The sequence below is a fragment of the Pseudomonas sp. fls2-241-R2A-110 genome (assembly GCF_030209165.1).
Lineage (GTDB): Bacteria > Pseudomonadota > Gammaproteobacteria > Pseudomonadales > Pseudomonadaceae > Aquipseudomonas.
Map to the genome: position 1 here is coordinate 114,709 of NZ_JARVSN010000027.1, position 50,427 is coordinate 165,135.

Annotated in this window: 49 protein-coding genes (1 of these 49 only partly in view); 12 read left to right on the forward strand and 37 right to left on the reverse strand. The window is 59.5% G+C overall.

The genetic code is table 11. The annotated features are described in order from the left end of the window. The 22 genes from nuoN to QRN31_RS22840 all read right to left on the reverse strand — a co-directional run. Positions 1-1,218, reverse strand: partial view of an NADH-quinone oxidoreductase subunit NuoN gene (nuoN, locus tag QRN31_RS22735; RefSeq protein WP_090185674.1) — the 5' portion only. It extends 246 nt beyond the left edge of the window; 1,218 of the gene's 1,464 nt are visible here — the first part of the coding sequence; its start codon is at positions 1,216-1,218; the stop codon falls past the left edge of the window. 7 nt (positions 1,219-1,225) lie between these two features. Further along, complete coding sequence (nuoM, locus tag QRN31_RS22740; RefSeq protein WP_285434693.1) at positions 1,226-2,758, reverse strand: NADH-quinone oxidoreductase subunit M; 1,533 nt, start codon at positions 2,756-2,758, stop codon at positions 1,226-1,228. 40 nt (positions 2,759-2,798) lie between these two features. Beyond that, positions 2,799-4,652: an NADH-quinone oxidoreductase subunit L gene (gene nuoL / locus QRN31_RS22745; RefSeq protein ID WP_259156484.1), complete on the reverse strand. Its 1,854-nt coding sequence runs from the start codon at positions 4,650-4,652 to the stop codon at positions 2,799-2,801. After that, entirely contained in the window at positions 4,649-4,957 is a 309-nt protein-coding gene (gene nuoK / locus QRN31_RS22750; protein WP_007946416.1) for an NADH-quinone oxidoreductase subunit NuoK, read from the reverse strand. The genes nuoL and nuoK overlap by 4 nt, the downstream gene beginning before the upstream one ends. 2 nt (positions 4,958-4,959) lie before the next feature. Next, a complete protein-coding gene (gene nuoJ / locus QRN31_RS22755) occupies positions 4,960-5,463 on the reverse strand; it encodes an NADH-quinone oxidoreductase subunit J (RefSeq protein ID WP_259156478.1) in 504 nt (167 codons plus the stop codon). 9 nt (positions 5,464-5,472) lie between these two features. Then, positions 5,473-6,018 (reverse strand): NADH-quinone oxidoreductase subunit NuoI, encoded by a 546-nt coding sequence (gene nuoI / locus QRN31_RS22760; protein WP_197678900.1) that lies wholly within the window; start codon positions 6,016-6,018, stop codon positions 5,473-5,475. 12 nt (positions 6,019-6,030) lie between these two features. Continuing rightward, on the reverse strand, positions 6,031-7,038 hold the full coding sequence (gene nuoH / locus QRN31_RS22765; protein ID WP_046032492.1) for an NADH-quinone oxidoreductase subunit NuoH: 1,008 nt from the start codon (positions 7,036-7,038) through the stop codon (positions 6,031-6,033). Beyond that, positions 7,035-9,749 carry an NADH-quinone oxidoreductase subunit NuoG gene (gene nuoG, locus QRN31_RS22770; protein WP_285434694.1) on the reverse strand — a complete coding sequence of 905 codons (2,715 nt, stop codon included), beginning with the start codon at positions 9,747-9,749 and terminating at the stop codon, positions 7,035-7,037. The genes nuoH and nuoG overlap by 4 nt, the downstream gene beginning before the upstream one ends. 138 nt (positions 9,750-9,887) lie before the next feature. Beyond that, positions 9,888-11,243, reverse strand: coding sequence for an NADH-quinone oxidoreductase subunit NuoF (nuoF, locus tag QRN31_RS22775; RefSeq protein ID WP_090185654.1), 1,356 nt, complete (start codon positions 11,241-11,243; stop codon positions 9,888-9,890). Continuing rightward, the gene (nuoE, locus tag QRN31_RS22780; RefSeq protein WP_007946422.1) at positions 11,240-11,737 is read right to left on the reverse strand and encodes an NADH-quinone oxidoreductase subunit NuoE; all 498 of its coding nucleotides are present in this window, start codon (positions 11,735-11,737) and stop codon (positions 11,240-11,242) included. Before nuoE ends, nuoF begins: the two co-directional genes overlap by 4 nt. Positions 11,738-11,739: 2 nt before the next feature. Then, entirely contained in the window at positions 11,740-13,524 is a 1,785-nt protein-coding gene (nuoC, locus tag QRN31_RS22785; protein ID WP_090185651.1) for an NADH-quinone oxidoreductase subunit C/D, read from the reverse strand. A 72-nt stretch (positions 13,525-13,596) separates the two neighbouring features. Further along, positions 13,597-14,271, reverse strand: a complete 675-nt coding sequence (locus tag QRN31_RS22790) for a NuoB/complex I 20 kDa subunit family protein (RefSeq protein ID WP_007946424.1) — start codon at positions 14,269-14,271, stop codon at positions 13,597-13,599. A gap of 10 nt (positions 14,272-14,281) precedes the next feature. After that, complete coding sequence (locus QRN31_RS22795; protein WP_003223812.1) at positions 14,282-14,695, reverse strand: NADH-quinone oxidoreductase subunit A; 414 nt, start codon at positions 14,693-14,695, stop codon at positions 14,282-14,284. A gap of 638 nt (positions 14,696-15,333) precedes the next feature. Beyond that, positions 15,334-16,659 (reverse strand): isocitrate lyase, encoded by a 1,326-nt coding sequence (gene aceA, locus QRN31_RS22800; RefSeq protein ID WP_090185648.1) that lies wholly within the window; start codon positions 16,657-16,659, stop codon positions 15,334-15,336. Positions 16,660-17,154: 495 nt separating this feature from the next. Further along, positions 17,155-17,916, reverse strand: a complete 762-nt coding sequence (locus tag QRN31_RS22805) for a secretin N-terminal domain-containing protein (RefSeq protein ID WP_285434697.1) — start codon at positions 17,914-17,916, stop codon at positions 17,155-17,157. A gap of 216 nt (positions 17,917-18,132) precedes the next feature. Beyond that, on the reverse strand, positions 18,133-18,558 hold the full coding sequence (locus tag QRN31_RS22810; RefSeq protein WP_222587616.1) for a GNAT family N-acetyltransferase: 426 nt from the start codon (positions 18,556-18,558) through the stop codon (positions 18,133-18,135). Next, on the reverse strand, positions 18,551-19,720 hold the full coding sequence (locus tag QRN31_RS22815; protein WP_285434698.1) for a ribosomal protein uL16 3-hydroxylase: 1,170 nt from the start codon (positions 19,718-19,720) through the stop codon (positions 18,551-18,553). Before QRN31_RS22815 ends, QRN31_RS22810 begins: the two co-directional genes overlap by 8 nt. An 86-nt stretch (positions 19,721-19,806) precedes the next feature. Continuing rightward, positions 19,807-21,177, reverse strand: coding sequence for an adenylosuccinate lyase (purB, locus tag QRN31_RS22820; protein ID WP_208669034.1), 1,371 nt, complete (start codon positions 21,175-21,177; stop codon positions 19,807-19,809). 126 nt (positions 21,178-21,303) lie between these two features. Continuing rightward, a complete protein-coding gene (hflD, locus tag QRN31_RS22825; protein ID WP_285434699.1) occupies positions 21,304-21,927 on the reverse strand; it encodes a high frequency lysogenization protein HflD in 624 nt (207 codons plus the stop codon). Continuing rightward, positions 21,924-23,048, reverse strand: coding sequence for a tRNA 2-thiouridine(34) synthase MnmA (mnmA, locus tag QRN31_RS22830; RefSeq protein WP_285434700.1), 1,125 nt, complete (start codon positions 23,046-23,048; stop codon positions 21,924-21,926). Before mnmA ends, hflD begins: the two co-directional genes overlap by 4 nt. Positions 23,049-23,107: 59 nt before the next feature. Continuing rightward, positions 23,108-23,554 carry an NUDIX hydrolase gene (locus QRN31_RS22835; RefSeq protein WP_285434702.1) on the reverse strand — a complete coding sequence of 149 codons (447 nt, stop codon included), beginning with the start codon at positions 23,552-23,554 and terminating at the stop codon, positions 23,108-23,110. A gap of 209 nt (positions 23,555-23,763) precedes the next feature. Then, entirely contained in the window at positions 23,764-25,989 is a 2,226-nt protein-coding gene (locus QRN31_RS22840; RefSeq protein ID WP_285434703.1) for an NADP-dependent isocitrate dehydrogenase, read from the reverse strand. A 509-nt stretch (positions 25,990-26,498) separates the two neighbouring features. Between QRN31_RS22840 and icd the strand changes: the two genes are divergently transcribed. Then, positions 26,499-27,755, forward strand: a complete 1,257-nt coding sequence (gene icd / locus QRN31_RS22845) for an NADP-dependent isocitrate dehydrogenase (RefSeq protein ID WP_010458895.1) — start codon at positions 26,499-26,501, stop codon at positions 27,753-27,755. 75 nt (positions 27,756-27,830) lie between these two features. Here icd and QRN31_RS22850 read toward each other — a convergent pair whose 3' ends face one another. Further along, positions 27,831-28,112 carry a cold shock domain-containing protein gene (locus tag QRN31_RS22850; protein WP_285434704.1) on the reverse strand — a complete coding sequence of 94 codons (282 nt, stop codon included), beginning with the start codon at positions 28,110-28,112 and terminating at the stop codon, positions 27,831-27,833. Between the two features lie 225 nt (positions 28,113-28,337). On the opposite strand from QRN31_RS22850, the gene clpS reads away from it, so the two are divergent. Further along, the gene (clpS, locus tag QRN31_RS22855) at positions 28,338-28,721 is read left to right on the forward strand and encodes an ATP-dependent Clp protease adapter ClpS (RefSeq protein WP_090185621.1); all 384 of its coding nucleotides are present in this window, start codon (positions 28,338-28,340) and stop codon (positions 28,719-28,721) included. A 30-nt stretch (positions 28,722-28,751) separates the two neighbouring features. Beyond that, a complete protein-coding gene (clpA, locus tag QRN31_RS22860; RefSeq protein ID WP_090185618.1) occupies positions 28,752-31,022 on the forward strand; it encodes an ATP-dependent Clp protease ATP-binding subunit ClpA in 2,271 nt (756 codons plus the stop codon). Positions 31,023-31,916: 894 nt separating this feature from the next. Here the strand turns inward: clpA and infA are convergent. The 4 genes from infA to trxB all read right to left on the reverse strand — a co-directional run bounded on the left by infA (position 31,917) and on the right by trxB (position 34,705). Beyond that, a complete protein-coding gene (gene infA / locus QRN31_RS22865) occupies positions 31,917-32,135 on the reverse strand; it encodes a translation initiation factor IF-1 (protein ID WP_002553999.1) in 219 nt (72 codons plus the stop codon). 100 nt (positions 32,136-32,235) lie between these two features. Continuing rightward, complete coding sequence (locus QRN31_RS22870; protein WP_222587609.1) at positions 32,236-32,943, reverse strand: arginyltransferase; 708 nt, start codon at positions 32,941-32,943, stop codon at positions 32,236-32,238. 57 nt (positions 32,944-33,000) lie between these two features. After that, positions 33,001-33,681 (reverse strand): leucyl/phenylalanyl-tRNA--protein transferase, encoded by a 681-nt coding sequence (gene aat, locus QRN31_RS22875; RefSeq protein WP_285434707.1) that lies wholly within the window; start codon positions 33,679-33,681, stop codon positions 33,001-33,003. Between the two features lie 64 nt (positions 33,682-33,745). Continuing rightward, a complete protein-coding gene (trxB, locus tag QRN31_RS22880; protein ID WP_285434709.1) occupies positions 33,746-34,705 on the reverse strand; it encodes a thioredoxin-disulfide reductase in 960 nt (319 codons plus the stop codon). Between the two features lie 308 nt (positions 34,706-35,013). Between trxB and QRN31_RS22885 the strand changes: the two genes are divergently transcribed. The 6 genes from QRN31_RS22885 (at position 35,014) to cysG (ending at position 42,640) form a co-directional block, all read left to right on the forward strand. Further along, positions 35,014-37,419, forward strand: a complete 2,406-nt coding sequence (locus QRN31_RS22885) for a DNA translocase FtsK (protein ID WP_208669027.1) — start codon at positions 35,014-35,016, stop codon at positions 37,417-37,419. Between the two features lie 64 nt (positions 37,420-37,483). Beyond that, positions 37,484-38,107 (forward strand): outer membrane lipoprotein periplasmic chaperone LolA, encoded by a 624-nt coding sequence (gene lolA / locus QRN31_RS22890; protein WP_054053642.1) that lies wholly within the window; start codon positions 37,484-37,486, stop codon positions 38,105-38,107. Positions 38,108-38,251: 144 nt separating this feature from the next. Continuing rightward, positions 38,252-39,574 (forward strand): replication-associated recombination protein A, encoded by a 1,323-nt coding sequence (locus tag QRN31_RS22895; RefSeq protein WP_010458909.1) that lies wholly within the window; start codon positions 38,252-38,254, stop codon positions 39,572-39,574. Further along, the gene (gene crcB / locus QRN31_RS22900) at positions 39,574-39,948 is read left to right on the forward strand and encodes a fluoride efflux transporter CrcB (RefSeq protein ID WP_090185602.1); all 375 of its coding nucleotides are present in this window, start codon (positions 39,574-39,576) and stop codon (positions 39,946-39,948) included. The genes QRN31_RS22895 and crcB overlap by 1 nt, the downstream gene beginning before the upstream one ends. A gap of 16 nt (positions 39,949-39,964) precedes the next feature. Then, on the forward strand, positions 39,965-41,245 hold the full coding sequence (gene serS / locus QRN31_RS22905; protein WP_285434711.1) for a serine--tRNA ligase: 1,281 nt from the start codon (positions 39,965-39,967) through the stop codon (positions 41,243-41,245). After that, on the forward strand, positions 41,246-42,640 hold the full coding sequence (gene cysG / locus QRN31_RS22910) for a siroheme synthase CysG (protein ID WP_285434713.1): 1,395 nt from the start codon (positions 41,246-41,248) through the stop codon (positions 42,638-42,640). A 116-nt stretch (positions 42,641-42,756) separates the two neighbouring features. Here the strand turns inward: cysG and QRN31_RS22915 are convergent, their stop codons facing one another. The 9 genes from QRN31_RS22915 to QRN31_RS22955 form a co-directional block, all read right to left on the reverse strand. Next, a complete protein-coding gene (locus tag QRN31_RS22915; RefSeq protein WP_285434714.1) occupies positions 42,757-43,758 on the reverse strand; it encodes a glutathione S-transferase family protein in 1,002 nt (333 codons plus the stop codon). Between the two features lie 90 nt (positions 43,759-43,848). Further along, on the reverse strand, positions 43,849-44,850 hold the full coding sequence (locus QRN31_RS22920) for a glycosyl transferase family protein (protein ID WP_285434716.1): 1,002 nt from the start codon (positions 44,848-44,850) through the stop codon (positions 43,849-43,851). Then, entirely contained in the window at positions 44,847-45,182 is a 336-nt protein-coding gene (locus QRN31_RS22925) for a TusE/DsrC/DsvC family sulfur relay protein (RefSeq protein ID WP_285434717.1), read from the reverse strand. The genes QRN31_RS22920 and QRN31_RS22925 overlap by 4 nt, the downstream gene beginning before the upstream one ends. Then, positions 45,179-45,472: a sulfurtransferase complex subunit TusB gene (gene tusB / locus QRN31_RS22930; RefSeq protein ID WP_285434719.1), complete on the reverse strand. Its 294-nt coding sequence runs from the start codon at positions 45,470-45,472 to the stop codon at positions 45,179-45,181. Before tusB ends, QRN31_RS22925 begins: the two co-directional genes overlap by 4 nt. Continuing rightward, positions 45,472-45,834: a sulfurtransferase complex subunit TusC gene (tusC, locus tag QRN31_RS22935; protein ID WP_285434721.1), complete on the reverse strand. Its 363-nt coding sequence runs from the start codon at positions 45,832-45,834 to the stop codon at positions 45,472-45,474. The genes tusB and tusC overlap by 1 nt, the downstream gene beginning before the upstream one ends. Position 45,835: 1 nt before the next feature. Further along, entirely contained in the window at positions 45,836-46,228 is a 393-nt protein-coding gene (gene tusD, locus QRN31_RS22940; RefSeq protein ID WP_285434723.1) for a sulfurtransferase complex subunit TusD, read from the reverse strand. Positions 46,229-46,430: 202 nt separating this feature from the next. After that, entirely contained in the window at positions 46,431-47,135 is a 705-nt protein-coding gene (locus QRN31_RS22945; RefSeq protein ID WP_285434724.1) for a YoaK family protein, read from the reverse strand. Between the two features lie 28 nt (positions 47,136-47,163). Further along, positions 47,164-47,493, reverse strand: a complete 330-nt coding sequence (locus tag QRN31_RS22950) for a DUF6388 family protein (RefSeq protein ID WP_285434726.1) — start codon at positions 47,491-47,493, stop codon at positions 47,164-47,166. A gap of 21 nt (positions 47,494-47,514) precedes the next feature. Further along, positions 47,515-47,763: a hypothetical protein gene (locus QRN31_RS22955; RefSeq protein ID WP_008154823.1), complete on the reverse strand. Its 249-nt coding sequence runs from the start codon at positions 47,761-47,763 to the stop codon at positions 47,515-47,517. A gap of 161 nt (positions 47,764-47,924) precedes the next feature. On the opposite strand from QRN31_RS22955, the gene QRN31_RS22960 reads away from it, so the two are divergent. Beyond that, positions 47,925-48,275, forward strand: a complete 351-nt coding sequence (locus tag QRN31_RS22960) for a hypothetical protein (RefSeq protein ID WP_208669015.1) — start codon at positions 47,925-47,927, stop codon at positions 48,273-48,275. Positions 48,276-48,400: 125 nt separating this feature from the next. On the opposite strand, the gene QRN31_RS22965 is transcribed toward QRN31_RS22960, so the two are convergent. After that, a complete protein-coding gene (locus QRN31_RS22965) occupies positions 48,401-48,820 on the reverse strand; it encodes a GNAT family N-acetyltransferase (RefSeq protein ID WP_285434729.1) in 420 nt (139 codons plus the stop codon). Positions 48,821-48,971: 151 nt separating this feature from the next. Here QRN31_RS22965 and QRN31_RS22970 point away from each other — a divergent pair, with 151 nt between their 5' ends. Then, on the forward strand, positions 48,972-49,409 hold the full coding sequence (locus QRN31_RS22970) for a hemerythrin domain-containing protein (RefSeq protein ID WP_222587596.1): 438 nt from the start codon (positions 48,972-48,974) through the stop codon (positions 49,407-49,409). Positions 49,410-49,630: 221 nt separating this feature from the next. Next, entirely contained in the window at positions 49,631-50,266 is a 636-nt protein-coding gene (locus QRN31_RS22975; RefSeq protein WP_285434731.1) for a lytic polysaccharide monooxygenase auxiliary activity family 9 protein, read from the forward strand. The last annotated feature ends 161 nt before the right edge of the window (positions 50,267-50,427 follow it).

Genomic DNA, 50,427 nt, shown 5'->3' on the forward strand with positions numbered 1-50,427 from the left:
TTCGACACCGGTGGCGATGATGTAGAACTTGCCGATGAAGCCCGCGGTCAGCGGGATACCGGCCAGGGACAGCATCATCACGGTCAGTACGGCAGTCAGGTACGGACGGCGCCAGAACAGGCCGCGGTACTCGTACAGGGCATCGGCGTCACGACCGTTGTACGGCGAGGACATCAGCGTGATCACGCCGAACGCGCCGAGGCTGGTGATGACGTAGGTGACCAGGTACACGCCGATGGCTTCCACGGCCAGACCCTTGCTCGCCACCAGGGCGATCAGCAGGTAACCGAAGTGAGCGATGGACGAGTAACCCAGCAGACGCTTGAGGTTGCTTTGGGTCAGTGCCAGCAGGTTACCGAACAGGATCGACGCGATGGCGATGATGGTCAGTACGTCGCTCAGTACACCGCTGCTTGCCGCCGGGGAGATCTGGAACAGACGCACCATCACCGCGAACACCGCGACTTTGGAGGCGGTGGCCAGGAACGCCGCCACCGGAGCCGGAGCCCCTTCGTAAACGTCCGGGGTCCAGAGGTGGAACGGCACCAGCGACAGCTTGAATGCCAGACCGATCAGCATCATGCCCAGGCCCAGTTGCGCCAGCGAGCTTGGCAGGCCGGTGGCCGCGAGGGCCTGGCCGATGCCAACGAAGCTCAGGCTACCGGAGTCGGCATACAGCAGCGCCATACCGAACAGCAGGAACGCGGAACCGGCGGCCGACAGCACCATGTACTTGATACCGGCTTCCAGCGAACGCTTGTTGAAGAAGGCGTAGGCCACCAGACCGTAGACCGGTACCGAGAGCAGCTCCAGACCGACGAACAAACCGGCCAGGTGTTGCGCGCTGACCAATACCAGGCCGCCAGCGGCAGACATCAGGATCAGCAGGTAAAGTTCTTCACGGTTGCCCGGGTAACCCGAACCGCCATCGCCGAGGTAGGCGTGGGCGAGGGTGACACAGGCGAGGGTGGCGACCAGGATCAGCGCCATGTACAGGCAGGCGAAGGTGTCGATCTGCAGCAACGGAGTCACGGCCAGAGGCGCGACTTTCAGGGCTGGCAGGATCGACAGCAATGCCAGGTTCAGACCTGCCACGGAAATCAGGAAGGTCTGCGAGTGGTTGCGGCGCCAGGCGATTGCCAGCATCACCACGATGATCGTGGCGCTGGTGATCAACAACGGCGCAAGCGCGATAAAGTGTTGAGTCGTGAATTCCATAGCGCTCTTACCGGGCCGAAGCGAGTTGAGTGAAGGCGGAGCCAAGCCACTGCTGCACGCCATGCATCGTCGCGGCAGAAGTGTCGAGGAACGGCTGCGGGTACACGCCGATGTAAATCAGCAGCGCCGCCAGGCCAACCACCATGATCAGTTCGCGACCGTCCATGCCATGCAACACTGCGTCCGATTTGGACGGGCCGAAGTAGGCACGGTGGATCATGATCAGCGAGTAGACCGAACCGAACACCAGGCCCGACGTTGCGATAGCGGTGATCCACGGCGCAGCGGCGAAGGTGCCGATCAGGATCAGGAACTCACCGACGAAGTTACCGGTACCCGGCAAGCCCAGGGACGCAGCCGCGAAGAACAGGCTGATGGCGGGCAGGTAAGCGATCTTCGACCACAGGCCACCCATTTCACGCATGTCGCGGGTGTGAGTGCGCTCGTACAGCTGACCACTGAGGATAAAGAGTGCCGCCGCCGACAGACCGTGTGCCAGCATCTGCATTACCGCGCCCTGCAGCGCAAGTTGGCTGCCGGAGTAGATGCCGATCAGCACGAAGCCCATGTGGGAAACCGAGGAGTAGGCGATCAGACGCTTGATGTCGGTTTGCGCGAACGCCAGGAAAGCACCGTAGAAGATCCCGATCAGACCCAGGGTCATGGCGAACGGCGCGAACTCGGCCGAGGCATTCGGGAACAGCGGCAGGGCGAAACGCAACAGGCCGTAAGCCGCAGTCTTCAACAAGATACCGGCCAGGTCGACGGAACCTGCGGTCGGTGCCTGAGCGTGAGCGTCAGGCAGCCAGGAGTGGAACGGCACGACTGGCAGCTTCACCGCGAACGCGATGAAGAAGCCGAGCATCAGGATGTACTCGGTGGTGAGCGACATCTTGGTTTTCAACAGATCGGAGTAATTGAAGGTAATTACGCCGGTGGCGTTGAAGTTGACCAGCACCAGACCCAGGATCGCCACCAACATGATCAGGCCGGAAGCCTGGGTGAAGATGAAGAACTTGGTCGCCGCGTAGATCCGGGTTTTCTTGCCGTCCGAAGAGCTGTGACCCCAGAGCGCGATGAGGAAGTACATCGGCACCAGCATCATTTCCCAGAAGAAGAAGAACATGAACAGGTCGAGGGCGAGGAACACGCCGACGACACCGCCCAGGATCCACATCAGGTTCAGGTGGAAGAAGCCAACGTGACGCTGGATCTCTTTCCACGAGCAGAGCACCGAGAGGATACCCAGCAGACCGGTCAGCAGGATCATCAACAGCGACAGGCCGTCGAGGGCCAGGTGCACGCTGATGCCGAAGCGCTGGATCCAGATGTGCTTGAACTCAAGCGCCCAGACCGGATCGGCGCCAGGCGCCGGAGCAAATGAATAATTACCGTGGGCCCACAGCCAGAGGCCGAGCGCGAGTTCCAGGGTCATGGTCAACAGCGCAATCCAGCGGGGGAGGGTAGCGCCGAAGCGCTCACCCATCCAGCACAGCAGGCCGCCGATGAAGGGGATCAGGATTAGCCAAGGCAGAATCATGACGGGCTCAATTCCTTTCGCAAGTTCGCAAGGTTCATATTCAGACCGCTACCAGCACGATGGCGCCGATGACCAGCACGGAGCCGGCTGCCATCGATGCCGCGTACCAACGCAGTTGACCGGTTTCGGTACGGCTCAGGGCGGTGTGACCGCCTTTGGCCATACGCGGGATCAGACCGATGGTCTGGTCGAGCGGGTCTTTGCGCAGTGCGTGGCTGATCGCAAGGTATGGCTTGACGAACAGTTTGTCGTAGATCCAGTCGAAGCCCCAGGCAGCGAACCACCAGGCCGAAAGGAAGCGGCCGATGCCGCTGTTGGCGATTGCAGTGACGAAACGACGCTTGCCGAGGAACAGCAGCGCGGCCAGCAGGATACCGGACAGGGCAATGGCGCCCGAGGCGATTTCCAGACTGTGCTTGGCTTCGCCGCCGGCATGACCAACGCTTTCCGGCAGCACGCCGTGCAGCGGTGGAACGATCATGGCGCCGACGAAGGTCGACAGCACGATCAGCACCGACAGTGGCAGCCAGTGAGCGATGCCGTGACCGGCGTGCGCTTCGGTCTTCGCTTCACCGTGGAACGTGATGAAGATCAGGCGGAAGGTGTACAGCGACGTCATGAACGCGCCGACCAGACCTGCGTACAGCAGACCGTGGTTGCCGCTGGCAAACGCTTCCCAGAGGATTTCGTCCTTGGAGTAGAAGCCTGCGGTCACCAGTGGCAGGGCAGACAATGCCGCGCCGCCGACGATGAAGCTGGCGTAGGCCAGCGGCAGTTTCTTCCACAGGCCGCCCATCTTGAAGATGTTCTGCTCGTGGTGGCAGGCAACGATCACCGCACCGGAGGCAAGGAACAACAGTGCCTTGAAGAAGGCGTGGGTCATCAGGTGGAAAATCGCGCCATCCCATGCACCAACGCCCAGGGCCAGGAACATGTAGCCGATCTGGCTCATGGTCGAATAGGCGAGGATACGTTTGATGTCGGTCTGAACCAGTGCGGCAAAACCGGCCAGCACCAGGGTCACGCCACCGACAACGCCGACGAGGTGCAGGATGTCCGGCGCCAACGCAAACAGGCCGTGGGTACGGGCGATCAGGTAGACACCGGCGGTCACCATGGTTGCAGCGTGGATCAGTGCCGAAACCGGGGTAGGACCGGCCATCGCATCCGCCAACCAGGTTTGCAGTGGCAGTTGCGCGGATTTACCGACAGCGCCACCCAGCAGCATCAGGGTCGCCAGGACGATCCAGAAGTCACCGGACTGGAAGTGCTGAGGTGCCTTGACCAGCAGCTCCTGAATGTTCAGCGTGCCCAACTGTTGGAACAGGATGAACAGGCCGATGGCCATGAACACGTCGCCGATACGGGTGACGATAAAGGCTTTGAGTGCCGCGTTGCCGTTGTTGCGGTTGCTGTAGTAGAAACCGATCAACAGGTACGAGCACAGGCCCACGCCTTCCCAGCCGAAGTACAGGAACAACAGGTTATCGCCCAGCACCAGGAACAGCATGCTGGCGATAAACAGGTTGGTGTAGGCGAAGAAGCGCGAGTAACCGGCTTCACCGCGCATGTACCAGGACGCGAACAGGTGGATCAGGAAGCCGACGCCGACGACCACACCGAGCATGGTCACGGACAGGCCATCCAGGTACAGCGCGAAGTTAGGCGTGAAGCCTTCCACCGCCATCCACTGCCACAACACCTGGGTGTAGTGGCCGCCTTCCGGCGGGGCGACGTTGAATTGCCAGATCACGTAGGCCGCGACGATGGCAGACAGGCCGATGGAACCGACGCCAATCAGCGCCGACAGGTTTTCCGAAAAGCGACCGCGTGAGAACGCCAGCAGCAGAAAACCTATGAGAGGGAATACGAAAGTCAGATAGAGAAGATTCATCCGCGCATCTCGCTGGCAGCGTCGATATCGAGAGTGTGGAAGCGGCGATACAGCTGCAACAGAATCGCCAGGCCAATACTGGCCTCGGCGGCTGCCAGGCTGATCACCAGGATGAACATGATCTGTCCATCCGGCTGCGCCCAGCGGCTACCGGCAACGATGAACGCCAACGCGGAGGCATTCATCATGACCTCCAGGCTCATCAGCACGAAAAGAATGTTGCGCCGGACCATCAGGCCGACCAGACCGAGGCAGAACAGGATGCCGGCGACCGCCAGACCATGCTCCATAGGGATAGCAGGCATCGTCATTGCTCCTTGGCTTCGTTGCGGCCCAAGTGGAACGCCGTGACGGCTGCCGCAAGCAGCAACATCGAGGCGAGTTCGACCACCAGCAGATAAGGACCGAACAGGCTGATGCCCACGGCCTTCGCGTCGACGGTGGTGTGGCCGACGGCCTGACCGGTCTGGTGGCTGAACAGCACGTACAGCAACTCGGCCAACAGCAGGGCACCGAGAATCACCGGGCCGAGCCAGATGCCGGGCTTGAGCCAGACGCGTTCTTGCTGAACCGAGGCGGGCCCCAGGTTCAGCATCATCACCACAAACACGAACAGCACCATGATGGCGCCAGCGTAGGCGATCACTTCCAGCACACCGGCAAACGGTGCGCCGAGGGCGAAGAACGTCATCGCCACGGCAATCAGCGAAATGATCAGGTAGAGCAGGGCGTGCACAGGGTTGGTGTGGGTGACCACGCGAAGCGTGGAAACCACAGCGATACCCGATGCGAAATAGAAAGCGAATTCCATCTTTCTTCCTTAAGGCAGCAAGCTCTTCACGTTGATCGGTTCGGCTTCATTTTGCGCGGCGCCTTTTGGCTTACCGGCAATCGCCATACCTGCAACACGATAGAAGTTGTAATCAGGGTTTTTGCCGGGGCCGGAGATCAGCAGATCTTCTTTCTCGTAAACCAGGTCCTGACGTTTGAACTCGGCCATCTCGAAATCCGGTGTCAGCTGGATCGCGGTGGTCGGGCAGGCTTCCTCGCAGAGGCCGCAGAAAATGCAGCGCGAGAAGTTGATGCGGAAGAAGTCCGGGTACCAGCGACCGTCTTCGGTTTCGGCTTTCTGCAGCGAGATGCAACCGACCGGGCACGCCACGGCGCACAGGTTGCAGGCTACACAACGCTCTTCGCCATCAGGGTCGCGGGTCAGGACGATACGGCCACGGTAGCGCGGCGGCAGGTACACGGCTTCTTCCGGGTACTGCAGCGTGTCGCGCTTGCGGAAGGCGTGGCTGAAAATCATCACCAGGCTGCGAAGCTGGGTGAAGAAGCCATGCACGATGTCAAATATGTACTTCATGATTCTCTATCCTCACTGAGCCGCGACGGCGGGCGTGTTGAGCAACACGATCGCAGCGGTCACCAGCATGTTGACGAGGGTCAGCGGCAGGCAGAACTTCCAGCTGAAATCCATCACTTGGTCATACCGTGGGCGCGGAATCGAGGCGCGCAGCAGGATGAAGATCATGATGAAGAACGCGGTCTTGAGCGCGAACCAGATGAAAGGGATCTGCGGCAGAATGTCGAACGGACCGTGCCAGCCACCGAAGAACAAGGTCACCAGCAGCGCCGAAATCAACACGATGCCGATGTACTCGCCGACGAAGAACATGCCCCATTTCATGCCGGCGTATTCAATGTGGTAACCGTCGGCCAGTTCCTGTTCCGCTTCCGGCTGGTCGAATGGGTGACGGTGAGTCACGGCGACGCCAGCGATGAAGAAGGTCAGGAAACCGAAGATCTGCGGAATGATGAACCACAGGTGCTGCGCTTGATAATCAACGATGTCGCGCATGTTGAACGAGCCGACCTGGATCACGATGCCCATCAGCGACAGGCCCATGAACACTTCGTACGACACGGTCTGTGCCGAGGCCCGCAAGCTGCCCAGCAGGGCGAACTTGTTGTTACTCGACCAGCCGGCGAACAACACCGCGTAGACCGACAGGCCGGCCATGGCGAAGAAGAACAGGATGCCGATGTTCAGGTCCGCCACGCCCCAGGTCGGGGTGATCGGGATGATCGCGAAGGCAATCAGCAGGGCGCTCATGGCCACGACCGGTGCCAGGGTGAAGATCATCTTGTCGGCAAACGGCGGCGTCCAGTCTTCCTTGAAGAACATCTTGATCATGTCGGCCGCGATCTGGAACGCGCCGAACGGGCCGACGCGGTTCGGACCGTAACGGTCCTGCCAGAGGGCGAGCAAACGACGCTCGACCCAACTCAGCAGCGCGCCGCAGACCACCACGGCGAGCAGAATCACGATGGCCTGGATGACCGAGATGATCACTGCGATCACTTCAGGAGTGAACCAAGTCATTGCGCTGCCTCCTGCAGACCATCAACGGTTTTGCCAAAGATCGCGGGCGGAATGCCGGCGATACCGGCCGGCAATGCCACCAGGCCAGCACCCAGCTCTTCGTTGATGCGCAGCGGCAGACGCAAGGTCTGGCCAGCAACGTTCAAGCTGAGCATGGCGCCGTCATTGACACCCAGGCGGTCGGCTTCGGACTTGGCCAGCGACACGTAAGCGGCCGGAATGCGCTCTTGAACCGGTGCGGCTTTGGAAGAGTTTTCTTCGCTGCCGAACAGGTGGAAGAACGGCACGACCTGCCAGGTGCCCGGCGCCGGGTTGAACGCACGTGGAACAGCGGCGAACCAGTTCAGCGAATCACCGGTGCTTTCGATCAGGCGGGTGCCCGGATCGCCAGCGCGGATGTGACCACCGACTTCGTCCTGGAACTTGTTCCAGGCTTGCGGCGAGTTCCAGCCCGGAGACCAGGCGAATGGCACTTGCTGACGCGGTTCGACCGAGCCCGAGTAGCCTTCCATGGAGAACGAGAACGCAGTGTCGTTGTCCTGGGACGTACGCGGTTCGTGCACGCTGATGTCGGCGCGCATGGCGGTACGACCGGAGTAGCGCAGCGGTTCGCGCGCCAGTTTCAGGCCTTTGATACGGAATGCGGCGGACGGTGCGGCGTCGACGATGCGCGCCAGTTGCGGCGTGCTTGCAGCCACGGCTGCGGTGACGTGGTCCAGTTGGGTCCAGTCGATCGGCTGGTTCAACAGGGTCGCGCGCAGGGCATGCAGCCAGCGCCAGCCTTCGTGAACCAGGATGCTCGCATCGAGGTAAGTCGGGTCGAACACCTGGAAGAAGCGCTGGGCGCGGCCTTCCTGGCTGACCAGCGTACCGTCGCCTTCAGCGAAGCTGGCGGCTGGCAGAACCAGGTGCGCGCGATCGCTGGTGGCAGTCTTCTGATGGTCCGCGACGATCACCACTTTCGCGGCGTTCAGGGCGGCATCAACCTTGGCTTTGTCGGTGCGGGTGTACAGATCGTTTTCCAGCACGACGAGGGCGTCGGCACGGCCGTCGATCACCGCTTGCAGGGCGTCGTCGACCGAGTCACCACCGAGCATGGCCAGGCCGAGGCTGTTGGCCTCTGGCACGATCAGGCTGATGGAACCGTTCTTCTCACGTAGCTTCAAGGCTTTGGCAATGTTCGCGGCGGCTTCGATCAGTGCTTTGGAACCCAATGAGGTGCCGGCAATGATCAATGGACGCTTGGCCGCGAGCAGGGCGTCGGCGATGCGCTTGGCCAGTTCAAGGGCTTCAGCATCCAGGCCTTCGACGGCCGGTGCGCTGGCGTCCAGGGCGTGAGCCACGGCGAAACCGATGCGGGCCAGGTCGTCCGGTGCAGCGTGAACGCATTCTTCGGCGATGTCGTCGAGCTTGGTTTCAGCCAGGCTGGCGATGAACAGCGGGTTCAGCGCGTGCTGACCGATGTTCTTCACGGCGGCGTCGAGCCACGGCTGAACGCGCATGGCGTCGGCCATGTCTTCGGCTTTGCCCTTGACCGATTGACGCAGGGACAGGGCCATGCGCGCAGCGGTCTGGGTCAGGTCTTCGCCAAGAACGAAAATCGCGTCGTGGTCTTCGATGTCGCGCATGTTCGGGATCGGCAGCGGGCTGTCTTTAAGCACCTGCATGACCAGACGAATGCGCTCCAGCTCAGCGGCTTCGATGCCGGAGTAGAAGTGCTCGGCGCCAACCAGCTCACGCAACGCGTAGTTGCTTTCGAGGCTGGCACGCGGCGAACCGATACCGACGATGTTGCGACCGCGCAGCAGGTCAGCGGCTTTATCCAGCGCTTCGTCCAGGGTCAGCTTGGCGCCGTTGGCCAGCAATGGCTGACGCGGACGATCCTTGCGGTTGACGTAGCCATAGCCGAAACGGCCACGGTCGCACAGGAAGTACTGGTTGACCGAACCGTTGAAGCGGTTTTCGATACGACGCAGTTCACCGTAGCGTTCGCCCGGGGAGATGTTGCAACCGCTTGAGCAGCCATGACAGATGCTCGGCGAGAACTGCATGTCCCACTTGCGGTTGTAACGCTCGGAGTGAGTCTTGTCGGTGAACACACCGGTCGGGCAGACCTCGGTGAGGTTGCCGGAGAACTCGCTTTCCAGGGTGCCGTCTTCAACGCGACCGAAGTACACGTTGTCGTGGGCGCCGAACACACCGAGGTCGGTGCCGCCAGCGTAATCCTTATAGAAGCGCACGCAGCGGTAGCAAGCGATGCAGCGGTTCATTTCGTGGGAAATGAACGGGCCCAGTTGCTGGTTCTGGTGAGTGCGCTTGGTGAAGCGATAACGGCGCTCGTTGTGGCCGGTCATCACGGTCATGTCTTGCAGGTGGCAGTGACCGCCTTCTTCACAGACCGGGCAGTCGTGAGGGTGGTTGGTCATCAGCCATTCAACGACGCTGGCGCGAAACACTTTCGCTTCTTCGTCGTCGATGGAGATCCAGCTGCCGTCGGTCGCCGGCGTCATGCACGACATGACGATCCGACCACGCTTGTCGTTCTCGTCGGTGTACTGCTTGACCGCGCACTGGCGGCAAGCGCCAACGCTGCCAAGGGCTGGGTGCCAGCAGAAATAAGGGATATCGAGGCCTAGCGACAGACATGCCTGTAACAGGTTGTCTGCCCCATCGACTTCGAGCTCTTTGCCGTCTACGTGGATAGTGGCCATGGTTCAAAGTTCTTCGTTGGCCCGGTGTCAGCGGGCGTGGCTAATGGAATCTTGTTGTTCGCGTGAATCAAAACAGCCGCTTGCGGCGTCATCACACGAGAAGGCGAAGGGCACGGACCCTTCGCCTTTTTTAAGCGTTTACGCGCCGACTACAATCGGCCTTGCCAGAGGCGGGACGACGGCGCTGGTGGGCGCGATGCCGGCTTCGAACTCATGGCGGAAGTATTTGATTGCGCTGCCCAATGGCTCCACGGCGCCCGGTGCGTGAGCACAGAAGGTCTTGCCTGGGCCGAGGAAACCGACCAGACCCAGCAGGGTCTCGATGTCGCCGGCTTGCCCTTCACCGTTCTCGATCGCACGCAGCAGCTTGACGCTCCACGGCAGACCGTCACGGCAAGGGGTGCAGAAGCCGCAGGATTCACGGGAGAAGAACTCTTCCATGTTGCGCAGCAGGGAAACCATGTTGACGCTGTCGTCCACCGCCATGGCCAGGCCAGTACCCATACGGGTGCCCACTTTGGCGATGCCGCCGGCGTACATTTGTGCGTCGAGGTGTTCCGGCAACAGGAAACCGGTACCGGCGCCGCCTGGCTGCCAGCACTTGAGCGTGTAACCGTCGCGCATGCCGCCGGCGTAGTCTTCGAACAACTCGCGACCGGTGACGCCGAATGGCAATTCCCACAGGCCCGGGTTCTTGACCTTGCCGGAGAAGCCCATGAGCTTGGTGCCCATGTCTTCACTGCCCGGGCGCGCCAACGATTTGTACCAGTCCACGCCGTCGGCAATGATCGCCGGCACGTTGCACAGGGTTTCAACGTTGTTCACGCACGTCGGCTTGCCCCACACGCCAACGGCGGCAGGGAAGGGCGGCTTGGAACGCGGATTGGCGCGGCGGCCTTCGAGGGAGTTGATCAGTGCGGTTTCTTCACCGCAGATGTAACGCCCGGCGCCGGTGTGGACGAACAGCTCGAAATCGAACCCACTGCCCAAAATGTTTTTACCCAACAACCCCGCTGCCTTGGCTTCTTCCACAGCACGGTTGAGGTGCTTGGCGGCGGTGGTGTATTCGCCACGCAGGAAGATGTAGCCACGGTAGGTTTTCAGCGCGCGAGCACTGATCAGCATGCCTTCGATCAGCAGATGGGGCAGTTGCTCCATCAGCATGCGGTCTTTCCAGGTGTTCGGTTCCATCTCGTCCGCGTTGCACAGCAGGTAGCGGATGTTGATGGATTCGTCTTTGGGCATCAGGCCCCACTTAACGCCAGTGGGGAAGCCTGCGCCGCCGCGACCTTTCAAGCCCGAATCCTTCACGGTCTGGACGATGTCGTCCTGAGCCATGTCGGCGAAGGCCTTGCGGGCAGCGGCGTAACCGTTCTTGGCCTGGTACTCGTCGAGCCAGACGGCTTCGCCATCATCACGCAGACGCCAGGTGAGCGGGTGGGTCTCGGCCGAACGCTTGATGCGGTTGGCTGGACCGAAGGAAGTCAGGGTCATACGTAGCCCTCGAGCAATTTGGCAACGCCGGCAGGCTGCACATCACCGAAAGTGTCGTCGTCGATCATCAACGCCGGCGCCTTGTCACAGTTGCCGAGGCAGCAGACCGGCAGCAGGGTGAATCGACCGTCGGCAGTGGTCTGCCCCAGGCCGATGCCCAGATTGCTCTGGATTTCGCTGACAACCGATTCGTGGCCGCCGATGTAGCAAACCATGCTGTCGCAGACGCGAATGATGTGGCGACCGACTGGCTGACGGAAGATCTGGCTATAGAACGTCGCCACCCCTTCAACGTCGCTGGCCGGAATGCCGAGGATTTCGCCGATGGCGTAGAGCGCGCCGTCAGGCACCCAGCCACGTTCCTTCTGGACGATCTTCAGGGCTTCGATCGACGCCGCGCGCGGGTCTTCGTAGTGATGCAGCTCGTGCTCGATGGCCGAGCGCTCGGTTTCACTCAAGGTGAAACGGTCTGTCTGGATAAGCGTGCTATTCATGCTTAGCGGTCCACGTCGGCCATAACGAAATCGATACTACCCAGGTACGCAATCAAGTCCGCGACCATGCTGCCTTTGATCACCGAAGGGATCTGCTGCAGGTGCGGGAAGCTTGGCGTACGAATCCGGGTGCGGTAGCTCATGGTGCCGCCATCGCTCGTCAGGTAATAACTGTTGATGCCCTTGGTCGCTTCGATCATCTGGAAGGATTCGTTGGCCGGCATGACCGGGCCCCACGAAACTTGCAGGAAGTGCGTGATCAGGGTCTCGATGTGCTGCAGCGTGCGCTCTTTGGGCGGCGGCGTGGTCAGCGGGTGATCCGCCTTGTACGGGCCTTCCGGCATGTTGCGCATGCACTGCTCGATGATCTTGATGCTCTGGCGCATTTCTTCGACACGCACGATGCAACGGTCGTAGGCATCGCCATTGGCGGCCAGCGGCACTTCGAATTCGAAGTTCTCGTAACCGGAGTACGGGCGTGCTTTACGCAGGTCAAAGTCGCAACCGGTTGAACGCAGGCCTGCACCGGTGACGCCCCATTCGAAGGCTTCCTTGGTGTTGTAGGCGGCGACGCCGATGGTCCGGCCTTTGAGGATGCTGTTGTCCAGTGCGGCTTTCTGGTATTCGTCCAGACGCTTTGGCATCCACTCGACGAAGTCTTTCACCAGTTTTTCCCAGCCGCGTGGCAGGTCGTGGGCGACGCCACCGATGCGGTACCAGGCCGGGTGCAGACGGAAACCGGTAATGGCTTCGATCACCGTGTACGCCTTCTGGCGGTCGGTGAAGGTGAAGAACACCGGGGTCATGGCGCCGACGTCCTGGATGTATGTACCCAGGAACAGCAGGTGGCTGGTGATCCGGAAGAACTCGGCCATCATGATGCGGATGACGTCGACCTTCTCGGGCACCTTGATGCCGGCCAGCTTCTCGACCGAGAGCACGTACGGCAGGTTGTTCATCACGCCGCCGAGGTAGTCGATACGGTCGGTGTACGGAATGAAGCTGTGCCAGGACTGACGCTCGGCCATCTTCTCGGCACCACGGTGGTGGTAGCCAACGTCAGGCACGCAGTCGACGATCTCTTCACCGTCCAGCTGCAGGATGATGCGGAACGCACCGTGCGCCGAAGGGTGGTTGGGGCCGAGGTTGAGGAACATGTAGTCCTCGTTCGCGCCGGAACGTTTCATGCCCCAGTCTTCAGGCTTGAAGCGCGCGGCTTCTTCCTCAAGCTGTTGCTTGGCCAGGGTCAGGCTGAACGGATCGAACTCGGTGGCGCGAGCCGGGAAGTCCTTGCGCAGCGGGTGACCTTCCCAAGTCGGCGGCATCATGATGCGGGTCAGGTGCGGGTGGCCGGCAAAGTTGATGCCGTACATGTCCCACACTTCACGCTCGTACCAGTTGGCGTTTGGCCAGATACCGGTCACGGTCGGCACGCTAAGGTCGCTCTCGGACAAGGCGACCTTGATCATTACGTCACTATTACGCTCGATCGACATCAAGTGATAGAACACAGTGAAGTCGGCGCCGCTTGGCAGCCCTTGACGCTTGGTGCGCAGACGCTCGTCCACGCCGTGCAGGTCATAGAGCATGACGTACGGCTTGGGCAGGTTGCGCAGGAAGGTCAGGACTTCGACGAGTTTGGCCCGGGCAACCCAAAGCACCGGCATGCCGGTGCGGGTAGGCTGGGCGGTGAACGCCTCGGGGCCAAAACGGTTATTCAGTTCGACGACCACATCCTGGTCGTCTGCCTTATAAGGCGGGATGTACAGAGCACTGCCTGTAGTCATGGTTATTTATCGCTTTCGGTCAACGTAAAGAATGAAGCCAGTGTCTTGTTCTTTTAAAGAAGCAGATCTGGATCAGACTTCGTCGGGGCTGCGCAGGTTGGTGACTGCGATTCGCTGTTCGCGGCGCTTTTCCTTCTCGGAAGGCATCTCGGCGCGGTACACGCCTTGATCGCCGACGACCCAGGAAAGCGGACGACGCTCCTGTCCAATCGACTCTTGCAAGAGCATCAAGCCTTGCAGGAACGCTTCAGGACGGGGCGGGCAGCCAGGCACGTAGACGTCCACGGGCAGGAACTTGTCCACCCCTTGAACGACTGAGTAGATGTCGTACATGCCACCGGAGTTGGCGCACGAACCCATGGAGATAACCCATTTAGGTTCGAGCATTTGCTCGTAGAGACGCTGAATGATCGGCGCCATCTTGATGAAGCAGGTACCGGCGATAACCATGAAATCCGCCTGACGCGGCGATGCCCGGATAACCTCGGCGCCAAAGCGCGCGATGTCGTGGGGCGCCGTGAAGGCGGTGGTCATTTCCACGTAGCAGCACGAAAGACCGAAGTTATACGGCCACAGGGAGTTCTTGCGCCCCCAGTTGATCGTGCCGTTAAGCACGTCTTCGAGCTTGCCCATGAAGATGTTTTTGTGGACTTGATCTTCTAACGGATCGGAAACGGTTTCCCGTTCGCCAATCGGATACTGCTCGTTAGGAGCATCGGGGTCGATCCTGGTGAGATTGTATTGCATTGCCAAAGCCTCATTGTTTCAGCTTCGCCTGCCGCTTGCGACGAGCTTCCGGAGCCCAGTCAAGGGCGCCCACTCGGAACAGGTAGACAAGACCTGCCAACAGAATTGCTATGAAAACGAGAGCTTCGACGAATCCGGTCCAGCCGCTTTCGCGGACGGACACAGACCAGGCAAAGAGAAAGAGGGCTTCGATATCGAAGATCACGAAGAGCATCGCGACCAGATAGAATTTGGCTGAGAGCCGCAAGCGGGCGCCACCTGTAGGTAGCATGCCGGACTCGAACGGTTCGTTTTTGCTGCGACCCCAGGCTTTTGACCCGAGAAGGCTGGAGACGCCGAGCATGAAGGCGCAGAGGCCGACAACGCCCAGAAGGAAAATGGCAAAGCCCCAGTTGTGGGCCATGAGTCCTGTCGCTTCGGGCATGCTGGTAATCCTTAACAGAGAGCAAAGGTCTCTGAGCTTGATAAAGAAACAAAGCAGTGACGATATGTCGCAGCAATCAATCCCGCTGATTTTATGGCACAACACTCTGCAAGTAAAATTCCTATAGCGAAATTATTTATAGGAATAAGGACATAGCGCACCTCCAAAAGCCCGCGGCCCATGCGTTGCGGGCATTAGCCGGCATTTCATCAATATTGTTTTGTCGGAAATGTAACGAACATAGTTACCGCTAAATGATAATCAATATTGTTTGAGTCGGTTTTTAAACTGTTTAACGGGATGATGACCGGGAAGTTGTCTTATATGCGCATTACTGCAAGTAGCAGGCGGGGTCGTTTTACCGTGTTTCTCTGATGGGGAAACTGCTCTGGATCAATGATTTTCTCCCGGTTATCTGACCCATGTGGGAGCGAGCTTGCTCGCGATGGCGGCTGTCCAGTCGAAGCTGTACCGACTGACATTCCGCTATCGCGAGCAAGCTCGCTCCCACAGGACTTGGCGGTGTTGTTTAAATCTCAGGCAAAAAAACGCCCCGAACCAGTCGGGGCGTCAGATGTGCGGCGTTGCGGTTAGCTTTCTATTCGATCCGCAGCGGCCGTTTGCTCAGGCGAAGCAGATCAGTGGAACTGTTCTTCTTCGGTCGAACCGGTCAGTGCGGTTACCGAGGACGAGCCACCTTGAATCACGGTGGTCATGTCGTCGAAGTAGCCGGTGCCCACTTCCTGCTGGTGAGCCACGAAGGTGTAACCCTTGGCGGCGTCAGCGAACTCTTGCTCTTGCAGTTTCACGTAGGCAGTCATGTCGTTGCGGGCGTAGTCGTGCGCCAGGTTGAACATGCTGTGCCACATGTTGTGAATGCCGGCCAGGGTGATGAACTGGTGCTTGTAACCCATGGCGGACAGTTCGCGCTGGAACTTGGCGATGGTCGCGTCGTCCAGGTTTTTCTTCCAGTTGAAGGAAGGCGAGCAGTTGTACGACAGCAGTTGGTCCGGGTATTCCTTCTTGATCGCTTCAGCGAAGCGACGAGCCTCGTCCAGATCCGGCTTGGCGGTTTCGCACCAGATCAGGTCGGCGTACGGCGCGTAAGCCAGGCCGCGAGCGATCGCTTGGTCGAGACCGGCGCGCACTTTGTAGAAGCCTTCCTGGGTGCGTTCGCCAGTCACGAATGGCTGGTCGTACGGGTCGCAGTCCGACGTCAGCAGGTCAGCAGCGTTTGCGTCGGTACGGGCCAGGATGATGGTCGGCGTGCCGGCAACGTCAGCTGCCAAACGAGCAGCAGTCAGCTTCTGTACAGCTTCCTGGGTAGGAACCAGTACCTTGCCGCCCATGTGGCCGCATTTTTTCACGGAAGCCAGTTGGTCTTCGAAGTGAACGCCGGCGGCGCCTGCTTCGATCATGCTTTTCATCAGCTCGTAAGCGTTCAGAACGCCGCCGAAACCGGCTTCAGCGTCAGCCACGATTGGCGCGAAGTAGTCGATGTAGCCTTCGTCGCCCGGGTTCTTGCCGGCTTTCCACTGGATCTGGTCAGCACGACGGAACGAGTTGTTGATGCGCTTGACCACGGTTGGAACCGAATCCACCGGGTACAGCGACTGGTCCGGGTACATCGATTCTGCGGAGTTGTTGTCCGCAGCAACCTGCCAGCCCGACAGGTAGATCGCCTGGATACCGGCTTTAACTTGTTGTACAGCCTGGCCGCCGGTCAGGGCGCCCATGCAGTTGACGAAATCTTTCTCAGGACGGAAGGACGGCTTGGCGCCCTGGGTGACCAGGTTCCAGAGCTTCTCGGCGCCCATTCTTGCAAGGGTGTGCTCAGGTTGAACCGAGCCACGCAGGCGGACGACGTCAGCAGCGGAGTAAGCGCGTGTCACGCCTTTCCAGCGTGGGTTTTCAGCCCAATCTTTTTCGAGGGCTGCAATTTGCTGTTCGCGTGTCAGTGCCATGGAGATAAACCTCGTCGCATAGGTCTGGGGTGGAAAATTCCTGCTCCTGCCCACTACGCAAATCAGGCGTAAGGGGCTGCTCGCTGACCAGAAGCTTAGGTGGTCAAGTCGGATTCGGCGGGGATGGCGACGGGATGAACGATGGGCTCGAGGGGAAGTGAGCAGGTAAGGGCGAACTGGCGAGCGGATTCGGGCGTCGTGGGCCTTTATACGAACTTCAGTGTGGAGCCGGGTTACCTAATTACGCTTCCGTCCCTCGGGACAACTTCGTTCCAGTCGGCAACCTCGTCAAACACACCTTGTGGGCGGTACAGACACGAAACGGCTCGCGGGGTAGGTGCGAGCGACGCTTCGAAGGCCCTTGCCAGGGCCCCTGATTAGCGGGAGCGAGGCCATCATGCCTTTGCTTTTTTCGATCGTCAAACGTTTTGTAGTGCTTTTTTTGTGGCACTACATCTTTGGTCTAATACGACTAATCAGTCAGTTTTCGGTGGTTTAGTCCAAAGTATCGACTTTCACCCGCAGGGTCATGTCATCCCGGCCCTGAGTCGAGTAGCTGCGGCCCAGACCCTGTTTGTCAGCTTGAGTCTCGCGGTTCACGCCGGCCAAGGTAATCCATTCGCCGAGGCGCCCCGTGACAGTTGTGTCGGTGCTTTGCACATTCACTACATCGGGACGTTCCTGGCTCATGCGGTCACGGTTGGTGCTGATCGCCAGATGAACGATGTCGCCGGTGACGCTGGCGGTGACATAGAACCCCTGGGTGACGTTTCGGTATTCAGTCTGGCTGCGCAGGTCACCGTAGGAATCGGTCTGTGCGCTGGTCAGCGGTACGCTTTGGCCGACCTGTATCAACGCTGGAGTACCTTCGCTGGCCTGAATTTGCTGGATGCCGCCATCACGGCTGTCGGTGCTGCGATTGATGATGCGCGTCTGGCTCGGTTTCGCACCGTTGACTGAATATCCCTGGTTGCCCTGGAAGTTGTTTTCGTTAGTGTCGACGGTAATCAGCAAACGCTTGGCTGCAACATCGAGTTGGGAGATCAGGGCCTTAAGTTCGTCGATCTTGCGCTGATCAGCATTGACAATGAGCTGGTTGCCATAGGCGCTGACCTGGCCTTCCTTGCCTATGAAATTTTGTGCCATCGGCAGCATATCGTCACTCGTGCGGTAGTTCAGGGGCACGATCTCGGTAGCTGCCATGGCCGAAAAACTGCAGCTGAGCAGCAGCGTGGTGAGCAGGGTGCGTAGGGACATATCCGTTATCTCCGCCATCTTGAAGTGTTGATATTGCCAGTTTGTCGGCCTGGGGTGGGGCAAGTTGAATCGCAGACAGCAAAACGCCCCGGTATCCGAAGATGACGGGGCGTTTTGTGGTGTTCTTGACGCCGCTATCGCGAGCAAGCTCGCTCCCACAGGGGAATGCATTCCAATTGTGGGAGCGAGCTTGCTCGCGACTGCCGCGCCGCGGCGTCAGGCCGAGTGACGCACCATGTCCACGTGCGGAATCCCGGCTTCCAGGAACTCCTCGCTGACCATGCTGAAGCCCAGGCGCTCGTAGAACGCCGTGGCCTGCACTTGCGCGCTCAGCATTTGCTGCTTCAGTCCGCGCTTCTCGGCTTCACCGATCACCGCGTGCATCAGCGCATCGCCAACTTTCAAGCCGCGCCAGTCTTTGAGCACCGACACCCGGCCGACGTGACCGTCGGGCAACAAGCGTGCGGTGCCAATCGGAAAGTCGCCCTCATAGGCCAGGAAATGCACCGCTGTTGCGTCATCAGCATCCCATTCCAGTTCAGGTGGAACGGATTGCTCGGCGATGAACACCGTCTCACGAATGCGCCGGATCTCGGCGATATCCTTCTGCCAGTCTGCGACACGTACGTGAATTTTATTCATCGGCAAACCCCAGGCTTCCTTGCTTGATCAGTTCGCACAGCAGGCCGCGACCCTCTTCGTCGCTCAGCCACTCGCCGAGATTGTCGATGTGCAGGGCGTCGGCGGAGCAAATCAATTTCAACAGATCGCGCAGTTTGCCCGGCAGGTAGCGGCTCTGGCCGCTGGCGAACAACAGCAGGTCGTCGTCCACTTCCGACCATGCAAGACGCGCACTTGGGTTGCGGATCATTACGGCGCCTTGCTCGAGGCTGGCGAGCAGATCGTCTTCTTCGACTTCTTCCGGGCCAACCACCAGTTCCGGGTAGCGCGGCTCGGTCATGAACTGGCCGAACCAGGTCAGCAGCAGACGCTCGTCGCTCATGTGCTCGGCCAGCAGGGCCTTCAAGCGATCGAGGGCGTCGTGCTGGATCTGATGCGGGTCGACCGCTGGCAAGGCGTCGGCGTCGGTGTAGCGCTCTTCGTCAGACAGGAACTGGCTGAGGAAGTCAGTGAAGTGGGTCAGCACTTCAGCGGCGCTTGGTGCGCGGAAGCCAACCGAATACGTCAGGCAGTCGTCGACGGCCACGCCGCAATGGGCCAGGCGTGGCGGCAGGTAAAGCATGTCGCCCGGCTCCAGCACCCATTCATCGGTGGCTTCGAAATCAGCCAGGATGCGCAGGTCGGCATGTTTCAGCATCGGGCTCTCGGCATCGCACATCTGGCCGATTTTCCAATTGCGCTTGCCGTGGCCTTGCAGCAGGAACACGTCGTAGTTGTCGAAGTGCGGACCAACGCTGCCGCCTGGGGCGGCGAAGCTGATCATCACGTCGTCGATGCGCCAGCTCGGCAGGAAACGGAAGCTCTCCAGCAGTTCGGCGACTTCCGGTACGAACTGGTCAACGGCTTGAACCAGCAGGGTCCAGTCGCGTTCCGGCAGCTTGCTGAATTCGTCTTCGGCGAAGGGGCCGCGACGCAACTCCCAAGGACGCTCGCCGTTTTCGATGATCAGGCGCGACTCAACTTCTTCTTCCAGCGCCAGGCCGGCCAGTTCGTCGGCATCGATCGGGCTTTCGAATTCAGGAATCGCCTGGCGGATCAGCAGCGGTTTCTTCTGCCAGTAGTCGCGCATGAATTCGCGCGCCGTGATGCCACCCAGAAGTTGAAGAGGAATGTCAGGATTCATGTGTAACCTATTGAAAAAAAGCACTTTTCAGACGGGAATAAAAACGCCCGGCGCTGCCGGGCGTCTCAAACGGGTACAGCGGTCGATCAGATGCGTCTGGCTTGCTCTACAGCGTTACCGATGTAGTTCGCCGGGGTGAGCAATTTGAGCTCGGCCTTGGCGGCGGCTGGCATGTCCAGGCCGTCGATGAAAGTTTGCAGCGCTTCAGGGCTGATGCCCTTGCCACGGGTCAACTCTTTCAGTTTTTCGTACGGGTTTTCGATGTTGTAGCGGCGCATCACGGTCTGGATCGGCTCGGCCAACACTTCCCAGCAAGCGTCCAGGTCAGCAGCGATCTTCTGGGCGTTGAGCTCCAGTTTGCTGATGCCTTTGAGGCTGGCTTCGTACGCGATCACGCTGTGGGCGAAGCCGACACCGAGGTTACGCAGTACGGTGGAGTCGGTCAGGTCGCGCTGCCAGCGGGAGATTGGCAGTTTGCTCGCCAGGTGCTGGAACAGTGCGTTGGCGATGCCCAGGTTGCCTTCGGAGTTTTCGAAGTCGATCGGGTTGACCTTGTGCGGCATGGTCGAGGAACCGATTTCGCCAGCGATGGTGCGCTGTTTGAAATAACCCAGGGAAATGTAGCCCCAGATGTCGCGGTCGAAGTCGATCAGAATGGTGTTGAAGCGAGCGATCGCGTCGAACAGCTCGGCGATGTAGTCGTGCGGTTCGATCTGCGTGGTGTACGGGTTGAAGCCCAGACCCAGTTCGTCTTCGATGAAGGCGCGAGCGTTTTCTTCCCAGTCGATCTCAGGGTAGGCCGACAGGTGAGCGTTGTAGTTGCCGACAGCGCCGTTGATCTTGCCCAGCAGCGGAACGGCGGCGACCTGAGCGATTTGACGCTCCAGACGGTAAACCACGTTCGCCAGCTCTTTGCCCAAGGTGGTCGGCGATGCCGGTTGACCGTGGGTGCGCGACAGCATCGGCACGTCGGCGAAGCGGATGGCCAGTTCGCGGATGGCGTCGCAGGTCTGGCGCATCAGCGGCAGCATCACGTCATCACGGCCTTCGCGCAGCATCAGGGCGTGGGACAGGTTGTTGATGTCCTCGCTGGTGCAGGCAAAGTGGATGAATTCGCTGACCTTGGCCAGTTCCGGCAGCTTGGCCGCTTGCTCTTTGAGCAGGTACTCGATGGCTTTGACGTCGTGGTTGGTGGTGCGCTCGATCTCTTTGACACGCTCGGCGTGCTCCAGAGCGAAGTTGTCCGCCAGGGTGTTCAGCACAGCGTTGGCTTCGGCGGAGAACGCCGGCACTTCGCTGATGCCTGGGTGAGCGGCCAGGCGCTGGAGCCAGCGCACTTCAACCAGGACGCGAGCACGGATCAGACCGTATTCGCTGAAAATTGGGCGCAGGGCCTGGGTTTTGCCGGCGTAGCGGCCGTCAACAGGGGAAACCGCAGTGAGCGAAGAAAGCTGCATGGGGTGTTCTCGGACAGTCGGGCAACGAAATGGGGCGCGTATCATACATGAAAAAATCCGCCGGTCCGTTGCCAACTGACCGGCGTATTACGCGTTACAGATTTGAAGCCGTGTTGCGGGCGCGGTTCAGCTGCTGCGCATCAGCGGGTAAAGCTCTTTGAGTAACTTGCGACGGCTGATCACCAACTGCCAGCGATGACCGCCCAACTGCCGCCACAGGCGCGCCGAACGAATACCTGCCAGCAAGAGGGCGCGGATTTTCGAGGCGTTGCTGGGTTGCTGCAGGTTGCGCATGTCGCCGTGGACCTGAATCCGTTGGCGCAGGGTGCTCAGCGTGTCTTGGTACAGCGCGCCGCAGGCGGCGATCACATTTTCGTGCGCCGGGCCGAAGTGCTCGACCTGGGATTGAATCTGCGGCAGGCGCTTGCCGATCGCGTCGAGCATGTCGCCACGCTTGGCCAGTTGGCGCTCAAGGCCGAGCATGGCCAAGGCATAGCGCAACGGCTCGCGCTGCAGGGTGCTCGGGTCGCGTTCCAGCGCGCCGATCAAGGCGCGGTAGCCTTCACGCAGGTTGATGTCGTCGCCGCCGTACACCTCGAGAGTGTCCTTTGGGTCACGAATCAGCAGGCTGCCGAGCATGCAGGTCAGGCCGGCTTCGCTGGTCTGGCCGGTCTTGGCAATCTTGTCGACGAGGACGGCGGCGAGAAACACGCCGCCCAGCGCCGTCAGTTGCTCCTGAGTGGGGCTCATGCCTTGCTGCTCCAGGGTTCTGCGATTTCAATCACGCCACCGCCGAGGCAGATTTCACCGTCATAGAACACCACCGACTGGCCCGGGGTGACCGCGCGTTGCGGGTCATCGAAGGTTGCGCGGTAACCGGTGGCGGTCTTTTCCAGCGTGCAAGGTTGATCGCTCTGGCGATAACGGACCTTGGCGGTGAGCTTGCGCGGTTCGCTCAGATCAATCGGGTTGACCCAGTAGATGTCTGAGGCGAGCAGGGCGCGGGAGAACAGGTAAGGGTGATCATTGCCCTGGCCAACGATCAGCTCGTTGTGTTCCAGGTCCTTGATCAGCACGTACCAAGGCTCGTCACCGGCGTCCTTCAAGCCGCCGATGCCCAGGCCCTGGCGCTGGCCGATGGTGTGATACATCAAGCCGTGGTGGCGGCCGATGACTTCACCTTCGGTGGTCTTGATCTCGCCTGGCTGGGCCGGCAGGTATTGCTTGAGGAAGTCGCTGAAGCGGCGTTCGCCGATAAAGCAGATCCCGGTGGAGTCCTTTTTCTTCGCGGTTGCCAGTTCGTGTTTCTCGGCAATTGCGCGCACTTCGGGCTTTTCCAGTTCGCCGACCGGGAACAGGGTCTTGGCGATCTGTTCACCGCCGACAGCGTGCAGGAAGTAACTCTGGTCCTTGTTCGGGTCCAGGCCCTTGAGCAGTTCGGTGCGGCCATCGATGTCACGGCGGCGCACGTAGTGGCCGGTGGCGATCAGGTCGGCGCCGAGCACCATGGCGTAGTCGAGGAACGCCTTGAACTTGATCTCGCGGTTACACAGGATGTCCGGGTTTGGCGTGCGCCCGGCCTTGTATTCGGCCAGGAAGTGTTCGAACACGTTGTCCCAGTACTCGGCGGCGAAGTTGGCGGTGTGCAGCTTGATGCCAATCTTGTCGCACACGGCCTGGGCGTCCGCCAGGTCATCCATGGCGGTGCAGTATTCCGTTCCATCGTCTTCTTCCCAGTTCTTCATGAACAGGCCTTCCACCTCATAGCCCTGCTCGATCAGCAGGAGAGCGGAAACGGAAGAGTCCACGCCGCCGGACATGCCGACAATGACGCGCTTCTTTTGTGTGTCAGAAGGGGCTGGATCACGCATAGGGATTCAATGAGTGTCTTGAAAAAGGACGCGATTCTAGCAGGCCGAAGCCCGCAAGGCTAAAGAGAAGGGCGGATCAGTTCGAGACCGAAGTGTTTACCGTCCAGATAATCATCGATACAGCGGATGATCAGCTCACTGCGCCAGTTTGCGCGCTGTGCCATCAGTTCGTCACGCGTCAGCCACTTTGCGCCGACGATACCGTCGTCCAGTTGATAGTCGGGGTGGTGTTTGAGCGGTTTTGCGGTGAAGCAGACGCGCTGGTAGGTCACGCCGTTGCTTGGCGCGGTGTAGAGGTAAATGCCCACCACGCCGGTCGGCTCCACGTCCCAGCCGGTTTCTTCAAGGGTTTCACGCACGGCGGCGTCGATCAGGGTTTCGTCCGGGTCGAGGTGGCCGGCGGGTTGGTTGAGCACCGTTCGTCCGTGCTTGAGTTCTTCGACCATCAGGAAGCGGCCGTTGTCTTCGACGATGGTGGCGACAGTGATGTGGGGTTTCCAGTCCATAAAGCTTCCTCAATTTTCTATGTTGGAACAAAGATCATGTGGGAGCGAGCTTGCTCGCGATAGCGGTGGGTCAGTCAATATCAGCGTTGAATGATAAACCGCTATCGCGAGCAAGCTCGCTCCCACATTTGTCCGGTGTTCACATTGAACTGTGCGGCAGAAACAGAAACCCCGGCACTGGGCCGGGGCTTCTTTGCATCCTTACAACCTTAAACCAGCGCAGCGATCGCGGCGTTGAAGGTGTTGCTCGGGCGCATGGCCTTGCTGATCAGCTCGGCATTGGCGTGGTAGTAACCGCCGATGTCCACTGGCTTGCCCTGAACAGCGTTGAGCTCGGCAACGATGGTCGCCTCGTTCTCGGCCAGGGTCTTGGCCAGTTGGCTGAACTGTGCTTGCAGTGCAGCGTCCTCAGTCTGGGCTGCCAGGGCTTGAGCCCAGTACAGCGCCAGGTAGAAGTGGCTGCCGCGGTTGTCGATGTTGCCGACTTTGCGCGATGGCGACTTGTTGTTGTCCAGGAACTGGCCAGTGGCCTGATCCAGGGTCTTGGCCAGCACCAGCGCTTTAGGGTTGTTGTAAGTAACACCCAGGTGCTCGAGGGAAGCGGCCAGGGCCAGGAACTCGCCCAGGGAATCCCAGCGCAGGAAGTTTTCTTCCAGCAGTTGCTGAACGTGCTTCGGTGCCGAACCGCCAGCGCCGGTTTCGAACAGGCCGCCGCCATTCATCAGCGGCACGATCGACAGCATCTTGGCGCTGGTGCCCAGTTCCATGATCGGGAACAGGTCGGTCAGGTAGTCGCGCAGTACGTTGCCGGTCACCGAGATGGTGTCCTTGCCTTCGCGGGTGCGGCCCAAAGTGAAGGCCATCGCGTCGACAGGCGACATGATGCGGATGTCCAGGCCGGAAGTGTCGTGATCCTTCAGGTAAGCCTGAACTTTCTCGATCACCACGCCGTCGTGGGCGCGCATCGGGTCCAGCCAGAAAATAGCCGGGGTAGCGCTTGCGCGAGCACGGTTGACGGCCAGTTTGACCCAGTCCTGGATCGGCGCGTCTTTGGTCTGGCACATGCGGAAGATGTCGCCGGCTTCAACCGACTGTTCCAGCAGTGTGCGGCCAGCGCTGTCGGAAACCCGAACCACGCCGTTGCTCTTGATCTGGAAAGTCTTGTCGTGCGAGCCGTACTCTTCGGCTTTTTTCGCCATCAGGCCAACGTTTGGCACGCTGCCCATGGTGGTTGGATCGAAAGCGCCGTGCAGCTTGCAGTCTTCGATCACCGCCTGGTAGATGGTGGCGTAGCAGCGATCCGGGATCACGGCCTTGGTGTCGTGCAGTTGACCGTCGGTGCCCCACATCTTGCCGGAGTCACGGATCATCGCTGGCATCGAGGCGTCGACGATGACGTCGCTCGGCACGTGCAGGTTGGTGATGCCTTTGTCGGAGTTGACCATGGCCAACGACGGACGAACGGCGTAGACCGCCTGGATGTCCGCTTCGATCTGCGCTTGTTGCTCGGCCGGCAAAGCCTTGATGCGAGCGTACAGGTCGCCGATGCCGTTGTTCAGGTTGAAGCCGATCTGAGCCAGCACATCAGCGTGCTTGGCCAGTGCGTCTTTATAGAACTCGGCAACGATCTGGCCGAACATGATCGGGTCGGAGACCTTCATCATGGTGGCTTTCAAGTGAACCGACAGCAGCACGCCTTTTTGCTTGGCGTCTTCGATCTCGGCGGCAATGAAGCTGCGCAGTGCGTTTTTGCTCATGACGGCGCAATCGAGGATCTCACCGGCTTGCACGGTGGTTTTTTCTTTCAGGACGGTGGTGGTGCCGTCTTGAGCGATCAGTTCGATTTTGACCGCGTCAGCGGCGTCGATCAGGGCGGCTTTTTCGCTGCCGTAGAAATCGCCGGTGCTCATGTGCGCGACGTGGGACTTGGAGTCTTTGGCCCAGGCGCCCATTTTGTGCGGGTGCTTGCGTGCGTAGTTCTTGACCGACAGTGGCGCACGACGGTCGGAGTTGCCTTCGCGCAGAACCGGGTTTACGGCGCTGCCCTTGATCTTGTCGTAACGGGATTTGGCGAGCTTGTCGGCGTCGCTGGTCACGGTTTCCGGGTAATCCGGCAGTGCGAAGCCCTGGGCTTGCAGCTCTTTGATCGCGGCTTGCAGCTGCGGAACCGAGGCACTGATGTTCGGCAGCTTGATGATGTTGGCTTCAGGCGTAACGGCCAGGTCGCCCAGTTCGGCGAGGTGGTCGGCTACGGCTTTGTCACCCAATTGCTCGGGGAAGCTGGCCAGGATGCGCCCTGCAAGAGAGATATCGCGGGTTTCAACGGCGATATCAGCCGAGGCGGTGAACGCCTCTACGATAGGCAACAGTGAATAGGTGGCGAGGGCGGGAGCTTCGTCGGTGAAGGTATAGATGATCTTCGAGCGGGTGGGCATATTCGGATTAACTCTCTCTTCTTTGCTAAAGCGTGCGCAGAAACTCGAGGGGCGCCGGGTAAAGCGCGTTCGTTCAAAGTCATCCATGAGCCGAATGTCGAGGTTTCTTTGCGGTGATGTTGGGTGCATCGGTCGAGCGTCAAGCGGGTGGGTTGCGGTAACAACCCTGCTTTTTCTGGCCCCAAGCCTCGGCTACTTGTTCAGTTGCAGGAGAGGTCGGCCGTTGTGACTCTGTGGTCAGCGGGCGGCATTATACATAGGTAGCTGGCAATCTGCCGATGGTTCATACGTAACGATGCACGTCCATTGGTCTAAAGGTCGCAGGGACCCGTGGGGCGTAGAGTCTTGCACCGTGCTTGAGTTTGGCGCTTTTCCCTTTGCTTTCAGGCTTGTACGTCGCGAACTGCGTAGCTTTGCGGCAGATGGTTGGAACATAGGGTTTGCGTGCCGATTTAACTGGGGTACGCTCGAACGAAGCCAGATGTTCAATCCAAACAATGGAGTTCAGCATGGGATACAAGAAGATTCAGGTTCCAGCAGTCGGCGACAAAATCACCGTCAACGCGGACCATTCTCTCAATGTTCCTAACAACCCGATCATCCCCTTCATCGAAGGCGATGGTATTGGCGTTGATATCAGCCCGGTCATGATCAAGGTTGTCGATGCTGCTGTTAAGAAGGCTTACGGCGGCGAGCGCAAAATTTCCTGGATGGAAGTCTATGCCGGGGAGAAAGCGACTCAGGTTTACGATCAGGACACTTGGCTGCCTCAGGAAACCCTGGACGCGGTCAAGGATTACGTGGTTTCCATCAAGGGCCCTCTGACCACCCCGGTCGGTGGCGGCATCCGTTCGCTGAACGTGGCCCTGCGTCAGCAGCTCGACCTGTATGTCTGCCTGCGTCCGGTACGCTGGTTCGAAGGCGTGCCGAGCCCGGTCAAGAAGCCAGGCGATGTCGACATGACGATCTTCCGCGAGAACTCGGAAGACATCTACGCCGGTATCGAGTGGAAAGCCGGCTCGCCGGAAGCGACCAAGGTCATCAAGTTTTTGAAAGATGAAATGGGCGTCACCAAGATCCGTTTCGACGAAAACTGCGGTATCGGCATCAAGCCGGTTTCCCTGCAAGGCACCAAGCGTCTGGCGCGCAAGGCTCTGCAATATGTGGTCGACAACGACCGCGATTCGCTGACCATCGTGCACAAAGGCAACATCATGAAGTTCACCGAAGGTGCCTTCAAGGAATGGGCCTACGAAGTGGCGGCTGAAGAGTTCGGCGCGACCCTGCTCGATGGCGGTCCGTGGATGCAGTTCAAGAACCCGAAAACCGGCAAGAACGTTATCGTCAAGGACGCCATCGCCGACGCCATGCTCCAGCAGATCCTGCTGCGCCCGGCCGAGTACGATGTGATCGCGACCCTGAACCTCAACGGCGACTACCTCTCCGACGCCCTGGCGGCCGAAGTGGGCGGTATCGGTATCGCGCCGGGTGCCAACCTGTCCGACACCATTGCGATGTTCGAAGCGACCCACGGTACTGCGCCGAAATACGCCGGCAAGGACCAGGTCAACCCGGGCTCGCTGATCCTGTCCGCAGAGATGATGCTGCGTCACATGGGCTGGACCGAAGCAGCTGATCTGATCATCAAGGGCACCAACGGCGCAATTTCCGCCAAGACCGTGACCTATGACTTCCATCGTTTGATGGAAGGCGCGAAGCTGCTGTCTTCGTCCGCGTTCGGTGATGCGTTGATTTCGCACATGTAAGCCGCATATGTAAGCGAATCAGCATTAAAAAAACCGCCTTCGGGCGGTTTTTTCATGACTGGATGATCTGTTGCGTCAGCTCGACACCGATTCCTGTTTGACGGAAGGTATCGTTTGTTCGATGGCAGGGATCGCCGCCGTGATGTTCACGGCATGCAAGCCCTTGGGCCCCTGGATGATCTTGAAGTTTACGGCTTGCCCGGCCTTGAGGGTTTTGTAGCCTTCCATCTCAATGGCCGAATAGTGGGCAAAGAAATCGATTTCCTTGCCGTCCTCATCGTGTCCTTCTCTGGCGTCGGTGTTAATGAAACCGAATCCCTTTGCATTGTTGAACCACTTCACCTTACCGACTGGCATACCCATATCCCTCTGCAACAGACTCCATCACTGGAGTATCATCCAGTACATCCGCAGTCAGTCTCTATAATTAAGATTGACTCCGCGGACCTTTTTTACCCACTGTGGGCTCTATTGGTTGTAACACCGATTTCCCGATAGTCAAGGTGACCAGGCAGTCGGAGTTGAAATCGACGTTGGCCGCCCCCACCACTGTATTTGAACAACTGACGAACCTTTCTTTCCATGCATGCAATCAGCCAGATTCGACTAACATTCAATCAGGATCGCCCGGCTCTCCAAAAAGAACACCCGGGAGCTCAAGACGACGATTCCGCAGGCATTGCTGTTCAGGAGGCAAAGCCTGCACTACAGGCGCCGCCGATGTACAAGGTGGTTTTGTTCAATGATGACTACACACCGATGGATTTCGTCGTCGAAGTGCTCGAGGTGTTTTTTAACCTGAATCGGGAGCTGGCGACCAAGGTCATGCTGGCCGTCCACACAGAAGGACGGGCAGTATGTGGAGTGTTTACCCGCGACATCGCCGAGACTAAGGCCATGCAGGTCAACCAGTACGCCAGGGAAAGCCAGCATCCGCTACTCTGTGAAATCGAGAAGGACGGTTAATCGCCGACCACTTGGGTATGAGGTGAAGCTATGTTAAACCGCGAGCTCGAAGTCACCCTCAATTTAGCCTTCAAGGAGGCTCGATCGAAGCGTCATGAATTCATGACCGTCGAACACCTCCTGCTGGCCCTATTGGATAATGAGGCTGCCGCCACCGTTTTGCGTGCCTGCGGCGCAAACCTCGACAAACTCAAGCATGATCTGCAGGAGTTCATCGACTCCACCACGCCATTGATCCCTATCCATGACGAGGATCGCGAAACCCAGCCAACCCTGGGCTTCCAGCGTGTCCTGCAGCGTGCTGTTTTCCACGTACAGAGCTCGGGCAAACGCGAAGTGACTGGCGCCAACGTGCTGGTCGCAATCTTCAGTGAGCAAGAGAGTCAGGCAGTGTTCCTGCTGAAACAGCAGAGCGTTGCGCGCATTGATGTCGTCAACTACATCGCTCATGGTATTTCCAAAGTGCCTGGGCATGGCGATCACTCTGAAGGTGAGCAAGATATGCAGGACGACGAGGGCGGTGAGTCTTCTTCTTCAGGCAATCCTCTGGATGCTTATGCCAGCAACCTCAACGAACTCGCGCGCCAGGGGCGTATCGATCCGTTGGTCGGCCGTGAGCTGGAAGTCGAGCGTGTCGCGCAGATCCTGGCGCGTCGTCGCAAAAACAATCCGCTGTTGGTAGGCGAGGCGGGCGTGGGTAAAACCGCGATTGCCGAAGGCCTGGCCAAGCGTATTGTCGACAACCAGGTGCCGGACCTGCTGGCCAACAGCGTGGTGTATTCCCTCGATCTGGGAGCCCTGCTGGCCGGGACCAAATACCGTGGCGATTTCGAGAAGCGCTTCAAGGCGTTGCTCAATGAGCTGAAAAAACGTCCGCAGGCGATCCTGTTCATCGACGAAATCCACACCATCATCGGTGCGGGTGCCGCGTCCGGTGGCGTCATGGATGCCTCGAACCTGCTCAAGCCACTGCTGTCGTCGGGTGATATCCGTTGCATCGGTTCGACCACGTTCCAGGAATTCCGCGGGATCTTCGAGAAGGATCGGGCCTTGGCTCGGCGCTTCCAGAAGGTCGATGTGTCGGAGCCGTCGGTGGAAGACACCATCGGCATCCTGCGCGGCCTGAAAGGTCGTTTCGAAGCGCACCACAACATCGAATACAGCGATGAGGCGTTGCGTGCCGCTGCTGAACTGGCGTCGCGCTACATCAATGACCGGCACATGCCGGACAAAGCCATCGATGTCATCGACGAGGCGGGCGCCTATCAGCGTCTGCAGCCGATCGAGAAACGCGTGAAACGCATCGAAGTGCCTCAGGTCGAGGACATCGTTGCGAAAATCGCGCGGATTCCGCCAAAACACGTCACCAGCTCCGACAAAGAGCTGCTGCGTAACCTTGAGCGTGACCTGAAGCTGACCGTATTCGGCCAGGATGCCGCGATCGACTCGCTGTCGACTGCGATCAAACTGTCCCGCGCCGGTCTCAAGTCGCCTGACAAGCCTGTTGGTTCGTTCCTGTTCGCAGGGCCGACCGGTGTCGGTAAAACCGAAGCGGCACGTCAGTTGGCCAAGGCCTTGGGGATCGAACTGGTTCGCTTCGACATGTCCGAGTACATGGAGCGCCACACCGTATCGCGTCTGATCGGTGCACCTCCAGGCTATGTCGGGTTCGATCAGGGCGGTCTGCTGACCGAAGCCATCACCAAGCAGCCTCACTGTGTGCTGTTGCTCGATGAGATCGAGAAGGCGCATCCGGAAGTCTTCAACCTGCTGTTGCAGGTGATGGACCACGGTACGCTGACCGATAACAACGGGCGCAAGGCGGACTTCCGTAACGTGATCGTCATCATGACGACCAACGCCGGTGCCGAAACTGCGGCTCGCGCTTCGATCGGTTTCACCCATCAGGACCATTCGTCCGATGCGATGGAAGTGATCAAGAAGAGCTTCACGCCGGAGTTCCGCAACCGTCTGGACACCATTATCCAGTTTGGTCGCCTCAGTCATGAGGTCATCAAAAGCGTGGTGGACAAGTTCCTTACCGAGCTTCAGGCGCAGTTGGAAGACAAGCGCGTGCAGCTGGAAGTGACCGACGCTGCGCGTGGCTGGCTGGCGGCAAGTGGCTACGATACGGCGATGGGCGCTCGTCCTATGGCGCGTTTGATTCAGGACAAGATCAAGCGTCCGCTGGCGGAAGAGATCCTGTTTGGCGAGTTGGCCGACCATGGCGGTGTGGTTCATATCGATTTGAAGGATGGCGAGCTGACCTTCGATTTTGAGACCACGGCTGAGATGGCCTGACGGTTGTTGATCTGTTGTAAAGCTAGAGGCGCCTTCGGGCGCCTTTTTGCTGTTTGGGGTTTGGGTGTATATCCGTTGCTGCGGTAACGGCGGCTGGCGGTTTCGCCCTTACGGCGACTCACTTTTTTGACAAACGCCTCAAAAAAGTAAGCAAAAAAACGCTTGCTCCTACGTTCGGCCCGCTCGCTGAGGCTCGGGGTTCCTTCGCTCCGGGATCCATCCGGGGGGCATCGCCTCCGGTTTGCTTCGCTGCACCTCCTCTCGATGTGTTCGACTTCGTCGAACGGTCGCTGCGCTTCCACCCCGGATGAATCCCTCCTCTCAGCCTTCCGACGTCGCCCGTGGATCAAGATCAAGAGCTGTAGCCGAGCTAACGCTCATCCTGTTGAGTGGTGAGAAGCGGATGCACACCCATCCCCTGTAGGAGCTGTCGAGTGAAACGAGGCTGCGATCTTTTGATCTTGCTGTGGCTGTGGCTGTGGCTTTAGATCTTGATCTGCTTTTGATCTTTCGCCCCTTCGGCAGGCCGAGCGTAGGTGTCCATCAGGGGGTTAGGCGCGTAGCGCCGTGCGGCGAAGCCGCACACATCGAGAGGAGGTCGAAGCGAAGCCGACCGGAGGCGATGCCCCCTGATGGACACCGTAGCGAGGGTACGCGGAGCCCTAGCGAGGCGCCGTACGCCGGGGCGAAGCCTTTTGCTTACTTTTCGGCGTCTGGAAAAGTGAGTCGCTGTAAGAGCGAAACCATAATCAGCCGTTACCGCAGCAACGGATATACACCCAAAACCCAAGAACCCAAAACCCCAAAACCCCAAAACCCCAAAACCCAGGCCCCCACCAAATCGCAGACAAACAAAAACGCCCGGCATAAACCGGGCGTTTTGTATTGACTTGATTAGCGAGCGCGGTAAGTGATGCGCCCTTTGCTCAAGTCATAGGGCGTCAGCTCGACGCGCACTTTGTCACCGGTAAGAATACGAATGTAGTTCTTGCGCATCTTGCCGGAGATATGCGCGGTTACGACGTGCCCATTTTCCAACTCCACACGAAACATGGTGTTGGGCAGGGTGTCGACGACAGTGCCTTCCATTTCGAAGCTGTCTTCTTTCGACATGCAGTAAAGCCCTCGGTGTCCAATGAATGGCCCGGTGCAACTGCGCCAGGCAAAAGCGGCGTGCATTGTGCCCGAAAAATGGGGTTTAAGCCAAGGGGTTCTAGTTCAGGATGACCCAGCGTTGATTAATCAGCAGTTCGATAGGGCGATATTGGGTCTTGTAACTCATCTTTTTGCAGTTCTTGATCCAATAGCCGAGGTAGACGGCTTCCAGGCCAAGGCGCTTGGCCTCGGCGATCTGCCAGAGGATCGCGTAGCGCCCCAGGCTGCGGCGTTCTTCTTCGGGTTCGTAGAAGGTGTAGACCGCCGACAAACCGTTTGGCAGTAAGTCAGTGACGGCCACCGCCACGAGTCGGCCTTCAAGGCGAAATTCGTAAAAGCGTGAAAACGGCAGGTCACGCACCAGGAAGGTCGAAAACTGGTCACGGCTCGGCGGGTACATGTCGCCGTCGGCGTGCCGCTGCTCGATGTAACGCTGGTAGAGGTCGAAGTACTCTTCGCTGTATTGCGGCCTGGCAGGACGCACTTGCAAGTCGACGTTGCGTTTGAAAATGCGTTTCTGCTGACGGTTGGGCGTAAATTGCGCCACGGGGATGCGCGCCGGAACGCACGCATTGCAATTCTGGCAATGAGGCCGGTAGAGATGATCGCCGCTGCGACGAAAACCCATTTCAGACAGATCTGCGTAGACATGCACATCCATGGGCTGACTAGGGTCGAGGAACAGCGTGGTGGCCTGCTCCTCGGGCAGATAACTGCAAGAGTGGGGCTGAGTGGCATAGAACTTCAAACGCGCCAACTCGGTCATGATCAACCCTCGGGATAAGCTTTTGCATTAAGTGTAAGCCACGCGCGCAAATGTCGCTCAGCAAACCCAGGTGGCACGGCTGGGTTGATCCAGATGCTGCGCAAGGTAGCCGGCAAATTCGCGGCGGGGAATCGCCCTGGCCCCCAGGCTGTGCAGATGGTCGGTCGGCATCTGGCAATCGATCAGCACAAAACCCGAGTCTTTCAGATGTCGCACCAGTGTGGCAAAACCAAATTTTGAGGCGTTGTCAGCGCGGCTGAACATGGACTCGCCAAAAAACAGCTGCCCCATCGCCAGGCCATAGAGCCCGCCAACCAGCACGCCATCGTCCCAGACCTCCACGGAATGCGCGTAGCCGCGCCTGTGTAGTTCGAGGTACGCGGTCTGCATCGCTTCGGTAATCCAGGTGCCGTCGGCGTAATCGCGTGGTGCGGCGCAGGCGGCAATGACCGAGGCGAAATCCTGATCGAAGGTCACTTGATAGCGTTGCTGGCGCAGCAATTTGTTCAGGCTGCGCGAGACATGCAGTTCGTCGGGAAACAGCACCGTGCGTGGATCCGGCGACCACCAGAGGATCGGCTGTCCCTCCGAGAACCACGGAAAGCAGCCGTGACGATACGCCTGAATCAGACGATCGGCAGACAGGTCGCCGCCTGCGGCCAGCAGACCGTTGGGGTCGCGCATGGCTTTTTCCAGCGGCGGGAAGGTCAGGGTATTGCGTTGTAACCAAGTCAGCATGGCATCCGGGCTTGCAGAAGGGGAGGGCGGTGGCGGGCCGTTGGGCCCGCCGTCAAGTTTGCCGTCAAACGAGGGGAATGTCGTCGAGGTATTTCTCGGCGTCCAGTGCGGCCATGCAGCCAGCCCCTGCGGACGTCACTGCCTGGCGGTACACGTGATCGGCCACGTCGCCTGCGGCAAAGACACCGGGAATCTCCGTAGCGGTGGCATCACCTTCGTTGCCGCCTTTGACCAGCAGGTAGCCGTCGCGCATGGGCAGTTGGTCGATAAACAAGTCGGTATTGGGTTTGTGGCCAATGGCGATGAACACGCCGGCCACTGGCAGTTCGCTGGTTTCACCGGTGTGGCTGTCGCGCAGGCGGGCGCCGGTCACGCCGCTGGCGTCGCCCAGAATTTCATCCAGATGCTGATTCCAGTGCAGGCGGATATTGCCGTTGGCGGCCTTTTCGAAAAGCTTGTCCTGAAGGATTTTCTCCGAGCGCAGTTTGTCGCGCCGGTGGATCAGGTGGACTTCCTTGGCGATGTTCGATAGGTACAGGGCTTCTTCGACCGCGGTGTTGCCGCCGCCGACGACCGCGACCACTTGATTGCGATAGAAGAACCCGTCGCACGTAGCACACGCTGAAACGCCACGGCCGGCAAAGGTCTCCTCCGACGCCAGTCCCAGGTATTGCGCTGAAGCGCCGGTCGCAATGATCAGGGCGTCGCACGTATAGGTGCCGCCATCGCCGATCAGTTCGAAGGGGCGCTGCTGCAACTTGGCGGTATGAATGTGGTCGTAAACGATCTGTGTGTCGAAGCGTTCGGCGTGTTTTTGCATGCGTTCCATCAGCACCGGGCCGGTAAGGCCTTCGACGTCGCCGGGCCAGTTATCGACTTCGACGGTGGTGGTTAGCTGGCCACCTGCCTGTATGCCGGTAATGACAACGGGTTTGAGGTTGGCACGAGCGGCATAAACGGCTGCGCTGTAACCGGCAGGGCCAGAACCCAGAATGATCAGGCGGGAATGCTTCGCTTCGCTCATAAAAACACCTCATAAGCCTTTGTCACAAAAGAGAATGCATGCTCAAATTGAATCGCGCGTAACCTGCCTTTGGCTATGCTACATCCAAGGGCTTGAAGCATGGCATCGGGCGAACAAACCCGTACAATGCCTGCCTGTAACGGTGTTTGTAACAAAATAAGCAGTGCGTGCCGTGTTTAAAAAAACCAGGGCGCAGTGTTAAAAGTAGTCTCAGTTGCGCCTGTTAACTTTTTTACCTGCCTGGATTGGGCAGTTTTTTATAGTCAATCAACAGATGGACGCGCCACGGGCGCAGGAAAAGAAGCGTTTTGAAGAAATCCACCGCAGCACCCAAGACAGTCGTTCCGCTCTGGCGCCAGCATTTGCACTACCGGCTCAAGGAAGGTGCATTGATCGCCATCGGCGGCCTGTGCCTGTTCCTGATGATGGCCTTGTTGACGTATGGCAAGGACGATCCGGGCTGGAGCCACAACAGCAAGATCGAGGACGTGCAGAACTTCGGCGGACCGGTCGGTTCCTACAGCGCCGATATCCTGTTCATGGTGCTGGGTTATTTCGCCTATATCTTCCCGCTGTTGCTGGCGATCAAGGCGTATCAGATCTTCCGTCAGCGCCACGAAGCGTGGGAGTGGAGCGGCTGGCTCTTCTCTTGGCGCCTGATCGGCCTGGTGTTTCTGGTGCTGTCTGGCGCGGCCCTGGCACATATCCATTTTCACGCGGCGACCGGTCTGCCGGCCGGCGCTGGCGGTGCGTTGGGCGAAAGCCTTGGCGATCTGGCCAGGAACGCCCTGAACATTCAGGGCAGCACGTTGTTGTTCATCGCGTTGTTCCTGTTCGGCCTGACCGTGTTCACCGACCTGTCATGGTTCAAGGTGATGGACGTCACCGGCAAGATTACCCTCGACCTGCTGGAACTGTTCCAGGGCGCGGCCAATCGCTGGTGGGCCGCCCGTGTCGAACGCAAGCAACTGGTTGCGCAATTGCGTGAAGTCGACGATCGCGTACATGACGTGGTCGCGCCGACGGTCACCGACAAACGCGAGCAGGCCAAGGTCAAGGAACGCCTGATCGAGCGTGAACAAGCGTTGAGCAAACACATGTCGGACCGCGAGAAGCAGGTGCCGCCTGTGATCGCCCCCGCGCCGCCCAAACCGGCAGCGCCGAGCAAACGCGTGGAAAAAGAGAAGCAGGCGCCGCTGTTCGTCGACAGCGCCGTCGAAGGCACCTTGCCGCCGATCTCGATCCTCGATCCGGCAGAAAAGAAACAACTCAATTACTCCCCGGAATCCCTGGCGGCCGTCGGCCATTTGCTGGAAATCAAGCTCAAGGAATTCGGCGTCGAAGTCTCGGTGGATTCGATTCACCCAGGCCCGGTGATTACCCGTTACGAAATCCAGCCCGCCGCCGGGGTCAAGGTCAGCCGCATTTCCAACCTGGCAAAAGACCTGGCGCGTTCCCTGGCCGTGACCAGTGTGCGGGTGGTGGAAGTGATTCCCGGCAAGACCACCGTCGGTATCGAGATTCCCAACGAAGACCGCCAGATCGTGCGCTTCTCCGAAGTACTGTCGACGCCCGAGTACGACAACTTCAAGTCGCCTGTCACCTTGGCCTTGGGCCACGACATCGGCGGCAAGCCGGTCATCACCGACCTGGCGAAAATGCCTCACTTGCTGGTGGCTGGTACGACCGGTTCCGGTAAGTCGGTGGGTGTGAACGCGATGATCCTGTCGATCCTGTTCAAGTCCGGCCCGGAAGACGCCAAGCTGATCATGATCGACCCGAAAATGCTTGAGCTGTCGATCTACGAAGGCATTCCGCACCTGCTGTGCCCGGTGGTCACCGACATGAAAGATGCGGCCAACGCCCTGCGCTGGAGCGTGGCGGAGATGGAGCGTCGATACAAACTGATGGCGAAAATGGGCGTACGAAACCTGTCGGGCTTCAACGCCAAGGTCAAGGAAGCCCAGGACGCTGGTACACCGTTGACCGATCCTTTGTACAAGCGCGAAAGCATTCACGACGAAGCACCGCTGCTGACCAAGCTGCCAACCATCGTTGTGGTGGTCGACGAATTCGCCGACATGATGATGATCGTCGGCAAGAAGGTTGAAGAACTGATTGCCCGTATTGCCCAGAAGGCCCGTGCGGCCGGTATCCACTTGATTCTCGCGACCCAGCGTCCGTCGGTTGACGTGATTACCGGTCTGATCAAGGCGAACATCCCGACGCGCATGGCGTTCCAGGTGTCGAGCAAGATCGATTCGCGGACCATCATCGACCAGGGCGGTGCCGAACAATTGCTGGGCCACGGCGACATGCTCTACATGCCGCCAGGCACCAGCCTGCCGATTCGCGTTCACGGTGCGTTCGTGTCCGATGACGAGGTTCACCGGGTGGTGGAAGCCTGGAAGCTGCGTGGCGCGCCGGAATACAACGACGAGATCCTGGCCGGTGTCGAAGAAGCCGGCAGTGGCTTTGAAAATGGCGGCGGTGGCGGTGACGACGATGCTGAAACCGATGCTCTGTACGACGAAGCCGTCCAGTTCGTTCTGGAAAGCCGCCGCGCCTCCATCTCTGCGGTTCAGCGCAAGCTGAAAATCGGCTACAACCGCGCCGCGCGCATGATCGAAGCCATGGAAATGGCCGGGGTCGTGACGTCCATGAATACCAACGGTTCGCGTGAAGTCCTGGCCCCGGGCCCGGTACGCGACTGATTTGAATTGAAAGGGTGTCGCGGCATGCGACGCCCGTACTCCCACGAATGTTATGAGGACTCCCATGCGTCTTATCCGCATGCTGTTGCTGCCGGTACTGGCTTTGACCACGCTCTCGGCTCACGCCGATGACAAGGACGTGGCGCGCCTGACCCAATTGCTGGAAACGTCCAAGACCCTGACTGCACGCTTTTCGCAACTGACCCTCGATGGCAGCGGCACCCAATTGCAGGAAACCGCCGGTGACATGTCGCTGCAACGCCCAGGCCTGTTTTACTGGCACACCAACGCACCCGCTGAACAAACGATGGTTTCCGACGGCAAGAAGGTCACCCTGTGGGACCCGGACCTTGAACAGGTCACCATCAAGACCCTCGACCTGCGCCTGACCCAGACGCCAGCCCTGTTGTTGTCGGGTGACGTGTCCAAGATCAGCCAGAGCTTCGATATCAGCGCCAAGGAAGCGGGCGGTGTGATCGACTTCACCTTGAAGCCGAAAACCAAGGACACGCTGTTTGACAGCCTGCGCCTGTCGTTCCGCAACGGTCTGGTCAATGACATGCAACTGATCGACAGTGTCGGCCAGCGCACCAACATCCTGTTCACCGGCGTGAAGGCCAACGAGCCGATCCCGGCATCCAAGTTCAAGTTCGACATCCCCAAGGGTGCGGACGTGATCCAGGAATAAGAGCAGTACATAGAACCTGTGGGAGCGAGCTTGCTCGCGATTAGGGCATTACATTCAGCATCAATGCTGATTGCCCCGACGCCATCGCGAGCACGCTCGCTCCCACAAGTACTGCGGTGTTCTCAGTGAGGTTTCTACGTAGTGATGGACCTGTTTCGCAGTGCCCCGATTGCTCAGCCCCTGGCCGCTCGACTGCGTGCGGCCAATCTGGACGAGTACGTCGGTCAGGAACACCTGCTCGCTCGCGGCAAGCCTTTGCGCGAAGCCCTGGAGCAGGGTGCCCTGCACTCGATGATTTTCTGGGGACCGCCGGGTGTGGGCAAGACCACCCTGGCGCGCTTGCTGGCGGAAGTCTCGGATGCGCACTTCGAAACAGTCTCGGCGGTGCTGGCTGGCGTGAAAGAGATCCGTCAGGCGGTGGAAATCGCCAAGCAGCAGGCCGGGCAATACGGCAAGCGGACCATCCTGTTCGTCGATGAAGTGCATCGCTTCAACAAATCGCAGCAGGATGCGTTTCTGCCCTACGTTGAAGACGGCACGCTGATTTTCATCGGCGCGACCACTGAAAACCCCTCGTTCGAACTCAATAACGCCTTGCTCTCGCGGGCGCGTGTCTACGTGCTCAAAAGCCTCGACGAAGCGGCCCTGCGCAAACTGGTGCATCGCGCGCTGACCGAAGAGCGTGGCTTGGGCAAGCGGCAACTGACCCTCAGCGATGAAGGTTTCCAGATGCTGTTGTCCGCCGCCGATGGCGATGGTCGTCGTTTGCTCAACCTGCTGGAAAACGCCTCGGACCTGGCTGAAGACAACAGCGAGATCGGCATCGATTTGCTGCAAAGCCTGCTCGGCGATACCCGGCGCCGTTTCGACAAGGGCGGCGAGGCGTTCTACGACCAGATATCGGCGCTGCATAAATCCGTGCGCGGCTCCAATCCCGATGGCGCGTTGTATTGGTTCGCGCGGATGATCGATGGTGGTTGCGACCCGTTGTACCTGGCCCGGCGCGTGGTGCGCATGGCCAGCGAAGACATCGGCAACGCCGACCCGCGCGCCCTGAGCCTGTGCCTGGCAGCGTGGGAAGTACAGGAGCGCCTCGGCAGCCCTGAAGGCGAGTTGGCAGTGGCCCAGGCCATCACTTATCTGGCGTGCGCGCCGAAAAGCAACGCGGTGTACATGGGCTTCAAAGCCGCGATGCGCAGCGCCACCGAACACGGTTCGCTCGAAGTGCCGCTGCACCTGCGCAACGCACCGACCAAGCTGATGAAACAATTGGGTTATGGCGATGAATACCGCTATGCCCACGATGAGCCAGACGCGTACGCCGCGGGCGAAGACTATTTCCCGGAAGAACTCGAGCCACAACCGTTCTATCAACCGGTGCCGCGCGGCCTGGAGTTGAAGATCGGCGAAAAGCTCAACCACCTTGCACAACTGGACCGTCTAAGCCCCCGGCAGCGGAGAAAATAGTGATTCCTCTGGTTATAGCGGTCTCCATCGGCGGTGTTGCCGGCACATTGTTGCGCTTCGCCACCGGCAATTGGGTCAACGCAAATTGGCCGCGACACTTCTATACCGCGACACTCGCCGTTAATATCGTGGGCTGTCTGCTGATCGGCGTTCTATACGGTCTGTTTTTGATTCGCCCGGAGGTGCCTTTCGAGGTGCGTGCCGGGCTGATCGTCGGCTTCCTCGGGGGGCTGACGACTTTTTCATCCTTTTCACTGGATACGGTGCGCCTGCTGGAAAGCGGGCAGGTGCCGCTGGCCCTGGGCTATGCTGCGATCAGCGTATTCGGCGGTCTGCTCGCCACCTGGGCCGGCCTGTCCTTGACCAAACTTTGATAAACGAGAAACCGACATGCTCGATTCCAAACTGTTACGTAGCAACCTTCAGGACGTAGCGGACCGCCTGGCATCCCGTGGCTACACGCTGGATGTGGCGCGCATCGAAGCGCTGGAAGAACAGCGCAAGACCGTCCAGACCCGTACCGAAGCGCTGCAGGCTGAGCGTAATGCGCGTTCCAAATCCATCGGCCAGGCCAAACAGCGCGGCGAAGACATCGCGCCTTTGATGGCGGCCGTCGAGCGCATGGCAAGCGAGTTGAGCATCGGTAAAGTCGAGCTGGACACGATCCAGACCGAGCTGGATTCGATTCTGCTGGGTATCCCGAACCTGCCCCACGAATCGGTGCCGATTGGCGACGATGAAGATGGCAACGTCGAAGTCCGTCGCTGGGGCACCCCGACGGCGTTCGATTTCCCGGTCCTGGACCATGTTGCGCTGGGCGAGAAGTTCGGCTGGCTGGATTTCGAAACCGCCGCCAAGCTGTCCGGCGCCCGTTTCGCGCTGTTGCGTGGCCCGATCGCTCGCATGCACCGCGCTCTGGCGCAGTTCATGATCAACCTGCACACCAGCGAACACGGTTATGAAGAGGCTTACACGCCGTATCTGGTCCAGGCGCCAGCGCTGCAAGGCACCGGCCAGTTGCCGAAATTCGAAGAAGACCTGTTCAAGATCAGCCGCGAAGGCGAAGCCGATCTGTACCTGATCCCGACTGCAGAAGTATCGCTGACCAACATCGTTGCCGGCGAGATCGTCGATTCGAAACTGCTGCCGATCAAGTTCGTGGCGCACACGCCGTGCTTCCGCAGTGAGGCCGGTGCGTCGGGTCGCGATACGCGCGGCATGATCCGTCAACACCAGTTCGACAAAGTCGAAATGGTCCAGATCGTTGAGCCGTCGACGTCGATGGACGCGCTGGAAGGCCTGACCGCCAACGCCGAGAAAGTCCTGCAACTGCTGCAACTGCCGTATCGCACGATTGCCCTGTGCACCGGCGACATGGGTTTCAGCGCGGTCAAGACCTACGACCTGGAAGTGTGGATCCCGAGCCAGGACAAGTACCGCGAAATTTCGTCGTGCTCCAACTGCGGCGACTTCCAGGCCCGTCGTATGCAAGCGCGTTTCCGCAACCCGGAAACCGGCAAGCCTGAGCTGGTTCACACCCTCAACGGTTCCGGCCTGGCGGTCGGTCGTACTCTGGTGGCGGTGCTGGAAAACTACCAGCAGGCCGACGGTTCGATCCGTGTACCGGACGTGCTGAAGCCGTACATGGGTGGCCTCGAGGTCATCGGCTAAATGGACTATCTGCCGCTGTTTCACAACCTTCGCGGCAGTCGTGTGTTGGTCGTCGGCGGGGGGGAAATTGCCTTGCGCAAATCCCGCCTGCTGGCCGAAGCCGGTGCGCTGCTGCGGGTAGTTGCACCTGAAATCGAACCGCAACTGCGCGAGCTGGTTGTCGGCAGCGGTGGCGAGTGCCTGGTACGGGGTTATGTCGAGTCGGACCTCGACGGTTGCGGGCTGATCATTGCCGCCACCGACGACGAACCGCTCAACGCGCAGGTCTCCGCCGATGCCCATCGGCGTTGCGTGCCGGTCAACGTGGTGGATGCGCCCGCCTTGTGCAGCGTGATCTTCCCGGCGATCGTCGACCGATCCCCATTGATCATTGCGGTATCCAGTGGCGGCGACGCACCGGTGCTGGCGCGGTTGATCCGCGCCAAGCTGGAAACCTGGATACCGTCCACCTACGGTCAACTGGCCGGCCTGGCGGCGCGTTTTCGCACTCAGGTCAAAGGCTTGTTCCCGGATGTGCAGCAACGTCGGGCGTTCTGGGAAGATGTGTTCCAGGGCCCGATTGCCGATCGACAACTGGCCGGGCAGGGCGCCGAAGCCGAGCGCTTGATGCTGGCGAAAATCAGCGGCGAAGCGCCGCTTGCTACCGGTGAAGTCTATTTGGTGGGCGCGGGGCCGGGAGATCCTGATCTGCTGACCTTCCGCGCCTTGCGCCTGATGCAGCAAGCCGATGTGGTGCTGTATGACCGCCTGGTTGCACCGGCCATCCTCGATTTGTGCCGTCGCGATGCCGAGCGAGTCTACGTCGGCAAGCGCCGCGCCGATCATGCCGTGCCTCAGGATCAGATCAACCAGCAATTGGTCGATCTGGCCAAACAAGGCAAGCGTGTGGTGCGACTGAAGGGCGGTGACCCGTTCATCTTCGGGCGCGGTGGTGAAGAGATCGAAGAACTGGCGGCCCACGGCATCCCGTTCCAGGTCGTCCCGGGTATCACGGCGGCCAGTGGTTGCGCGGCGTATGCCGGGATTCCGCTGACGCACCGTGATTACGCGCAGTCAGTGCGGTTTGTCACCGGGCATCTCAAGGACGGCTCTACCGATTTGCCATGGGGCGACCTGGTCGCACCGGCGCAGACCCTGGTGTTTTATATGGGGTTGGTAGGTTTGCCGATCATTTGCGAGCAGTTGATCAAGCATGGTCGCGCAGCCGATACCCCGGCGGCGTTGATCCAGCAGGGCACGACGGTCAACCAGCGGGTGTTTACCGGCACCCTGGCCGATCTTCCACGGCTGGTGGCGGAGCACGAAGTGCATGCGCCGACCCTGGTGATCGTTGGGGAAGTGGTGCAACTGCGCGAGAAACTGGCGTGGTTCGAAGGGGCTCAGGCGCAAGTCTAGAAACCGCGTCGCTCCCATCGCCAGCAGGCTGGCTCCCACAGAGATTTGTGTCGTTCACAGATCTCCTGTGGGAGCCAGCCTGCTGGCGATTGGGGGCCTTAAAAACGGCACAAATCTCAGGCTTTACGCCAAACCCCTTTCCCGCTCAACCGCTCCCGATCATGGGGCGCGGTGAAGTCCTGCGCCGGACCCTTGGGCACAACACCCGTCGGGTTAATGGTTTTGTGGCTGCCGTAATAGTGATTTTTGATGTGCTGGAAATCCACCGTTTCGGCAATCCCCGGCCATTGATACATTTCCCGCAGCCAGTTCGACAGATTCGGATAATCGGCAATCCGCCGCAGGTTGCACTTGAAGTGCCCGTGGTAGACCGCATCAAAACGAATCAGCGTGGTGAACAACCGAATGTCGGCTTCCGTCAGGTATTCGCCGACGAGGTAACGGTTCTCGCTCAACAGCAGTTCGAGCCGATCCAGTTCGGCGAACACATCATCGAAGGCTTCTTCATAAGCGCTCTGAGAGGTGGCAAACCCTGCGCGGTAGACGCCGTTGTTCACGGCTGGATAAATCCGCTCGTTCAGCGCGTCGATCTCGCCGCGCAGTGGCGCCGGATAGAAGTCCAGGTCATTGCCGGTCAGTTCATCGAAGGCGCCATTGAACATGCGGATGATCTCCGCCGATTCATTGTTGACGATGCGGTTCTGCTGCTTGTCCCACAGCACCGGCACGGTGACACGGCCGGTGTAGTCGGCGGTATCGGCGGTGTAGCGCTGGTGCATGAATTTGAAATGATCGAGCTTGTCACCGGTCGAGCCGAGGCTCTGGTCAAAGGTCCAGCCGTTTTCCAGCATCAACCAACTGACCACCGACACGTCGATCAGGTTTTCAAGGCCTTTGAGTTTGCGCAGGATCAGCGTGCGATGCGCCCAGGGACAGGCGAGGGACACGTAAAGGTGATAGCGCCCAGCCTCGGCGGCAAAGCCACCGACACCGGTCGGGCCGGGCTTGCCGTCGGCAGTCAGCCAGTTGCGGCGTTGCGCCTGTTCACGCTGGAACGCGCCGTCCTTGCTGCTTTCGTACCACTGGTCCTGCCAGCGACCTTCAACTAACAAACCCATGTCCAAGACTCCTTAACCGATAAGCGTTGGAGAGGAGTCTATTCGGATAGGTTCGATAAAAAAGCGCAAATGTTAGCGGGTTATGATCGGTTAAATAGATCTATCCCGCGCGTCCCAATACTGTTGTGCGGTTTCGAAGGCTTGCTCGCGCGATTGACCGAGCCCGCGCAGCGCCAGGGCCATCGTCGAAATCAGGGCCATTTGCGGATAGCTGTCGACCACATCGCCGCGCCATACGGCTTTCAAGTGCTCTGGATCGAGCGAGGCCGGTTTGACATGGCGCTGCGTCGACATCTGCGGCCATTCCTCGTCCCAGCTTTCGCCGCCGGTGGTGCCGTACAAGTGACTGTCGGCGTCCGGGTTGATCTCGATTTCGCCGCCATCGCCCTTGACCACGATTGCGGTATCACCGAGCAAGCCGCTCGCATCGCGATGCACGGCCTGATAACCGGGATGGAAAATGCTTTGCAGGCCACAGCGGGCGCCTAGCGGATTGAGAATCCGCGTCAGCGAATGAATCGGCGAACGCAGGCCCAACGTGTTGCGCAGGTCGATCATGCGTTGCAGTTGCGGCGCCCAATCCACCAGCGGCATGAAGGCCAGACCGCCCCGGTCCAGCGCTTCGCCGACCTGCTGCCAGTTGCGGCACAGCGGGATGTTCAACTGATCCAGCAACTGTTCGCTGTACAGCCGGCCGGCCGTGTGTGCGCCAGCGCCATGCATGAAGATGCGCACGCCGTTCTGCGCCAGGCACTTGGCGGCCAGCAGATACCACGGCAGGTGGCGCTTCTTGCCCGCATACGTCGGCCAGTCCAGATCGACCGCCAGCGCCGGCGGGTTCAGCCGTTCACGCAAGGCTTCGGTGAACCCGGCCATTTCCTCGGCGCTTTCTTCCTTGTGCCGCAGCAACATCAGAAATGCACCAAGCTGGGTGTCTTCGACCTTGTCGTCGAGCACCATGCCCATGGCTTCGCGAGCTTCGATCCGGGTCAGGTCACGAGCGCCACGCTTGCCCTTGCCGAGGATGCGCACGAACTGGGCGAAAGGGTGTTCGGCGGGCGTTTCGAGGGTCAGCGCTGGAGAGTCGGTCATAAACAATTCGTCGGTTTGGGCAGGCCCGCCAGTTTCGCGGCGAGTTTGGCAGGGGTGCCTTTGAACAGTCGGTTCAGGTGCAGGCTGTTGCCTTTTTCCGGGCCGAGCTTCAGTGCGGTGTACTTGATCAACGGACGGGTCGCAGGCGACAGCTGGAATTCGTCGTAGAAACGGCGCAGCAGCTCGAGCACTTCCCAGTGTTCCGGGCTCAACTCGATGTCTTCGGCGGCGGCGAGGGCGGTGGCCACCTCGTTGGACCAGTCGCTCAGATCGACCAGGAAACCGTCCTTGTCCAGTTCAATGGCGCGGGCGCCGACGGTCAGGGAATTCATAGCCAACTGTTGACCTTGTCATAGTGAATCGACAGCTCGACGAAGGCCGGGTAATCGATTGCCTTGACCGCGTCAGGAATCTCCAGCGCACGAGCCTGGGCGTCTTCGGCCAGTGCGAACAGTTTCAAACTACGGGCATTCAGCGCATTGAACGGCGCTGTGCCGGGTTGCAACGCATACACCGCGTCGCCGGTCAGCAACAGCGCATCGTTCGCGCCAATCACCCGCAGGCAACTGGTCAGGCGGTCGTCGCCGAATGGGGAATGAGACAACACGTGCAAAGTCGACATCAGAGGGTGATCACCTGGTCGTAACGGTCAATAAGCGCAGTGATTTGCTCGGCAGCCAGCACCTGGGCTTCTTCAAGCGAGAAACAGGTCGGGTCCAGGCCACGTTCTGCAGCGCTGTCGGCACAGACAAACAGCTCTTCAACACCGAACATCGGCAGCGCTTGCAGGTTGGCGCTCAGGTCTTTTTGCTGCAGGGCCTTGGCGTCCTGTTTGGCGGCGAGCTGAAACACGCCGTCATCGAGAAACAGCAAACCGATCGGCAGATCGAAAGCACCGCCGGCCAGCACGATGTCCAGCGCTTCGCGCGCGTTCGGCCCGGACCACGGTGCCTGACGGCTGATAATCAACAAGGACTTGGGCATCTCACGCGCCTCCGAAACAGATCAGGCGGTCGGCGTCCTGCACGGCGTCATGCAGCTGGCCCAGACCGGATAATTCCCACGGCGCGCCGACCGACACAGCCTCGCGCTGATAGCGTCCGGCTTCTTCTTCGTTCAGCACACCACGGCGCAGGGCGGCAGCGATGCAGACAACGCCATCCAGTTGATGCTCAGTGACAAAGACGCGCCATTGCTTGGGCAAGTCCAGTTCATCCTGGGGCGTGACCACGCTGCCTGAGGCGTTATAAACGCCGTCCTGATAGAAAAACAGCCGGACAATTTCATGCCCGCCCGCCAGTGCGGCCTGGGCGAACAGCAAGGCGCGGCGCGAGGAGGGCGCATGGGCGGCGGAAAACAGCGCGATGGCGAACTTCATGACGGACTCGATCAGCAAAACTGTGGCCATGATAAAGCTTTATCGGCGAGGCGGCGAAGGGCGTTTTGATCATTGACCGAGTCGCCGCCATCGCGAGCAGGCTCGCTCCCACAGGGGTTTTGTGGCGAATATCGATTTCGTGTACGACATTAATCCCTTGTGGGAGCGAGCCTGCTCGCGATGGCGGTCTGGCAGGCACCGCTCAGCGCGGCATATAGCCCAACTGCCAACGCCGCGGAATGCTCAACGACAGCACCCCAAGCGCCGCAGCCAGCAATCCGCTGGCAAACAACGCCTTGAGCCCTAGTTGATGTTCCAGCACGGCACCCAGCACGGCGCCAGCAAACATGCCCGTCCAGGGAATCAACTGAACCCTCCAGCCATTGCGCCGTTCGCCGAGTATCCAGCGCCCCAGACCACGACCGAAGCGCGACAGGGCGCCGGTCACGTAGGTGAGGCCGACCGGCAGACCGTTCACTTCTTCCACCGCCGCATTGAGCATGCCCATGGCGATGATGGCTGCGAGCAACGCCGGCAATTGTTCGTCATAAGGCCAGGCAGCGGCGCCGCAAAGCAGCATGGCGATGCACAGTAATAACGGCAGTGCCCGTCGCCCGCCCAGACGACTGATCACAATGCCCAAGGCGTTGCCGACGACAAAGGTGGCCACAAGGATCAACAGGCGCAAGGTCAGCCCGAGATTGCCGTCGCTGATGGCGACGGCAAGGCGGGTGGTATTGCCGCTCATGAAGGAAACAAAGTCACCGCTGGCCATGAAGCCGATGGCATCGGTCATGCCAGCGAGCACCGAGAGTGCAGCGACCAGCGACATGCCGATGCGGCCGCGCCATTTGCGGGCGTGCAGATGGCCCGGACTGGCGCGGGTACTTGAAGGAGACGGTAGCATCGGTTGAGGCATCCTTGAGCGGGGGCGGTTACTTGCTCAACCCATATAACTCACAATATTCCAGCCAGTCCAGACCCGCCATCTCAGCCACTTCCTTGTGTACTTCCATTCGCTGAGTCTCGTAGTCCTCAGGCGTGTCGACAGTCAGTTTCAGCGTCAGCTCCCAGGCAAACAAACCCAGGCGTTCGGCTTCGGCTTCGAACGCTTCATGCAAGCGCTCCTCGCGGTATTGCGCGGCGGTCTCGCCTTTGGCCTGGGCCAACAGCGGATTGAGGTTGTCGAGTTCTTGGCGCAGCTCGGGGTGCTCGTCGAGAAATTTCTCCAGCGCCCGTTCGTGTTGCTGTTCGGTTGCCGCCATGGTCACTCCTTGAGGCTGCTTTTATGAAGATTGCTTCTTGCTGGCCTTGGCCGCAGCGGCCAGGCACTCGAGTGCAAACTGCTCGGGGTATGTCATCTGGATCGGCGTGGTTTCGCCCTTGACGGTCCGTTCGCCGTCGAGGATGTAGCGAATCCGTTTGTCGGTGACGCCAATTCGCTTGGCGATCCAGGAAGGGGTCTGACCGATCTGGCTGATCAGCTTGTCAGCGTATTCAGCGGTCGGTTTGTAATACTCGGCGTTGGGTGTCATGGACGTTCCAGAAAAATAAGCCCGAAGAAAGGGCGATGCGACGGCAATTGCGCGACAGGGTGCGCGAATCGTCCGTCGATGTCGCGCTATAAATGAAGTAAAGCAGAACGATACGCCGTGCCACGGTGATACAGTCCGCTTTTTCTTGATGAGCGAACGCGATGCGAATTCTGATGGTGGCGCTGGCCGTAACGTTGCTGGCCGGATGCGCCGGTTCGGTGATGAACGATGCCCGCACCAAAGCCCCTTACAAAACCCTGAAATCGGACAAACCGGAAAAAGTCGTCGCGCAGTGCGTGCAGTTTTCCTGGCAGGACGAGGCGGTGTTCGGTGTCGATGCCGCTGCTTACCTGCAGTCGGGTGAGAAGGGTGGGACCACGGTCTACACGCGCTCGGCGGAGTCGTTTGTCGACGTCACGACCGATGCTTCTGGAACCGTGCTGAGTTACTACGCGCAGCATGACGACTTTGTCGCCAAGCGCCGTCTGGCTGCGCTGGCAACCTGCCTCTGAGGCCGACGCAGTACCCCTGTGGGAGCGAGCCTGCTCGCGATAGCGGCTTATCATTCAACATTGATAGCGATTGACAGGCCGCCATCGCGAGCAGGCTCACTCCCACAGGAGTTTGCGCTATTTCGTCACAGGCGCTTCTGGAAAAACAGGCGCTTGTGCCCCGGCGGATAGTCGACAATCTGGCCCAGCTCGCTGTAGCCCAGCTTCTGGTAGAACCCCGGCGCCTGAAAGTCGAACGTGTCGAGCCACACCCCAACGCATTCCTTCTCCCGCGCCACGTCTTCGGCCATTCGCATCAACTTCGAGCCCAGGCCTTGTCCCCGGGCCTGTTCCGGCACCGACAGCAATTCGATGAACATCCACTGGTAAAACACCCGAGCGTAGAGTCCGCCGAGGATCTCGCCGCTTTCGTCACGCACCAGTAACGCAATGGGTTCCTGCATCGAGACGCCGGCCTTTGAGGCGTTATAAGCGCGCAATGGCAAAAGGATCGCTTGCCGCTCTTCATCTGTGGGGTTTTGCGAGCGTTCAATGCGCAGGGTCATCAGCTACATCCTTATGGCTTTGGGAATAACGATCCCCAAGCCTATCCCGGCAGGTGGTCGTTGTTCCAGCCCTTCAGGTGGAACCCTCGCTCGCGCCCGGATGTCTAGCCTAAACAGCGTCATTCCAGAACGCAGCCGATGAGGATCCCCCGTGAATATTTTTGAAGCCCTGCGTGAAAGCCACGACCGTCAACGCACCTATGCCGACGCGCTGATCAAGACCAGTGGCGACACCCCGGAGCGGGTCGAGGCTTACAAACAGCTCAAGTCCGAATTGCAGGCCCACGAAACCGCGGAAGAGCGGCATTTCTACATCCCGCTGATGGAGTTCGACAACGGCGTCGACCTGAGCCGTCATGCCATCTCCGAGCACCACGAAATGGACGAAATGATGGAAGAGCTGGATGAGACAGAGATGTCCAGCCCGGCCTGGCTCGCGACTGCCAAGAAGCTTTGCGAGAAGGTTCATCACCACCTGAAGGAGGAAGAGCAGAAGTTCTTCCAGATGGCCGGCAAGCTGCTCGATGACAAGCAGAAAGAGACGTTGGCTGGCCAGTACGTAAAGGAATACAAGGCTCAGCTTTCCTGATCGAATCCGGGCGCCCGGTTGGCACTTTGGGGCGTAGTCCTTTTGCTATGCCGCGAGTAAGCGCTAGCTCAGACAACTGGTTATACATCCAGTATTTGTTTGGTGTTGGTTTGAGACGTCATGCAGCCACGGTTTTTGGTCCCATGGACAAAAAAACTGGCTCCGTTAGCTTGAAGGCCTCTCCTCGGGAAGGAGAGTTCTCAAGTCAACGGAGTGAAAAGATGAACCAACCACACGCTCAAACCCAACTGCGGCATGGCCGCGTCACTTCCCCAGCAAGCCGTGGCTCGGTCGCCGTGGAGCTGGGGCTGCTGGGCAACTGGCAAGTCAACGAAATGGAAGGTGGCAAGAACTTCCCGGCATTGATGGCCGGGCCTTTCCCGGCGCCTTACCAGACAGACAGCGACAGTGTCGCTCCGCCTGGCGATGGTCATATCCTCAGCGGCGGTAAGGTCGATGTGCGTGACTGCCTCAATTTCACCAACGAAGAAATGAGCCTCAAGCTCAACCGACGGTTCACCTGGCCGATGCTGAACGTCAATCCGGGTCAGACCTTTAACGTCACCTGGGAATACTCCGCGCCCCACGTCACCCGTGGCTACAGCTGGTTCATCACCCGGGACGGCTGGAACCCGAAACAGCGGATCAGCCGTGCGCAGCTTGAGCCGACATCGTTTTTCGACGATTTCTACACGCAGGTGCCGTATTACAGTCATTCCGCCGAGATGAAAGCCAAGGTCAATCACCAAGTTGCTTTGCCGGGCAACAAGAAGGGCCATCATGTCATTGTGCTGATGTGGATCGTGGCCAACACCGGGAACGCGTTCTATCAAGCGTTCGATGTGGACTTCAAGTGACAGGCCGGTAATAAGGTCCGGTAGTCATGCCTGATGCTGTTCGCTCAAGAATGATATGGGGTTGGGGTTGGGGTTGGGTACATATCCGTTTCTGCGGTCATGGCCACTATTGGTTCCGCCCTGACGGCGGGTCACTTGGAAGAGCGCCAAGTAACCAAGCG

Bases quoted from the DNA above. Each gene is read 5' to 3' on its own strand.
- QRN31_RS22925 (WP_285434717.1), bottom strand. From the start codon at position 45,182: ATGAATTCCCTGACCGTCGGCGCCCGCGCCATTGAACTGGACAAGGAC.
- nuoJ (WP_259156478.1), bottom strand. From the start codon at position 5,463: ATGGAATTCGCTTTCTATTTCGCATCGGGTATCGCTGTGGTTTCCACG.
- QRN31_RS22815 (WP_285434698.1), bottom strand. From the start codon at position 19,720: ATGAATCCTGACATTCCTCTTCAACTTCTGGGTGGCATCACGGCGCGC.
- nuoM (WP_285434693.1), bottom strand. From the start codon at position 2,758: ATGATTCTGCCTTGGCTAATCCTGATCCCCTTCATCGGCGGCCTGCTG.
- hflD (WP_285434699.1), bottom strand. From the start codon at position 21,927: ATGAGCCCCACTCAGGAGCAACTGACGGCGCTGGGCGGCGTGTTTCTC.
- aat (WP_285434707.1), bottom strand. From the start codon at position 33,681: ATGCTGACTTGGTTACAACGCAATACCCTGACCTTCCCGCCGCTGGAA.
- nuoI (WP_197678900.1), bottom strand. From the start codon at position 6,018: ATGAAGTACATATTTGACATCGTGCATGGCTTCTTCACCCAGCTTCGC.
- QRN31_RS22840 (WP_285434703.1), bottom strand. From the start codon at position 25,989: ATGCCCACCCGCTCGAAGATCATCTATACCTTCACCGACGAAGCTCCC.
- QRN31_RS22805 (WP_285434697.1), bottom strand. From the start codon at position 17,916: ATGTCCCTACGCACCCTGCTCACCACGCTGCTGCTCAGCTGCAGTTTT.
- QRN31_RS22975 (WP_285434731.1), top strand. From the start codon at position 49,631: ATGAACCAACCACACGCTCAAACCCAACTGCGGCATGGCCGCGTCACT.
- QRN31_RS22960 (WP_208669015.1), top strand. From the start codon at position 47,925: ATGCGAATTCTGATGGTGGCGCTGGCCGTAACGTTGCTGGCCGGATGC.
- tusC (WP_285434721.1), bottom strand. From the start codon at position 45,834: ATGCCCAAGTCCTTGTTGATTATCAGCCGTCAGGCACCGTGGTCCGGG.
- QRN31_RS22945 (WP_285434724.1), bottom strand. From the start codon at position 47,135: ATGCTACCGTCTCCTTCAAGTACCCGCGCCAGTCCGGGCCATCTGCAC.
- aceA (WP_090185648.1), bottom strand. From the start codon at position 16,659: ATGGCACTGACACGCGAACAGCAAATTGCAGCCCTCGAAAAAGATTGG.
- lolA (WP_054053642.1), top strand. From the start codon at position 37,484: ATGCGTCTTATCCGCATGCTGTTGCTGCCGGTACTGGCTTTGACCACG.
- clpA (WP_090185618.1), top strand. From the start codon at position 28,752: ATGTTAAACCGCGAGCTCGAAGTCACCCTCAATTTAGCCTTCAAGGAG.
- mnmA (WP_285434700.1), bottom strand. From the start codon at position 23,048: ATGCGTGATCCAGCCCCTTCTGACACACAAAAGAAGCGCGTCATTGTC.
- QRN31_RS22810 (WP_222587616.1), bottom strand. From the start codon at position 18,558: ATGAATAAAATTCACGTACGTGTCGCAGACTGGCAGAAGGATATCGCC.
- nuoG (WP_285434694.1), bottom strand. From the start codon at position 9,749: ATGGCCACTATCCACGTAGACGGCAAAGAGCTCGAAGTCGATGGGGCA.
- QRN31_RS22920 (WP_285434716.1), bottom strand. From the start codon at position 44,850: ATGACCGACTCTCCAGCGCTGACCCTCGAAACGCCCGCCGAACACCCT.
- tusB (WP_285434719.1), bottom strand. From the start codon at position 45,472: ATGTCGACTTTGCACGTGTTGTCTCATTCCCCATTCGGCGACGACCGC.
- infA (WP_002553999.1), bottom strand. From the start codon at position 32,135: ATGTCGAAAGAAGACAGCTTCGAAATGGAAGGCACTGTCGTCGACACC.
- QRN31_RS22895 (WP_010458909.1), top strand. From the start codon at position 38,252: ATGGACCTGTTTCGCAGTGCCCCGATTGCTCAGCCCCTGGCCGCTCGA.
- nuoC (WP_090185651.1), bottom strand. From the start codon at position 13,524: ATGACTACAGGCAGTGCTCTGTACATCCCGCCTTATAAGGCAGACGAC.
- QRN31_RS22795 (WP_003223812.1), bottom strand. From the start codon at position 14,695: ATGCCCGAAGCGACAGGACTCATGGCCCACAACTGGGGCTTTGCCATT.
- QRN31_RS22850 (WP_285434704.1), bottom strand. From the start codon at position 28,112: ATGCCAGTCGGTAAGGTGAAGTGGTTCAACAATGCAAAGGGATTCGGT.
- cysG (WP_285434713.1), top strand. From the start codon at position 41,246: ATGGACTATCTGCCGCTGTTTCACAACCTTCGCGGCAGTCGTGTGTTG.
- QRN31_RS22870 (WP_222587609.1), bottom strand. From the start codon at position 32,943: ATGACCGAGTTGGCGCGTTTGAAGTTCTATGCCACTCAGCCCCACTCT.
- QRN31_RS22790 (WP_007946424.1), bottom strand. From the start codon at position 14,271: ATGCAATACAATCTCACCAGGATCGACCCCGATGCTCCTAACGAGCAG.
- nuoE (WP_007946422.1), bottom strand. From the start codon at position 11,737: ATGAATAGCACGCTTATCCAGACAGACCGTTTCACCTTGAGTGAAACC.
- QRN31_RS22950 (WP_285434726.1), bottom strand. From the start codon at position 47,493: ATGGCGGCAACCGAACAGCAACACGAACGGGCGCTGGAGAAATTTCTC.
- purB (WP_208669034.1), bottom strand. From the start codon at position 21,177: ATGCAGCTTTCTTCGCTCACTGCGGTTTCCCCTGTTGACGGCCGCTAC.
- icd (WP_010458895.1), top strand. From the start codon at position 26,499: ATGGGATACAAGAAGATTCAGGTTCCAGCAGTCGGCGACAAAATCACC.
- QRN31_RS22835 (WP_285434702.1), bottom strand. From the start codon at position 23,554: ATGGACTGGAAACCCCACATCACTGTCGCCACCATCGTCGAAGACAAC.
- QRN31_RS22915 (WP_285434714.1), bottom strand. From the start codon at position 43,758: ATGGGTTTGTTAGTTGAAGGTCGCTGGCAGGACCAGTGGTACGAAAGC.
- trxB (WP_285434709.1), bottom strand. From the start codon at position 34,705: ATGAGCGAAGCGAAGCATTCCCGCCTGATCATTCTGGGTTCTGGCCCT.
- nuoL (WP_259156484.1), bottom strand. From the start codon at position 4,652: ATGAATCTTCTCTATCTGACTTTCGTATTCCCTCTCATAGGTTTTCTG.
- clpS (WP_090185621.1), top strand. From the start codon at position 28,338: ATGCATGCAATCAGCCAGATTCGACTAACATTCAATCAGGATCGCCCG.
- QRN31_RS22955 (WP_008154823.1), bottom strand. From the start codon at position 47,763: ATGACACCCAACGCCGAGTATTACAAACCGACCGCTGAATACGCTGAC.
- nuoH (WP_046032492.1), bottom strand. From the start codon at position 7,038: ATGACTTGGTTCACTCCTGAAGTGATCGCAGTGATCATCTCGGTCATC.
- nuoK (WP_007946416.1), bottom strand. From the start codon at position 4,957: ATGCCTGCTATCCCTATGGAGCATGGTCTGGCGGTCGCCGGCATCCTG.
- serS (WP_285434711.1), top strand. From the start codon at position 39,965: ATGCTCGATTCCAAACTGTTACGTAGCAACCTTCAGGACGTAGCGGAC.
- tusD (WP_285434723.1), bottom strand. From the start codon at position 46,228: ATGAAGTTCGCCATCGCGCTGTTTTCCGCCGCCCATGCGCCCTCCTCG.
- nuoF (WP_090185654.1), bottom strand. From the start codon at position 11,243: ATGACCCTGACTTCCTTCGGTCCAGCCAACCGCATCAAGCGTTCGGCC.
- QRN31_RS22965 (WP_285434729.1), bottom strand. From the start codon at position 48,820: ATGACCCTGCGCATTGAACGCTCGCAAAACCCCACAGATGAAGAGCGG.